The following is a 56520-nucleotide window of genomic DNA, read 5'->3' as shown; positions in this document are numbered from 1 at the left end:
CCCATTATTTCTGCGGTCCCGCGTGCGCCGAGGCGTTTGAAAAGAAAAAAGCAGGGAAGGAGTCGGGCGGCGGGAAATGACCGATTCTTCCCTGCGCGATCGCGCTCAATCAAATCTCCGCGACACCCTCACATTGGCCTTGGAGTGCGCCCCCGGGGCGCCGGCCCTTTTAGTCTTTGATGAACAATCCGGTTTGTCGCGCCTTTTAGCGGAAGCCTACCGTGCGGCGCTGCCGAACGCCGCCGTGTTGAATTTCGATCGGGTCACCGCGAAAGAGATCTTATCCGCGGTCGATCTTCTCCCCCCGAAGGGGCTGGTGGTGCTGGTTCAGTCGACCAGCTTCCGGCTGAATGAATTTCGGTTTCGGGTGGAGCTCTTCAATCGGGGGTTGAAGGTGGTCGAGCATCCTCACCTGGGACGGATCCCCGAAGCGGAGTTCGCCACCTACCTCGACGCCCTGGCGTACGATCGGGCTTATTACCGGTCGGTCGGGCCGGCGCTGAAGGAGCGGATCGACCGGGCGGCGCGGATCGCCGTGATCTGCGAGGGGACCGAATTAATCTACGACTCCCCCTTCGAAGCGGCCAAGCTGAACATCGGCGATTACCGCGGGATGAAAAATGTCGGGGGACAGTTCCCGATCGGGGAGGTCTTCACCGAGCCGAAGGAGGTCCGCCGCGTGAACGGCGCCTTGAAGATCTTCGCCTTCGGCGACGCCGACTTTACCGTCCACGCTCCCGGCCGGCCCTTCACCGCCGCGATCGAAGGAGGGGTGCTGGTCGCCGCCCCCGACGCGCCGAAGGAGTTTCATGCCGTGTTGGATCAGATCCGGGCCGAGGAGCGGGAGGTCTGGGTGCGGGAACTCGGCTTCGGCTTGAACCGCGCCCTGACGCGGGAGCGGCGGCTGACCGACATCGGCGCCTACGAGCGGATGCTCGGCATCCACCTCTCCCTCGGCGCAAAACATTCCCTCTATACCAAGCCCGGTTTTCCGAAGAGCGGGAAATTCCATGTCGATGTTTTTGCCGCCGTGGCGCGGGTGGAGATCGACGGAGAAAAGGTGTTCGAAGGGGGAGGATATTTAATCGGTCAATGACGGAGCGTTTGATTCCATCTGTAATTGATTTTAAGATCGATTCCGAATGGCTTCGATCCGATCAGCTTCTTTAGGCAGGCGCACAAAGAACGTGGCCCCTTGGCCTTTTTGCGATTCCACCCAGACCTTGCCCCCGGCGAGATGGACGATTTTGGCCACGATCGAGAGGCCGATCCCGGTCCCCCCCGCCTCGCGCTCTTTGAGCTGCTGAAACGGATCGAAAATCTTTTTGTGGTAGGCCGGGTCGATGCCGATGCCGTTGTCTTTCACGTAGAACTCCGCCCATCCTTCCGGTTCGCTTCCGCCGATTTCGATCTTCGGATGGGGCTGCTCCCCCATGAACTTTCCGGCGTTGACGATGAGGTTTTGAAAGATCTGGGTGATGTGGAACGACCCGAAGGTGAAGCGCGGGAGGGAAGGGTGAACGACCACCTCCACCTTTTTTTCTTCGAGCCATTCTTGATATCGGTTGGTGATCGCGATCAGCGCCTCTCGAACGTCGACCGGCTCGTTTTTCTCGGGGGAGCCGATTCGGGTGAGGATCTGCATCCCCTCGATAAAGTCGCCCAGATAGTCCGCGTTCGACAACACCCGTTGAATGTAATGTTTTCCTTTGTCGTCCAGCACGGCGGCGTATTCTTCCAGGAGCAGCGAGGCGACCCCTTGCAGGGAGATCACCGGTCCTTTTAGATCGTGAGAGAGGGTGTAGACGAACGATTCCAATTCTTTCGTTCTCGCCCGGACCTGCCGCTCCAGACCGTCCCGGGCCTGTTGCAGCTCCTCGGCCATCTTGCGCAGATCGGCTTCGACCCGCTTGCGCTCCGTAATCTCCTCCCTCAAGAGGGTGGTCCGCTCCCGGATCTTTTTTTCCAGATCGTCGTAGGCTTTCTGAACTTCGACGACCATCTTGTTGAACGTTTCGCCGAGCGAGCCGATTTCGTCTTTCGACGTGACCTCGACACGGGTATCGAGCTTCCCCCCCGCGATCTCCGCCGCCGCCGTTTTCAAATGGATGAGGGGATTAAAAATAGACCGGACAAAAAAGGTCCCGGCGGTCAACGCCAAACCGAAAATGAACGTCGAATAAACGATCAGGGCGCCGACGGCGGAATCCCGGGATCGCCGGATATGGTCGTTCGCCGCGCCGACATGCGCGTAAATATCGGTGACCACGCGGTGAAGGGTGTCGTCGACCAGGCTCTTGTATCGTCTTGCCTTGATGATGTAGGTTTCCCGTCGCCTCTCTTCTTGCGCGATCTCCTCCTTATTCCCGGAGGGCTGAAGCCGGAGGATCTTTTCCTGGGAGGCGATGACCTTCTCGACATACTTCGCAAACCCGCCAAAATAAAGGGTCGCCTTGCCGGCGGCCTGCTGGATCTCGTAGGGGGCGGTGTTCACGACCAGGGTTTCTTGCAGCCCCATTTTTTCCCATCGGGCCGAAACGAGCCCTCCCGTCGATTTTTGGAACGCCTCCGTCTTGCTTCCCCAAATCATCGCTTTCGTAAACATGTCGAAGACCAGGACCGATTCCTTGAATTGGGTTTCGACCGCCTGAAGATGGCCGATCTCCTCATGGGTTCCGATCAACAGAACCCGATCGATGGTCCCGGCCCCGAGGGCCAAGGCATGGAGCGCTTCCTCGGCGCTTCGGGAGAGGGGAATGCGCTCCGCGATCACCAGGTCGGCCTGCTCGGTTACTTGATGAATCCGGGTCACCCCGAAGACCACCAGAGAAAATCCGGCGACGGATAAAAAAGCGAAGATCGCCCCGAGTTTCGCCCTGATTCCCCTGATCCCATTGAACATGCCGGCTTAAAGCTCCTGGATAATGGCGCTGATGTTATAAATCGATTTGATCACGCCGATGGCCCGTCGGGTTTCCGGATCGATCACCGGCACATACAGGGCGATCGCCTCCGCTTCTGCGCTGTCGTCGTACTCGATATCTCCGTAGTATTCTTTTCCGCGGCCGCCGGCATACGCCTCGACCCACCAGGCCTCGTCGGCCTGGTAATAGTCGGAGGTCTTGTTGGTCTCCCCCACGATCAATCCGACGGCGTCGGCGATGAAAATCTCGGCGAATCCGTCGTGCGCTTTCTGAAACGCGATCAGGTGCCGGGCGCAGTCGTTGGCGATGAATGCGCCGATAAATTCATCGATCCCCTTCACCCTCCGCCATTTCTGATCGAGTTTTTCGATCTCGCGCGGGGTGAGGCGCTTGTTTTGATGATTCGACTCCCTGACGAGGCGGATGGTTTTCGGATCTTCCGCCAAGGTTTTGATCAGTTGGATTTTTTGTTGGAGAATTTCTTCGACCTCTTCGGAGAATGTATTTTCGCCCGCGGTTCCCTCTTCCGGCATCCCGGCGAAGAGCAAGATGAAGAGGAGGATCGCCCAGACGCGGAGGGTCCTCCGAACGGGCCCCTTCCAGCCGCGCCGTTTTAAACCGAACCCCTTTTTTGTATTCCGATCGATCATGAATAAGATGCCGCCGATGGTTCGCCGCCGCTTTTTCCCCGTCGCGCGGAGCGGGAATAAAGGTAAGTATACCCGGCATTTTAACTCCGTCAAAAGAAAAGGAAGCCCGCGGCCTTCTCGCGGAAGGATAACCGCCATGGCGAGGAGAGGGGCGGACGTTGACATTCCAGGTTTCGATATTCTATCGTTGACCCGATAGACGAGACGCTCACCCTTCATCCCGGAGGATCTGCCGATGTTCATGAAGTCTTTCGCTCCACAGACCTATGCTTTGATGCGGATGGTCACCGGCTTTCTTTTTTTATGGCATGGAACCCAGAAGCTCTTCGGGTTTCCGATTCCGCCGCAAGGCACACCGGCCGCTTACGTCATCTATATCGCCGGGCCGATCGAATTCATCGGCGGTCTGCTGGTGATGATCGGCCTCTTCACCCGCTGGGCGGCGTTTCTCTGCAGCGGGCTGATGGCGGCGGCGTATTGGATCGCGCATGGAACGCAGGCGTTTTTCCCCCTCGTCAACCGGGGAGAGTTGGCCGCGCTCTACGCATTCGTCTTTCTCTATATCGCCGCCCGAGGACCCGGCATCTGGAGCGTCGACGCCGCCCTCGGCCGCGACTGAGAACCCTCCCCTTTTCCGAGGTTTAGAGCGCGGTCCGCGACACCAAGGCGCCTTCACGATCGGACCCCTCCTACGGAGCCTTACAGATTTGGTACAATTAAAATATGAAACCGAATCGTTCACAGAGGTTCCGTTAGAGTAAAGAGGCCGGTGTGAAGCGCGGCCTCGGGAGGTGAAACCGTGGAACAGGTGATAAGACAAGGAGAGGTGGAGGGGCCGTCGCGTTTTGCCGTTCTTTGGCTCTTGGTTTTTCCGTTTTTGTTCTTTTTTATCTTTTTTTTCACAAACCATCCGGAGTCGCACTATAACGAGATCCCGGTTTCCGAACGGAAGCTGAACCTGAAGGGGCTGGAGATGGTGACGACCCAATATCTCGACGATCACCCGGAGGACTTTTACCGATTTATTCGCATTCTGACGAACGCGGATAATGCCCTTCAGGAAAACGAATCGCTCACCCGCGGCGCGGTGATGAAGTGGCTTGACCAATCGATGCGGCAGGAGGGGTTCGATTCGAAGATGCCGGTGCGCCTCTTCCTGAAAAATGTTTACCTGAAAGAATGGGAAGGGGCTTATCTGCGCCGGATCGATCCGGGCGAGCGGGAGTACCTCTACGATCTCATCGGTGCAACAATCGGCGGCATGTACCGCTGCACCTGTGTTCCCCCTCATCTGAAGTAGGGGCGGGTTTGAAACTCGCCCCTCCATTTTGCTCCCAAAACATTCCTCTCCATAAACATACCGAAATTGACAATTTCCAGGTCCGCTTATATAGTTTTAATGCTTTCAACAGCATAAGCATGCGGTGAAACGGACATTCTCTCCTCTCGATCCGGCCGATTGAACCCGGGGGCGGAAATCGAGGCCGTTGTGTCCACTTTTTTCCTCGCATTTAGGTAGACCGGTTCATTCCTCATTTTCTACTGCATTTTTCACTGCAGCCGACAGCAGCGGGTGACATCGCTCCCTTCGCTCCTTTTTTATCGGCGGCCCGAAGCGAGAGCGCTCAAGGACCGGGAGCAAGCCGGCGCTATATAACGGGGTGACCCCTGATCACACCTTTTCGTAATCTCTCGATTCGTCAGAAATTGATTCGGATGAGCATGCTGGTGAGTTCGGCGGTTCTCCTGCTCGCAAGCGCCGGCTTCATCGCCCATGAATGGGTGACTTTTCGAGGCGTCATGGTCCGGAATCGCTCCACGCAGGCGGAGATCATCGCGATCAATACGGTCTCGGCCCTCCTGTTCAACGATCCGGAGTCGGCCGCTGAAACCGTCGGGGCGCTGCGGGTCAAGTCCGATATCCATTCGGCGGCGATCTATACGGCGGAAGGCCGGCTCTTCGCGAAATATCTGAGGAGCGATGGGGCTTCGGTTTTTGAGATGCCGGAGCGAATCCCGGCGGGGATGGAAGGCCATCGATTCGAGTCCGGGTTCCTTTTTTTGTCGCGGCCGATTCTCTCCAATGAAGAGCGGATCGGCACCGTCTATATCCAATCCGATCTCCAGGAGTTGAATGCTCGTCTGAAGGGTTACGCCCTCATCGTGGTCGGGGTGCTCGCGGTTTCCCTGCTGACGGCCTATCGGGTCTCCGCCGGGCTTCAAGGAAATATCTCCCGTCCGCTTCTTGATCTGGCCCGGATTGCAAAGAACGTCTCCGAAGAGAAAGACTATTCCGTGCGGGCCGCCACCGGAAACCGGGACGAGATCGGCCTGCTGGTCGAGACCTTCAACGAGATGCTCTCCCAGATCCAAACGCGGGATGCCGCCCTGCAGAAGACGCAGGACGAGTTGGAGCAAAGGGTGAAAGAGCGGACACGGTCATTGGAGCAGGAGGTCGGGGATCGGAAGCGGGCGGAGGTTTTTCTCGACTCCATTGTGGAGAATATTCCCAACATGATTTTCGTCAAGGAAGCCAAAGAGCTCCGGTTCGTTCGATTCAACAAAGCGGGTGAAGTGTTGCTCGGCTACACCAGAGAGGATCTGCTCGGCAAAAATGATCATGATTTCTTTCCAAAAGAGCAGGCCGATTCGTTCATCGCCAAGGACCGGCAGGTGCTCGGAGCGGGCTACCTCGTCGATATTCCGGAAGAGCCGGTCCAGACCCGGCACCGCGGCGCGCGGATTTTGCACACACAGAAAATCCCGCTCTACGACGAAGAAGGACAACCGCTCTATCTGTTGGGTATTTCGGAAGACATCACCGAGAGAAAGCAAGCGGAAGAAGAGCTGAAGAAGCTCAATTCGCAGCTGGAGGCGGCCAATAAGGAGCTGGAGGCCTTCAGCTATTCCGTGTCGCACGACCTGCGCGCGCCGCTGCGTCACATCAACGGGTTTGTCGAGCTGCTCAAAGAACACGCGGCGGCCCGGCTCGATACGAAAGGACAGCGCTACATCGAGATCATCGTGAACGCCTCCAAGCGGATGGGGAGTCTGATCGACGATCTGTTGGTTTTCTCCCGGATGGCGAAGTCGGAGATGCGGATCGGGAGGGTTCCCCTCGAATCCTTGATCCAGGAGGTGATTCGGGATCTGCAGCCGGAGATTCAGAACCGGGAGATCGCTTGGACGATCGGCTCCCTGCCCGATTTAGAGGGGGATGCGGCGATGCTGCGGCAGGTGTGGGCGAACCTGATCGGCAACGCGGTGAAGTACACCCGGACCCGCGAGCGGGCCGAAATCGAGATCGGCAGCCGAATGGAAGCAGAGGAGACCGTTTTTTTTGTTCGAGACAATGGGGTGGGGTTTGATCCGCAGTACGCCGGCAAGCTCTTCGGCGTCTTCCAGCGGCTGCACCGCGCCGAGGAGTTCGAAGGGACCGGCATCGGGTTGGCCAATGTCCGGCGGATCATTCACCGCCATGGCGGGCGGACCTGGGCCGAGGGGGAATTGGACCGCGGCGCGGCGTTTTATTTTTCATTGCCAAATCGAAAGGAGGGGTGAGGATGGGGGATTTCAAGAGCATTCTGTTGGTGGAGGACAACGTGGAAGATGTGGAGCTGACGCTGGAGGCGCTCGCCGAGTACAATCTGGCAAACGACGTCGTCATCGCCCGGGACGGCGCCGAGGCGTTGGACTACCTTTATCATCGGGGATCTTTTAAGACGCGCACCCCTGGGAATCCGGCGGTCATTCTGCTCGACATTAAGATGCCGAAGGTAAACGGGTTGGAGGTCTTGAGGACCATTAAAGCCGATGAAAAGCTAAAAACGGTCCCGGTGGTGATGTTGACCTCCTCCCGCGAGGAGCCGGACCTGGCGGAGAGTTACAAGCTGGGGGTCAACGCCTACGTCGTCAAACCGGTGAACTTTCAGGAATTCGTCAAAGCGGTCAAGCAGCTCGGTGTTTTCTGGGCGCTGCTCAACGAGCGGCCGCCGGGGAGCGTGAAAAGACAGAAATGAGTGGGTCTTCCTTTCGGCAGGGACGCGCGGACAGACGGACTTTTCGTTCTTGGCGTGGCGCTGCCGCGTGAACGAACCCGCGACCGTATGGTTTCGAATGAGAAGGTGGGGATGAGATGGGTATTCCGCTCCGTGTTTTAATGGTGGAGGATTCGGCGGAAGATGCCGAGCTGCTCCTGGGCGAGCTGCGGCGCGGCGGCTACGAGCCGGCGCATGAACGGGTGAGCACCATCGAGGAGATGAACCGGGCGATCGATCGCGGGAGTTGGGATATCGTCTTCGGCGATTATTCCATGCCTCACTTCGACGGGGTCGCCGCATTGAAGCTGTTGAGGGGAAAAGGACTCGACATCCCTTTTCTTTTTGTCTCGGGCACCCTCGGCGAGGACACCGCGGTCAAAGCGATGAGAGCCGGGGCCAACGACTATTTCGTCAAAGGCCATTTGAAACGCCTGCTTCCGGTGGTCGAGCGGGAACTGCGCGAGAACGGGACGCGGCAGGAGCGCAAACGGGCCGAGGAGCAGCTGCGACAGAGTGAGGAGCGGTTTCGGCAGTTGGCCGAGAACATCACCGAAGTTTTTTGGATGGGTGATCCCGATAAAAACAGCATTCTCTATATCAGCCCCGGCTATGAGAAGATCTGGGGCCGGAGCTGCGAGAGCCTCTATCAGGAACCGAAATCTTTTCTCGACGCGGTTCATCCGGACGATCGGGAGCGGGTGATGGAGGCGTCGATGACCCGGCAGGTGTCGGGGACGTACGATGAGGAGTACCGGATTATCCGGCCCGATGGATCGGTCCGCTGGATTCGGGACAGAGCCTTCCCGATCAAAGATGTTTCGGGGCGGGTCTACCGGTTGACGGGGATCGCCGAAGACATCACCCGGCATAAAGAGGCGGAGGAGGCGCTGCGGACGGCGAAGGAGTTTTCGGAGAATCTCATCGAAACGGCGAATGTGATCATCCTCGGCCTCGATACGGAGGGGAAGGTGAATATCTTCAATCAAACGGCGGAGAAAATCACCGGCTATACCCTCTCGGAGCTGAAAGGAAAGAGCTGGTTCGAAAAGCTGGTGCCGAAGGAGCGATATCCCTCCGTCTGGGAAGAGTTCACCCGGCTGGTCTCCGGCGGAATCCCGAAGACGTTTGAGAACCCGATCCTTACCAAAAGAGGGGAGGAGCGCTACATCCTCTGGCAGAACAATCAGGTCAAGGTCAACGGAAAGATCGTCGCAACCATTTCTTTCGGAAACGACATCACGGAGCATAGGCAAGTGGAAGAGATGGTGCAGAAAATGGCTTTTTACGACACCCTGACCGGGCTTCCGAATCGGAACATGTTGATCGATCGCCTCCTGAATGCTTTGCGGCACGACGCGGGTCAAGGCCGGCCGATGGCGCTGCTGCTGATGGATCTGGATCGTTTCCGGGAGATCAACGACACCTTGGGGCATCGCCGGGGAGATTTGTTGCTTCAGCAATTGGGCGAACGGCTGCGGAAGACCATTTTTGATCGGGATATCGTCGCCCATTTCGGGGGAGATGAGTTTGCGGTGCTGTTGATGAAACTCACCAGCCCGGACGATATCCATCTGGCGGTCGGAAAGATCGTCAAGGCGCTGGAGGCCCCCTTTGTCATTGAAGATATCCCGATTGCGGTGGAGACCAGCATCGGCATCGCCCTTTATCCCGACCACGGCAGCGATCCCGACACCTTAATCCGGCGGGCCGATGTCGCGATGTATGCGGCCAAAGAGACCGGCCGCGGCCATACGCTGTATGCTCCCGAGCTGGACCGCCACAGCCCGCAACAGTTGGCGCTCATGGCCGAGCTGCGCCAGGCGATCTCGCAGAACCAGCTTCTTCTGCACTATCAGCCCAAGATCGATCTGAAGCGGCGCGCGTTCTTCGGGGTGGAGGCGCTGGTGCGCTGGAGACATCCGCAGCGGGGGATGATTCCGCCGGGCCGGTTTATCGGCCCCGCGGAGCAAACCGGACTGATCCACCCGTTGACCCGCTGGGTGGTGGAAACGGCGATCGATCAGTGCGCGGTTTGGCAGCGGGCCGGGTTGGAGATGACCCTCTCGGCCAACCTCTCCGCCAGAAACCTGCAAGACCCGAAGCTCCCTGAATCGGTGGCGGAGCTGTTGCGCTCCGGCGGCGTGGCGCCGGAGCGGATTCAGTTCGAGATCACCGAAAGCGCGATTATGACCGATCCCGCCCGCGCGCGGGAGGTTTTAGTCGCCCTCCACCGGAGCGGTATCCGGTTTTCCATCGACGATTTCGGCATCGGTTATTCCTCCCTGAGTTATCTTCGGAATCTTCCGGTCGATTCGATCAAGGTGGACAAGTCGTTCGTGAGCCAGATGATTCTGAACGAGGGGGACGCGAAAATCGTCCGCTCCACGATCGAGATGGCGCATCATCTCGGCCTGGAGGTGGTGGCGGAAGGGGTCGAAACCGAAGAGATCCTGGAGCGGCTTGGGGAGATGGGCTGTGACGCCGCCCAGGGTTATTTCATCAGCCGGCCGCTTCCTGCGGAAGAAGTCGGCCGCTGGCTGCGCGAGTCTCACTGGGGAAGAGAAACGCAGTGAAGTGAACGGCCGTCTCCCGACGGGCGCGGCGCGGGCGGTGTTCCTCAATCGGTGTGATGATCGTGCTCGCGTTTGACGCAGAAAGGGCCCTCGCATCCGAGGAGGTCGACGCTCGGGTTTCTTCCGGGGGAGATGCGGAACTGCTTCTGTGTTTCATAGATCGGCCGGACCACTTCGCTCGCTTCGAATTCGAAATTAAGCTCGACATGCCCGTCGGGGGGCACGGTGATGATCTTCTCGATCGGCTTCAGGTGCGGATGCCAGGCAAGAATCTTGTACGTTCCGGGCGGGATCCGGTCGATCGCATAGCTGCCGCTCCGTGTCGTTTTGTCGAAATAGGGGTTGTCGACGATCCAGGCCCAGGTCTGCATATACTCATGCATGCCGCAAATAATCTGGGCGATGTTCTTTCCTTGATCCAGATAGACCCATCCTCTCTGGACCTTGTCGGAAATCGGGATCGGGAAGCGGGTGATCCGACGGCCTGTTTCTTTCTGGTAAAACTGCGCGTCGTGAATCACCGGATCTTTGTTGAGGACGGAGAGCATATATTTGTTCCGCATGACGCTGACGAGAGGATGGATGTGAACGAGGTTTCCTTCTTTGTCTACTTCAAACTGCTCATCCTCCGGCGTATTCGCCGGGTGGAACATGCAGTTCACCGCAAAGAGCCGATTCTCGTTGGAGCGAAATCCCTTCCCCCGGCTCACATCCTGAATGGCGATCACCGCGTCCTGGAGCCCTCCGGTCGGGTCGACGTTGAACTCCTTGAGGACGACATGTCCTTTCGCGTCGGAAATCTTCTTACAGAATTCTCCGAAGGCGTATAAAACCATCGGAAAGACGCGCGGCTCCGGCACCGGCCCGTTGAGGACGACCCTTCCGGTGATGACCCCCCCGTTCTCCACCGGGGCGATCTCATACGCCGGCGCGGCCGCGCTCCAGGCGAGGCAGAAGAGAATTCCGAAAATCAATATAAGATAGGCTTTGATTCGTTTTGTCATGACGCTTCTCTCTTAAATTCTTTATTAAATATTGATCTCTTCCCGAGGCGCCTGTCAACTATCCCAGCGCGCGCGGTTCTGATTTTATCACAGGAAACCATAGAGGAGGTAGCAGTATTTTCAATTAGGAATTAGGAATGACGGATTAGGAATGAAAAACATCCTTCGGTCTGCCGCATTGATTTATTTGAGGAGAAATGGTTTAATCCCGGCGGAGAGGGCCGGGATATTCCGATGTTTGATGATCATCCGTCTCGGAAACACTCCTCAGAAGGAGAGGTCTCTGTGTTGGAAGGAAACGATCCCGCCCCGAAACGCCGATTCCTTTTGAAAGAGCCGGTCCGTCTCTTCCTGGCGTCTTTCCTCCCCTTTTTCCTCATCGGCTGCGCCGCCTCTTTTCTTCATTATTACGATCCCACCACGTATAAAAACCTCACCGATCTCAAGCCCAAAGTCGCCATGCTGTATGAAACCTTCGAGGAAGAGGCCATCGACCTGGAGGCTGTCCGGCAGATTCGGCTGGAGATGGGGCAGGCATACGAATATGAAAAGGGAAAGGGAGAGAAGAACCGGGAAACGGCGACGCAGATCGGACTGATCTTGGAAATGTTCTCCCGGCATGTCCAGGAGCGGAAAAATAAGGGGAAGTGGTCGGAGGCGCAGATTCAGAACCGGTGGGAAAACATGGAAGAGGCCTTCGATATCGCGATTTCAACGGAGCGTTTGAAGAACAAAAACGAGTGAGCGGAGCGCGACCATGCCGAAACCGTGGGAAAGTTTTATCGACGACCTCAGAGACACCGCCGGTCTCCTCGCTAAGGATGAGCTGAAGAGGCTGGTCGCGAACGCCAAGACCGACGCCAATGCGTTTATCCGAAAGCAGGGGGTGAAGATGGAGCGATATCTCAATCAACTGGCGGCGGGGGAGATCAGCAAGGAAGAGTTCGAAGGCAACATGGCGGACCTCCGGACGCTCACCGAGATGCAGTCGCTCAAAATGAAGGTCGCCGCAAAGGCGAGCGCCCAGCGCCTCTGCAAAGGAATCGAGGAGGTCGTTTTAAACGGGCTGATGAAGCTGCTCTGAATGGGCGGCCGCGATGCTTCCGGCGTGAAACCGATCTGCTCCCATATAATATAGATAGTATAGAACGCGCCATCTTCCCTCGACACACCCCTCCGAACTATAATCAAAGTAATCTTCAATCAAGTCATCTTGTCATGCGGAGCCGAAGGCGAGCATCTCATTTCGGATAGGATCGCGCGCTCAGGATGACACTGAATAAAGGCCTGGGAAGGATCCGGTTCCGCTCGGCCAAGGAGGATGCCATGCCGGAGAAGCGGTGGATGATTTATGGGGCGTACGGCTATACGGGCGCGCTCATTACGGAAGAGGCGGTGCGGCGGGGGCACCGGCCTGTCGTCGCGGGGCGGTCGGCCGACCGGCTGATTCCGCTCGCGAAGCGGTTCGGGCTCGATCCGCTTGTCCTCGATCTCAAGGATGAGACCGCCTTGACGAAAGCGGTCGCCGAGTGTTCGCTGGTCCTTCATGCGGCGGGGCCGTTTGCGGAGACGAGCGGCCCGATGGTCCGGGCCTGTTTGAGCGCCGGGACGCACTATGTCGATATCACCGGAGAGGTTTCGGTTTTCGAGGAGATCTTCGCGCGCGACCCGGAGGCGAAGCAAAGGGGGATCACCTTGCTGCCGGGGGCGGGGTTCGACGTGGTGTCGGGCGACTGTCTCGCGAAATATGTCGCCGACAAGGTGCCGGGGGCGACGCGGCTCGATCTGGCGGTTGCGGCGATGGCCCATGTGAGTCCGGGGACGGCGCGGACGATGATCAAGCAACTTCCCCGCGGGATGTCGGTCCGCCGGGAAGGGCGGCTGAGGGTTTCCGACGCCGGGGAGGGGGAGCGGACGGTCCGTTTTCCCGGGGGGGCGCGGCAGGCGGTTCCGGCCACGCTCGGCGAACTCGCCGCCGTCTACTGGACGACCGGCATTCCGAATATCACCGCCTACATGGCCCTTCCATCTCCGGTGATCGGCCTGATGCGCTGGACCGGCCCGCTTCTGCAGCGGCTGCTCGCTTCCGATCCGATCCGTCGTGCGGCGGAGCGGGGAGCGCGTGCGGTGATCCGGGGACCGGATGCGGAGGCGCGGCGGAAGGGACGGGCATTTCTCTGGGCGCGGGCGTCGGATGAAGCGGGAAATGCCGCCGAGGGGTGGCTTGAAACAGCGGAAGCCTATGCGTTCACGGCGATGGCGGCGGTCCGCTGCGCGGAAGGAATTTTGAAGAAACTTCCAACGGAGGGCTGTCTGGGAGCCTGCACGCCGGCGGGAGCGTTCGGCGCCGACTTTGTTCTGGAGATCCCGGGAACGAAACGATTGGATCGAATCTCTTAAAGGCAATTACGAATTAGGAATTAGGAGTCAAAAGCTTGCAAGGACGCTAAAGATTCCTCATTCGTAATTTAATTTGTTTTTCCCTCCAGTTTGTTCACGAACTTCTGGAAGTCGCGCTGCTCCTCCAACGACGGTTTTATTCCGAAGGCGAGGGAGTCGATCTTGTCTTTCACCTCGACCAGATTCGGATTGAGGCGGAGCGCCTCTTCGTATTTTGTTTTGGCTTCTTCCAACGTCCCCAGCTCTTCAAGTCGCGCGGCCTCCAGCAGAAGATGGCCGATCTTTTTTTCCTGAGGCCATCCCGCGGCAATCCGCCATCCCCCCTCCTCCCTCACCAGGCCGAGCCCTTTTCTCACGGTGGTCATCGGAACGGGGCGGTCGTGATATTGCTTCTTCAAAAACTGATCGAATTCGGCGGGGCTCATCGTCGAACCGGCCGAAGAGAGGGCGGCGAGGAGAAGATCTTCCGTGATCCGATCGGCGTCCGGCTGATGGACCCGCACGACCGCCCGGCCGCGCTCGCCGTCGATTTCCAGGGTCTCGATGGAGAAGGTCGCTTTTTTCATCAGCGGCTCGATCCCCATGCTCTCGTCCATCGACATATGATGGACAAACGCGTCGAAATTCCGGAACGCGCGATCGGCCGAGGAGAGCTCTTCGTAAGCGGTCCGGAGATCTTGCTGGTAGGTGGCCGACAAATAGCGGGTCAACACCGCAGCCGGATCGGAGCGGTCCGGACGGCAGGCCGCAAAGAGGAGAGTCAAGAGAACTAGTGAAAGTTTAGAGCGCACGCGATCCTCTGCCGGGAAGGTGTGTGGAATCCATCCGTAAGTATAGCAGGCCGGGGAAATTCGGGCGGGGCGGTGCCGTCGAATTAGCCGAGAAGGGTTGTCTCAAAGAGGATTTCGCGGCAGGTGCAGTAATTTCCGAGATGGCAAAGCGCCAGCCGGGAGGCGGCGCCGCGCGGCGGAAAAGAGCGGTCCGGCGCCAACGCGCCGATGCCGAGGGTGATGTGCGGGGAGAAGCGCGCGAAGGCCGCCGCATCCGGATAGCGGTTTACCCAATCGACGCTGGCCGGCGCGACATCGGGAAAGTCGATGAAGCCCTCCGCCGTCGCATCGTGTGTCAGAAGGGGGCTCAACCGGTTGAAGACCGTTTCATGAAGCGACTGCAGCACGGCGGTCGGATCGACCTTCCAAGCGGTGACCGTCTCGCCGGTGGCGATGGGGCCGGCGTCGATTCCGGTGAAGATCAGCGGGATCGGCGGAAAGTACGACGCGATCTCTTCCAGAAAATTGGCGGCGGCCGGGAGATCCTCCTCCTTCAACGCTCCCATCGCCAGGGAGAGATGCGGGAGGCAGCGATTCCGATCCAGGACGATTTTCTTCTCGAAGTGCGGGAGCAGCTCCTGATTCATCTGAAGGGCGGCGTCCATGATCTCTTCGGAAGGAAGAAGGACGATATCGACCGCGCATTTGTTCAAGGCCATCCCTTCTCTCCTTTTTGGATTTCCTCTTCAAATCTTTTATAAAGATCGACATCGCCGCTTTTCCCGATCTGCTTCTCCTCATACGGCACCCCGACGCGGCGATAGAACTCCTGCGCGATATTTTGAAAAGTGCCGGTAACGAGGGCGATCAGCCAGTAGCGCATCTTTCCGAACTGAAGGTGAACGACCTGAAGCGCGAGCCGGGTACAGGTGTAATTGAGCAGGCCGGCGAAGGCGGCGTCGTTTCCTTCCGCTTTCGCCTCCGCGACGATCCGCTCGGCGAGCGCGTCAATCAAGGGATCGAATTGGATTCGTGCTTTCGGCGCAATGTAGGGCATCGTGAACCTCCTTGTGGGTGTCCGCCGGATCGAAGGGTCGACGGTCTCGGATCATCTTAAAGGGGAGGCCCCTCCAAAGCAACAGGAAGGCGTCTCGGACAGGCCGGGCGGGTCTGAGACCCGCCCCTACGGTCATTTTTTGTTGAATCACCCCAGGCCAAAGAGTATCCTAAAAGCGTTCCATCCACCCAACCAAAGGAGGTGTGCCATGAAGCTTCTTCAACGTTTTGGCCCCGAAACCGGTTTTGGGTTTGCTCTGTTTTTCCTGTTGGGCGCGCTCGCGCTCATCGCCCTTCATGCCCTCTTCGAGCGGGCAACCGGAAAGCGGATTCCACGGATCTTCCAGGCGGGCCTCACCTGGGCCGCCGCTTATGTTTTCTTCCGATGGATTCTCTTCCCGCCGATTCCCTCTTCACTCCTTTATATCTACATGGCCGTCGTCACCGTCGCCGTGATCCTCTTGATGATTGAGAGCCCTCTTTCCACAGAGGAGTGCAAGCAGAGGGTGGTTGCCACCATCCTTGGTGAGACGCCGGCCTATCGGGTCGCTCAGGCCGTCACATTCGTCCTGATTCCTTTCTCCGCTTTCCTGTTAAGCCGCTATCTCGTTACCCCGCCGCCGATCGGGGAGCCGATCGAACTGAGAGTGTATCATTCCGCGCCGCCGAGAAGCATTGAAGTTCACGGCGAGATTTACGATCTGCAGACGGCGAAGAATCCGTTCCGGGAAGAGGAAATTCCGCTCTAATAGAAACCGATCGACCTACGTAGAGACGTCCCGTCGGGACGTCTCTACGACGGAGAAGAAAATGGCGGAGAAAACAATTTCCGGCGTGACGGTCGAGTGCGTCAAGGGGAACATCGCGGCGCAGCCGGAGATGACGGCGATTGTCAACGCCGCCAATGCGGAATTGCGGAGCGGCGGCGGTGTGGCGGGGGCGATTCACCGGGCGGCGGGGCCTGGACTAGAAGAGGAGGGGCGTCCGCTGGCGCCGATTCGTCCCGGCGAGGCGGTGATCACCGGCGGGCATCACCTCCCGAATCGATATGTAATTCACTGTCTTGGCCCGGTTTACGGAAGGGACCGGCCGGAAGCGGATCTTTTGGCGCGCTGTTACGCGAATGCGCTCGACCTGGCTGAGAGGAACGCCATCGGCTCGATTGCCTTTCCCGCCATCTCCACCGGGGTTTTCGGCTATCCGATCGAGTCGGCGGCGGAGGTCGCCTTCCGAACGATCAAAGAGCAGCTTCCGAGCCTCCGAACGGTCAAACGAATCCGATTCGTTCTCTTTGCCGACAAAGATCTGGAGATTCACGAAAAGGCGCTCGATCGAATCTTCGGCGAATTGTAAGGGCGGGTTTGAAACCCGCTCCTACATCACGATCGGTGCCAGGTTCTCAGGGGCTCAATCGAATCACGCTCGGCCCCTCCGGGGCGGGGGGCGGTTCGTGCGGGAGTGGCGGTTTCTCCTCCCGCGGCTCCCCCTCCCACCGAATCCAGCGGTCGATCGTCCGTTCTTTCCGCTCGCTGCCGCTCGCCTGCTCGATGACGCCGATCTCCGGAGCGATCCCCGCCAGATAGAGCCGGTCTTCTGTCGGATCGACCGTGATCGAGAAGGGGAAGGCGCCGGCCGTCTTGACCATCATAAATGCGGGGTCCCTTCCAAATCAACAGGAACGCGTCCCTTCCCGCCCCCATGTGAAGCGGATACGGAATAGCTCTTGAATTTGGAGCGCCGCTCGATTACGCTAAAACCACCTTGGGATCTTGGCCGGTGAGATTGATCGAAGAGAGAGGATCGATTTAGTGAGGCAGGGGGGGGGAAGTCGGAGGGGCCGCTTCGCGCTCGGATGCATTCTTTCTCTGTTGCTCTTTTCCCACAAGCTTGTTCAGGCCGAATCGACACATCCCTGTTCGGAGAATGTCGGGTTTGGACCTTTGGGGATTCGTGGACAGTCCTATTTTCAAATGCTCCATTTGACGCCGACCCCGTCGGCCCCTTCCACACTTCGGAAAGGTGAATGGGAGGGGCAAGCCCTCTTGACCTGGGTGAACGGTTGGGCGGTTTCAAAAGACCACTATATGATCGATACCGAAACCCTCCAGTGGACCGGCAAGCTCAGCTACGCTCTCAACGACCGGATTCAGTTCGGCTTCGAGATCCCCGTTCTTTGGCGGGGCGGCGGCTATTTGGACCGTTCCATCGAGGGGTTTCACCATGCTTTTAATTTGGGAAACGGCCGGCGGGATCGATTCCCGCGAAATCGGACCCGCTTCGAATTTCACCGCAAGGACGGATCGACCTTCGTTCTGGAAGATTCGGGGATCGGTCTCCAGGATGCGGTCTTCTCCTCCCAGGTTTCCCTGACCTGCGGCGGAGCAAAAGTCCCGGCCGTCGGCGTGAGTCTGTCGGTTTCTTTGCCGACCGATCGTGAGGAGAAGTTGTATGGAACGGACGGGATCGACGTGAGCGGGACCCTGCTTTTCGCAAAACGGATCAGCCGGGTTTATATTTATCTCAATTTCAGTTATGTCCGTCTGGGGAGCGGCGATTTCGTCGGCATCCCTTTGCATCGGGATAAATGGGTCGGGTTTGCCGCCGTGGAATATCGCCTGAAGGAGGGGACCTCTCTGATCCTGCAAAATACGCTCAGCTCGGGGGTGGCCGAGGATTTCTTCGAATTCTCGGATTATACCGATGAGATGGCCTTCGGCTTCAAGACGGCGTTTACAAATCGACTTGTCTGGGAGATGGGGGTGATTGAAAATCTGTTCAACATCCGAAACGGTCCCGACTTCGGTATCCATACCGGACTGAGTTATCGGTTTTAGTGAGTACCTCCGAGGGAAAATAAATGATCGGCGCCGGTCATCAGCGGTTCCATCGAATCACGCTCGGCCCCTCCGGGGCGGGGGCGGTTCGTGCGGGAGTGGCGGTTTCTCCTCCCGCGGCTCTCCCTCCCACCGAATCCAGCGGTCGATCGTCCGTTCTTTCCGCCCGCCGCCGCTCGCCTGTTCGATGACGCCGATCTCCGGCGCGATCCCCGCCAGATAGAGCCGGTCTTCTTTCGGATCGACCGCGATCGAGAAGGGGAAGGCGCCGGCCGCTCCCTGGATCTTCACCTGTTCCACCCCTTCTCCATCGTAGATGAAATACGATCGGAGCATCGGCGCGGCGATGAAGAGGCGCTTCGTCCGCGAATCGAACGCGAGGCCGCGCGCGAGTGTTCCCTTCGGCAGCGGGAGGCGGTCGGGGGGGACGGCGAGATCGGAAAGATGGAAAACCAGAACCCCGTCGAAGTTCGACACATAGAGCCGCCCGCGGTCGGGATCGGCGGCGATGGCGAAAGGGCCGTTGAGCCCGCTCTCCTCCGGACCGATCGTCCGGTCGGCCCGGCGTTCCCCATCGATCTCCGCCGCCTTTTCGAAGACGAGGAGCGCGCCGGGGTGGGCGTCGGCGACGAAGAGACGATTGCGGTCGGCATAAACGCCGGTGGGGAAGTTGAACCGCTTGAGGATGCGGCCGGCGCGCGTTGCGGTGCGGGGATCGAACCGATCGAAGATCAGAATCGCCCGGTCGGCGGCATTGGCGACGAAGAGCGTTTTGGAGTGGGGGTCATACGAGAGGCCCGAGATCATCCCGGTCAGATCGAGGGAGGCGCCGGGCCGCGCCTCCTTTTCACCGGGCTGTGAAAAAACAAGCAGCTTGGCTCCACCCCGGTCTTCGGCGGGGGCCGCCGCAAAGAGGCGGTCTTGCGCCGGATCGAACGCCAGCAGCAGCGGTTGAAAAGAGGGGGGCTGGGCGCGGGCGAAGGCGCCTGAGAGCGCAAGGGCAGCCAGAAGGAGAAGCGCCGCCCAACGTCCCGTCGGGTGTAAAAACATCCGTCCTGGTTGGCTCATCGTCTCTTGCCTTCAATTCTTTGAAAGGAAACGCTCCTCTTCTCCATACCATTCTCCTTTCGGCGAAAGCAAATTAAATTTTTGCCGGTCACCTCATCGTGTGTACCGGCGACATCCGGATCGGCGCCTGTAGGCGAGGCATGCCTCGCCCCTACTTTCGAACGAGAGACGTCGCCCGCCGACGTGATTTTTTCGCGCTTGAACAGGATCGTCCGCTGGGTTACTGTTAGAGAATGCGGTATTTGGATCGATTCGATGAATTCTTCTATATGAAAGGAGAGCTTCATGGAGGTGAAAGAGCTGGGACATGTTGTCCTCTATGTTCGCGATCTGGAACGATCGCGCCGCTTCTACCGGGACGTTCTCGGCTGGAAGGAGATCGGGCCGCTCGGTGATTGGGCCGCCGCCTTCTCTTCCGGACGGACGCATCACGAGCTCTTGCTGATCGAGGTCGGTCCGGACGCGGCGCCGATTCCGGACGGGCCGCGGGTGGGACTCTATCATTTCGGCCTCAAGGTCGGAAAGAGCGACGACGAGCTGCGGCGCGCGGTCGAGGAGATTCGCGCGGCCGGGGTTCCGATCATCGGGATGTCTGATCATACCGTCACGCACAGCGTCTACATCGCCGATCCGGACGGGAACGAAATCGAGCTCTACATCGACGTTCAGCCGGAGGTCTGGCGGAACGATCCGAAAGCGTTCATCGCCCCCATCCGCCCGCTCCGTCTCTAGGCGTCGGGCCCACCGGACAGGAGGATCAAATGGAGAAAGAGAAGCTTCGGCTGTTGGCGAAAGATCTTAGAAAGGAGTATCCGAGGAGCCCTCGCGAAATGCTCGGAGGTTACGTCATTGCAGCCCGAACGATTGACAAGTGCCGGGCTTTTCTCCTCGGAATGAATGGGGAGTATAACTTTTGGCCTTGTTCATTGTCCGGCCAACTGTATGCCTTTACCGGGCTAAGCCCGGAATCGGTCAAACAGTTTGTGGAGAGGGGGGCGACCGACTCGGAGTTTGCCGACTGGCTGGTTGCGCAATCGAAGGTGAAGGATCGGATGGAGATCATCCGGTGGAATAACAAGATGCGGGCGCTGCGGCTCTGCGATTTGGATGACCACGGCCAGGAGTATCTGGAAGCCTACATTGAAGAAAACGTCCCCAAGCATCGTCCGGTTTATGTTTGGTTTGATGTGTATGATTTGGAGGAGGATCGTTTTTGATTTTTGTAGGGGGGCGGGGGGCGCCCCTGGCGAAGAATAGAGAAAGGGGTGTATGAAGGCGATTCGCATATATCAATTCGGCGGCCCGGAGGTTCTGAAGCTGGAGGAGCTTCCCGACCTGCAACCCGGTCGGGGAGAGCTGCTCGTCCGGATCAAGGCGATCGGCGTTAATCCGGTCGATACCTACCGCCGCGCCGGATCGAACCCCGATCTTACATTGCCGTACACTCCCGGATCGGATGCCGCCGGGGTCGTCGAAGCGGTCGGGGAGGGGGTCCGCCAGTTCAGCGCGGGAGATCGGGTCTACACCGCCGGGACCCTCACCGGCGCCTACGCCGAGGCGGCGCTCTGTGAGGAGACGCAGCTTCATCCCCTGCCGAAGCAGATCTCCTTCGAACAGGGAGCGGCGATCGGCGTCCCCTACGCCACCGCCTATCGCGCCCTCTTTCAGAAAGCGCGGGCCGTTCCGGGGGAGACGGTGCTGATCCACGGCGCGACCGGCGGGGTGGGGCTGGCCGCCGTCCAATTGGCCCGCGCGGCGGGCATGGTCGTGATCGGAACCGGCGGAACCCCCAAAGGCCGGGATCTGGTATCGGAGCAAGGGGCGCATCATGTCCTCGATCATCACGCGCCGGGTTATCTCGATCAGGTCCGCCCGCTGACCGAAGGGCGCGGGGCCGATCTGGTCCTGGAGATGCTGGCCAATGTGAATCTTGGGAAAGATCTCAGGGCCGTCGCCGAGGGGGGGCGGGTGGTCGTCATCGGCAGCCGGGGACCGGTGGAGATCAACCCGCGCGATGCGATGAACGAGGAGGTGACGATTCTCGGGATGCTTCTCTTCAACGCGACGGCAAAAGAGATGGCGAGCATCCATGCGGCGCTCGGGGCGGGGCTTACGAACGGAACGCTTCGCCCGGTGATCGGGCGGAGATTTCCCCTGGCAGAAGCGGTGCAGGCGCATCAGGCGGTGATGGCGCCGGGGACGTATGGTAAGATTATTTTGATCCCTTAGGAAAGGAGAGGAAAACGGAATGCCGGATGGAGAGGAGAACCGCCCCTTCGGGGAGGTCGATCGTCAGAAGCTCATCGAGGTGAACGACGCGCTGCGCGGACTTCATAAAGTGCTCATCGGCACCGTCCGGAGCGAATATGAGCGGGAGCATGGCCCCATCGCCGGCTCCGGCGCCCTTCTCCGTTTATTGATGGAAGATCCTTTTTTCTCATGGCTCCGTCCGATGTCGAAAGCGATGGTCGAGATGGACGAGCTTCTCGAAGAGGCGATGCCGTTGGAGCCGATCCGGATCGCGGGTCTTCGCGAGCGGATCGAGGGGATGATCGCCTCGCCCCGCTACCTGAACCTCCTTCAATCGAGCCCCGAAGTGGTGATGAGCCACACGGCGCTCCGCAAGGCGCTGGGGGAGCTGCGATAAGTAGGGGCGCATCCATTGCGCCCGTTGGGTGGGCATCATGAATCATGCCCCTACATAAACCACGCAACAAATATTTCTGCGTTTGTATTAGATCCGTCGTTTGCTTATCAATGCTTCTGTACAATAAAGACATACCAAATCCGGCTCGTTGATCATAAATCTGTGTCGGATTATCCTTCCATTGTCTTCGCCCCTTCACCAGAGTTACTGCTGAAATAGCCCCCTTTGCTTTTAAAGAGTGACCCTCAAATAGTCGCCTTTCTTTCCTCAAACTCAACAACCGGCCGTAGCCCTTCCATCGAAATACTCCCTTTGAACTACATAGACACAACCTCCCCAAACACGATATCTTGAATTAAGGGAGGGTGTGGAGCGAACCGGATGGAGAGTAAGTAGATGATTCTGATCGATTTATTCGTGGCGTTCGTCATCGGTCTGATTTTGACCCTGATCTTCTGGCCGCGGTTCCGGGCGTCGGGTTCCTGGTCGAACTGGGCCGGATTGGCCGGGTTTCTCTGGTTCTTCATCTTGGTTTTTCTGGCCTCCTGGCTTGGCGGCGTCTGGATCGCCCCGGTAGGGCCGCGTGTCTGGGGGATCTACTTTTTTCCTTTCTTGCTGATGGGACTTCTTTTCGCGTTGCTCCTGGCGGCGACCGCTCCGATCCGCCCGCCCCGCGCGCGGCGTCAAACGCTGGCGGAGGCGCGGGAGGAGCCGACCGTCGAGGAGGGGACGTTCGTTGTTCTGAATTTCTTTTATTGGATTCTGTTGATCGCCCTCCTCATATCGATTCTGGCGCGCTACGGCGCGTGATCGCGGGAGGCCTCGGATTGAAAAGAGGCCTTCCCTGCACCTCGTGTACTCACGATAGGAGGTGAAATGTTCGGTAAAAGAATTACTCTCTTTAAACTCTTCGGTTTTGCGGTCCATGTCGATCTCAGCTGGATCGTTATCGCCGTGTTGGTCACCTGGTCGCTGGCGGCCGGTCTCTTTCCGTTTCAGTTTCCGGGCCTCTCGACGGGGACTTATTGGTTGATGGGGATCGCCGGATCGCTGGGGCTCTTCGGGTCGATTATATTTCACGAAATGAGCCACTCTCTTGTCGCCCGCCGGTTCGGGATTCCGATGAAGGGGATCACCCTTTTTATTTTCGGCGGGGTGGCGGAGATGGACGATGAGCCGCCGAGTCCGAAGGCGGAGTTCTCGATGGCGATCGCCGGGCCCCTCTCCAGCTTCTTCCTAGCGGCCCTATTTTACGGCCTCTATATCGTGGGGATGCAGGGGGGATGGCCGATGACCTTCAACGGGGTGATCGGCTACCTCGGTGTCATCAACGCCATCCTGGCGGTCTTCAACCTGGTTCCCGCCTTTCCCCTCGACGGAGGACGGGTCTTCCGATCGATCTTGTGGGGATGGCGGAACGACATCCGATGGGCGACGCGGATCTCTTCAACGTTCGGCTCCGCCTTTGGGCTCTTTCTAATCTTCATCGGGGTTCTCAATGCCCTTCGGGGGAATTTTATCGGGGGGGTCTGGCAGTTCCTGATCGGAATGTTCCTGCGGGAGGCGGCCCGGATGTCGTATCAACAGCTCCTTGCCCGCCAGGCGCTGGAAGGAGAGCCGGTCCGCCGCTTCATGAAGAGCGATCCGGTGACGGTTTCTCCCGCCACGTCGCTGGCGCAGCTGGTCGATGATTACATCTACCGCCACCAACACAAAATGTTTCCGGTGGTTCAGAACGACGCCCTGGTCGGCTGCATCGATCTCGATCAGGTGAAGGAGATTCCTCGGAATGAATGGGCCTATCGGACGGTCGGCGAGGTGGCGAAGACATGCGCCGTCGAGAACACGATCTCTCCCGATGCCGATGCCGTGAAGGCCCTCTCGAAGATGAGCCGGATGGGCCGCAGCCGGCTGCTGGTGGTGGAAGACGGGCGGCTGGCAGGGGTCCTTTCGTTGAAAGACCTTCTCCATTTTCTCTCGCTCAAGATCGAGCTGGAAAACGGCGAGAAACCGGGGCGCCGACCTGAGATCCCGGAGAGAGAGGAAGAGCGGAGAAAGGCGGCGTAGTCTCTCTCAAGAGGGAGGAGTGACCCCTTTATAGGTCGGTGACGCGGCCGGAAGGGCGGGTGCTGTCTTCCCCTCCTCCCAAAGCCGTTTCTCGATCGCCGCCAGAAGCGGGCCGAGGCTCTCCGGCTGGAGCGCCGAGATGGCGATCGCGCCCCCGTACCGCTCGCAAAGGGTCGCCACCGTTTTCGGATGAATCCGGTCCTTCTTGTTGAAGACAAGGAGCTGCGGCGTGTTTTCCAAACCCAGCTCGGTCAGGATTTTCTGGACGGTCTGCATGTGTTGCTCGAAATGAGGGTTGCTGATATCGATCAGGTGGATCAACAGATGCGCATCGCGCAGCTCATCGAGGGTCGATCGAAACGCGCCGAGCAGATCGGGCGGAAGCGACTGGATGAAGCCGACGGTGTCGGTGATGATCACCTCCCGCTCGCGCGGAAAACGAAGACGGCGGGTCGACGTATCGAGGGTCGCAAAGAGAAGGTCTTCGGTCTGAACGTCGCTCTTCGTCAGGGCGTTGAGCAGGGTTGATTTTCCGGCGTTGGTGTAGCCGACGATCGAGAGGATCGGGATCGAATGGGCCACCCGCCGCACCCGCCGCCGCGCCCGCGCCTCGGCCAAAGATTCCAATTCCCGCTCCAGCCGCGCAATCCGATCGCGCGCCCGTCGGCGGTCGACCTCCAGCCGCGTCTCTCCCGGTCCTCTTCCGCCGATGCCGCCGGTGAGGCGAGACAACGCCGTGCTCCGCTCGGCGAGCCGCGGGAGGCGGTATCGAAGCTGCGCCAGCTCCACCTGGACTTTCGCTTCCCGGGTCTGCGCCCGCTGGGCGAAGATGTCGAGGATCAACTGGGTCCGGTCGAGCACCTTCATTTCGGTGACCTCGCCGATCGCCTTTACCTGAAGCGGGGTGAGATTTTGGTCAAAAATCAAAAGATCGGCCCGCTGTTGGAGCGCCTTCATCACCACCTCTTTGAGTTTCCCCTCGCCGAGGAGAAATTTGGGGTGAAAGCTCTTCGGACGCTGGTGGATCCGATCGATCGGGACCAGCCGGGCGGAGCGGGCAAGCTCCGCGAGCTCATCCATCGAGGCCTCCTGATCGATCCGGGGTTGATTCGAAACGCTGATCAGGATCGCCTTCTCCTTCCGGCCGTCGACGGCGCGCGTCCTCTCCCCCGAGTCAAACTCCGCTTCAAGGGCGGAAAGGAACGATCTCAACGGCAGGTTCAATTGATGGATCGAGACCGGCGGATGGATCTCATAGATCTTTTCATCCGGATTGGGCGGAAGAAGGTGGGCCAGGTAGACCGTGCCCGGAAGCCCCTCCTGAACCACCCCGACGGCGGCGATCAGATCGAGCCGAAGGAGGGCGAGGTCGGTCAGATCGTCTTCATTCAACGGCTCGTTCTTCAGATGGGTATGAACGAGGCGCACCCCCCGGAGCCCCCGCTTCCCGAAGCGAAGCCCGGTCAGATCGGGGATCTCGATCTCCCGCTCGTTTCCGACGAGGACGGTATAGATCTCCCCCTCCCGTCCCGCCAAGATGCCGATTTGTCTTCCGATTTCGAAGGAAAGGGCCGTCATCAGCCGCGCAATGTCGGAGGTGACGACCTGGTCTGATTTGATTTTCCGTCGGCCGATCTGTTCCAGCCGTTTGATCTGCTGCGGTTTCAAGCCGCTCGTCGTGCCGTAAATATTCGTTGGGGCCTCCTTTTCGAACTTGAACACGCACGCGCGTCGCATTCCTCGCAGCGAAGGTTAGACGCGCGAATACAAATAGAGTTTTCCATCCTTTCGGGTCGAAGATTCCCCGCAGCTTGCTGCGGGGAATCTTCAATTTAATATAACATTTTTCTTTTTCCAAATCGATTGGTATAATAGGCCCCTTGTTAAAAGAGGAGGCCTTATTGCGGTTGACCAGACAATTGTTCTTCGTGGGGGGTGTCATCTTTTTTTCCATGTGGGTCGGCCTCAGCGGCTGTCGGCGACCGGAAAATCAGCGGCCGGCCAATCCGCTTCCGCCGGTCGAGTTGGTCTGGAGCACGACCGGGGAGAATGCCACCTTCTCCCGATACGGCTCGGCGCTGGCGACAGGAGATGTCAACAATGACGGCTTCCCCGATCTTCTGGTGGCGGCCAACTCCTTCAATACCGGCCGGGCCGATGCGGGGAAGGTCTACCTGCATCTGGGAACCGCTTCGGGGCTGTCCGAAACGCCTGCCTGGAGCAGCAGCGGCGACAATATCGAAGGGGCCTACTTCGGCGCCTCGCTCGCGTTGGCCGATCTGAACGGGGACGGTTTTGCCGATGCCGTCATCGGAGCAAGCAATTACCGCAAGGGGGAGAAGGGGGCCTTCACCGGACGGGTCTATGTTTATCCCGGAAGCGCTGCGGGGCTTTCGGATCAGCCGATCTGGGCCTTATCGGGCGATGAGCAGACGGGGGCTTTCTTCGGGGCTTCGGTCGCCTCGGCCGGGGATGTGAACGGAGACGGCTTTACCGATCTACTGGTCGGGGCAAGCGGTTATGCCGACAAAGATCTCTCCGTCGGAAAGGCCTATCTTTACATGGGGGGGGAGGAAGGGCCTTCCCAAAAGCCGGCCTGGACCGCGATGGGGGACCATGCCCCCGGCTCCGGGTACGGTCTTATCGTCAAAGGGGCGGGGGATATCAATCACGATCATTATGACGACATCCTTGTCGCCGCCCCCCGCCTCACCGGAAAGGTCTTCCTCTATCAGGGCTCTTCGCGGGGTCCGTCCGAATTTCCGGTCTGGAGCTCCTCCGGCGACAACCAGGGGGGGGCGGCATTCGGTCTCGGGATCGCGCCGCTCGATGTGAATGGGGACCGCTTTCGCGATCTGGCGATCGGCGCTTATTTCCAGGACACCCCCGGCCATACCGATGCCGGAAAAGCATTCCTCTTTCTCGGGTCCGCGTTCGGGATGTCGAAGAAGCCGGACTGGAGTTCTTCCGGAGAAAACCTGATCGATGCCAAATTTGCGACGAGCATCACGGCGCTCGGTGACGTCAATCACGACGGCTACGACGATCTCCTCATCGGCTCGAAGCAGAAAGAGAATGACCAGATCCAATCGGGCAAGGTCTTTCTCTATCTTGGCGGCCCCAAAGGCTTCGGAGAAAAAGCGGCCTGGACCGCCGACGGTGAAAATCAACAGCAGGCCCTCTTCGGCGAGGCGGCGGCCCCGATTCGATCGAAAGCGTTCAACGGGTTTGTCGTCAGCGCGCCGACCTATTCCGCGGCGGAAGATCTGGAGCGGACGGGGAAGATTTATCTCTATCGCGTCCAATCCGCCAAGTCTTCTCCTTAAACTTTAGCAGCCGGCGGGCCTCTCCCATCCATATGAACCAATTTGCATACTCTCCGCAATGTTCATCAGCGTGAAGAAAGTTGCACGCGCCTCTTTCGAGGCAAATCGTTCCGATCGAATGATTCAACGCACCCTCCAGATTTGAATCTCTATTCATTACAAGCGATTCTCCGTTCTTGACCTAGAGGCACCCCTCTTGCATCCCTTCTTATATCGGTGCGGTTGCGCGGATCCTCGATGGGAGCGAAACAGTTGAAGGGGGTGATCATCCTTCTGATGGTTATCCTGGCTCCGGATATTGTCACGGCGGCCGCCGTGACTTCCGGACAATCGGGTCCCTGGTCTTCACCGGCGACATGGGTCGGCGGCGTCGTTCCGGGCGACGGGGATGAAGTGGTGATCGCCGACGGCCATGCCGTCGAGATTGATCGGGACATCGGGAGCGAGGGGCTCGGATTGAAAATGCTCCGCGTCGGAACCCACAACGGCTCGGCGGCGAGGCTCTTCTTCGACGGGCGCAACCGATCCGGTGCGGTGACCCTCCGATTCGCGAGCCGCGGAAAAGACCGGGGAGTCGATGCCTTCGGCATTCACTTTTGGGGAAGCGTCGACCTGCAGGGGACCCTGGAGCACCCCCTGGTGATCGAGCCGGTTGTTCAGGATGGAAGTGCGGTGACGTTCATTCAAAAAGATCCGGGCAGCAGCCGCGTCGACCTGATTCTTCGCGACGTCATCCTCCGGCGGGCCGGCGATGAGCAGAGCGCCGGGATCGACGTCCGGGGGGCGAGCCGCACCGGAGAGCGGGTGATTATCGAAGGGAACCGCTTCGAGGGGTCGGGTCCGATTCAACTCGCCGGCGCCGACGGCGGCGGCGCGACGATCTCCCTGAGCCGAAACGAGGCGGTCGATCATCGGGGATCGTTCGTCCAATTTCGGGCCGGGCGAAATCTGCTGATCGATAAAAACCGGATCACCCTCGCTGCTTTTCCCGCCGGGGCGCCGGGACAGGCGGTCATCGACGGCACCCAGGGAGACGGGGTCGGAGGGGGGATTCGGATCGAGGAGAACACGATCCTCGGCACGATCGACGCCGAAAGCGCGATCCACCCGCGCCGGTATGCGATTTGGCTCAACGGTTTCCCGGACTCTGTCGTGGCCGGTAACCGGGTCGCCGCCTGGGGGGTCTCCTACGGGTTCGAAGAGGGGGTCGCCGTTTTGGGGGGCGCGGGCCGGGGGGGGAATACCCGGATCGACCGGAACAACATCTCCGGCACGATTCACGGCGTCGGCATTCATACCGTTCGGACCGACAACAGCGGCATCGAAGTGACCCGGAACCGGATCTTCGACAACCGCAACGAACATATCTTTATCTCGGAGGGGCATCAGATCCGGATCGTCAACAACCTCCTCTACGGAACGCTTCACAGCGGCCAGGCCGGCATCCTCCTCTACAACACCGATCAGGTCGAGATCGTCCACAACACGCTCGATGGGACCCCTTCGATCTCCACCGCGGGAATCGCCATCGGAAATCAGGGAATCGGCGTTTCGCACGGCGTCGTCATCAAGAACAACATCCTGACCCGTTGGAACAAAGCGATCCAGAACCGGCCGGCCGGGAACACCTTCCGGGAGGCGGCCTACAACCTCTTTTTCGAGAATGTGAAAAATTATGATCTCGAGCCGATCGACGGGGCGGGAGCCGGCGATGTTCTCGGCGATCCGAAGTATGTCGACCGCTCTTCCAGCGACTATCATCTCCAAACCGGCTCGGCGGCGATCGACCGGGCCGATCCGGCCGGCGCGCCGGCGGAGGATATCAACGGGCAGGCGCGCCCGGCCGGCGCCGGATTCGACATCGGCGCCGACGAGTACCGGGAGCCGGCATCCGCCGATTTGGCGGCGGCGGTCGGCGCCTCCCCCGAGCGGGTGATCGTCGGCGGTCGGCTGACCTATGTCGTCACCGTGACGAATCATGGCCCCGCCATGGCGAATGAAGTGGCGGCGACCGTCACCCTCCCTTCGGAGATCGCCCTCCTTTCCATTCAGACCGATCGAGGAAGCTGCGATCCGGGGGGGATCTGCCCTCTCGGGGAATTGGAGAGCGCCGAACAAGCGGTCATCACCGTCGAGACGACGGCCGTCGCGGCCGGCCTCCTCAACGCGACGGCTCGGGTCGCCGGACGGGAAGTCGACCCCGACGCCGGCAACAACACCGCTTCGGCGGAAGCGGCGGCGGTTTCGGGCGGCGACGGCGGCGGGGGAGGACCGCCCATTCCGTCCCCTTCTCCCCCTTCTCCTCCTCCTTCCGACTCGACCGGTTCGTCCCGATACGGATTCGGTTGCGGGGCGGTTCAGCCGGTCTCCGGCGACCGGGGTTTTCGCCGATCCGATCTGGGCGATCTCCTTCTCCTTGCATGGCCGCTGTTCTTCCTTCTTTTCAGAAGATCGAAAAGGTTGTTCTCTCTGCTTCCCCGGAATGCGGTATGGGTCGGAGGCCTTCTCCTGATTCTCCTTCCGCTCGAAGCGGGAGGGGCGACGATCACGTCGACCCAGAGCGGTCCCTGGTCATCGACATCGACGTGGGCCGGAGGCCGTGTGCCGGGGGACGGAGATGAGGTGATCATCGCCGACGGACACAGGGTTCAGATCGACCGGGACATCGGCACGAGCGCTCAGGGATTGAGGATGCTCCGGGTCGGCACCCGCAACGGATCCGACGCGGTATTGAAATACGACGGCGCCGCGGCGGCGCGGGGGTACACGATCGTCTTCGGAAGCACCGGAAAGGTGGAGGGCCAGGACGCGTTCGGGATTCGGTTTTTCGGAACGGTCGATCTGCAAGGATCGGCGGCGAAGCCGCTGGTCTTGGAGCCGAGATTCAAAGACGGCCGGGCGATTACGTTCATCCGCAAGGAGGGGGCGAGCACCGAGGTCGATCTGACGCTGCGCGGTCTCACCTTCCGATTTTTAGGGGATGGGGAGCGCGCCGGGATCGATGCCTCAAATGGGTCGCGGATCGCCATCAGCGAGAACACGTTCGAGCAGTCGGGCTTCATCCAACTGGCCAGCGCGAATGGGACGGCCGGAGCGGGGAATACCAGACCGGTGCTTGTGAGCGGAAACACGGCGGCCGGACAGAAGGGGTCGTTTGTGCAGTTCCGCGCCGCCCGCGGGATCGACATTCTCCAAAATCAGGTCACGATGGACTCCTTCCCGGCCGGCGCGCCGGGCCAGGCGATCATCGACAGCATCGAGGGTGATGGAGTCGGGACCGATATCCTGATCGAGGGGAATATCCTCATTAGCACGATCGATGCCGAAAACCCCACGCGCCGCCTCTTCGGGATCTGGTTGTCCGGGGTGACCGACTCCATCATCCGTGGAAATCGGATCTCGGCCCAGGGGGTCGCCTATGGATATGAAGAGGGGATCTCGATTCTCGGAGAGGGAAACAGCGCAAGGGATAATCGTGTAGAGGGAAACATCATTTCAAATACGATCCATGGGATCGGCATCCATACCGGCCGGTCGGGCAATCCGGGGATCATCCTTACCCGGAATGAGATTTTCAACAACCGGAACGAGCATATCTTTATCTCCAGCGGTTATCAGATCGAGATCGTCAACAACATCATGTATGGGCCGCTTCATTCGGGTCAGGCGGGGATTCTCCTCTATAACACCGATCAGGCGAAGGTGGTGAACAATACCCTGGATGGAACGCCGGAGGTCTCCACCGCCGGGATCGCCATCGGCAACGCGGGGATCGCGACCTCTTTTAATGTGGTCATCAAGAACAATATTTTGACCCGGTGGAACAAGGCGATTCAGAACAGGGACAGCGGCAACAGCTTCAGGGAGATCGGCTACAATCTTTTCTTCGAGAATGTCAACGATATCGACGACCTGGCCTCCAACGCGGGCTCCCAAATCCCGAGCGATCGGACCGGCGATCTCTTCACCTCTCCGGGATATGTCGATGCCGCGTCGCGAAAATATCACCTCCTGGCCGGATCGTCGGCGATCGATCGGGCCGCCGCCTCGAACGCGCCGGAGGTCGATTTCGACGGGCAGGCCCGACCCTTCGGAGGGGGCATTGATATCGGCGCCGACGAAGCCTCTTCCGATGCGCCGCTCCCCCCCTGTTCGGGATCGGGGTGCGGCGGGGGAGATGGCAGCGGCAACCCGACCGCCTCTTCCGAGGGGGAAAATTCGGGGGGATTCGGGTGCGGGGCCATTCAGTCCCGCGCTCCGAGAAAAACGTTCGATCGATCCCATCTGGGTGACCTGCTTCTTCTTTCCGTCCCGTTCTTTTACTTTCTTTTCATGAGAAGCGCGGCTCATCCTGTCAGACGGAGGGGTACATAAAGAGGCCATGGGTGAGGATGAGCCGATTGGAGGGCCTTCCGTTCAATGTGAACTTTGGGGGAGAAAGGAAACATCACGTTATGAAAAAGCAACCGTTCTGGATTTTGACAATGATCCTTTTGATTTTGCCCCAGCTCGGCTGGGCTCAGGAAGACGGGCGGATCGAGAACACCTTTGGAATCGGTCCTCGCGCCGGTTATTACAAGAGTAAAGATGCCGACGAGGGGGCCTGGTACGGCGGCGTGCAGGCGCGGTTTCGTCTCGGAGAGGTCATCGGCCTCGAATTGGCGGCCGACTACCGCTCGGAGGAAACCTTCGAGGTGGACGCGCCCGGGTTCTCAGGGGAGATCAACCAGCGCTCCTACCCGGTGACGGCGTCGCTTCTGGTTTTTCTGCCGGTCCTTCCCCATTTTTCTCCATACATCGTGGGGGGGGGAGGCATCTATTATACCAAGATCGATTTCTCGGACAGCATCGAGGACCTCGGGTTTGAAGACCGGACCGAGCGGCCCTGGGGCTGGCACGTCGGCGGCGGGTTGGAGGTCCCGTTCACCGAGACCGTGGCGATCAACGCCGACGTTCGTTATATCTTCATGGATCCGGAGTTCGGCGATGAGGGCGGTACCGATCTCGACGAGGACCGATCGGTCGACGGCTGGGTCGGCACCGCGGCCCTGATGTTCTACTTCTAGCGTTCATCCCCCCTCCCACCTCATCGAAGGGGCCGGCTTTGCTTCGGCAGGGTCGGCCCCTCCTTCCTCCAGCCAATTGCAAACTGATCGATCGGAAGGAACAATCCCTATTCCCGATTTCAAAGAAACCGTCTGGTTTTTATCCGGAGGGTGTGGTGGAGAGGGTGGAAGCTAACTCCGTTTGATTACCGCGAAAATACCCCAGACGATCAACACCAGGAGGACAAGGTTCAGGAGCATGCCGAAGAGCATTGATGGCCCCTTTCGTTTAAAGGTGAGGGTGATTTTAGGGTGATTGTAGAACGGGAGGGGGAGATTTTGCAAGCGCTGAAAAGGGCTATATGAAGACAATCGTTTTGTTTCCGTGAACAAGGACCCGGTCTTCGACGTGCCAGGTGACGGCGCGGGTCAGCACCGTTCGTTCGACGTAGCGGCCGATGCGCCGGAGATCTTCGACCTCCTTGCGGTGATCGACCCGCTCGACGTCCTGCTCGATGATCGGGCCGGCGTCCAGCTCCTCCGTGACGTAGTGGGCGGTGGCGCCGATCAACTTGACCCCCCGCTCATACGCCCTCGCGTAGGGATCGGCGCCGACGAAGGCGGGGAGGAAGCTGTGATGGATGTTGATGATCCGGTTCGGATAATGTTTGATGAAGCCGGGGGTGATGATCTGCATGTAGCGCGCGAGGACCACCAGATCGACCTTTCCCTCCATCAAGGCAAGCTGCTTCCGCTCCGCCTCCTCTTTCCGGCTCTTATCGACCGGGACATAATGAAACGGAATCCCCCACGTCGCTACGGTCTGCTCCAGGTCGGGGTGATTGGAGAGAACCATCGCGATCTCGGCCCTCAGATCGCCCGCCCGCCGGTGCCAGAGGAGCTCGAAGAGGGCGTGTTCCGCCTTTGAGACAAAAATCGCCAGCCGCTTCACCCGCCCCGCATACGCGAGCCGCCACGCCATCTCGAATGTGGCGGCGATCTGAGAGAAGGCCCGCTCCAACGCCGGGCCGCGCTGCTCCAGTCCCGAAAGCTGAAACTCCACCCGCATAAAGAAGATCCCGCCGGTCGGATCGGTCGAGTGTTGATCGGAATCGATGATGTTGGCCTCTTGCTCGAAGAGAAAGCGGGAGACGGCGGCGACGATCCCCGGCCGGTCGGGGCAAGAGATCAACAGCCGGCCGATGTCGCCGTAACCGTCCGAGATCGGCGGCCAGAAAGAATGGAGGGGTTGTTTTTGGTCCATCCGGGCCTCAATGATGGAAAATGGAAATCGATGTGATGCCAGCGGATCATAGGTTACCAGAAAAAATGGTCGGAGACCAGAAAGAAGAATCGCGACGCTTGGAAGGTAAACGGAATGTAAACGAAATGTAAAGAGAGATACAGATCGAGGTTTAAAAAAAGGTTAAGCTAGACCCAACTTCCGAACTCGCCGCGGCGTTTTATCCGGCGGCATGACCGACGGACGTTCACAACGACTTGCAGATGAGGATCTTTCAGAGGGAGGGTGAGATGGGGTTGAAGTTTGAGACGTTGGGGAATGCCACATTGCAGCTGTTTGAAGAGGGGAGGCCGGTCCTTGCCACCGATCCATGGCTGAAGGGGACCGCTTATTTCGGGAGCTGGGGGCTGGATCACCCGCTGACGGAAACGCAAATCCGGAACGTCGTCCAGTCGCCGTATCTCTGGATTTCTCACGGCCATCCCGATCACCTCCATCCCGAATCGATCGAGATGCTCTCGCGGAAGTCGCTTATCCTGCTGCCGAATCACTATCACCCGGAGATCCGAGAGTCGCTTGAGTCGAAAGGTTTTCGGGTCGAAGTGCTGCGATTCAAGGCGTGGACGCGGCTCACCCCGACGGTCCGTGTGATGTGCCTGGAGAATATGAATCAAGACGCCATTTTAATCGTCGAGGCGGGGGACGCGCTGATCGTCAATCTCAACGATTCCCCGTTGCACGGCGAGGGACCCTTCCTGAAGACGTTGATCGCCTCCTATAAAAAGTCGTTTCTTCTGGCCCTCTGCAGCATCGACGCCGACATGATCAACATTGTCGGCGGACGGGGAGAGTCGCTCGCCCCCCCTCGTTACGAGTCAAAACGGAGCGCCGTTTGGGAGCTGGGGGACCTTTGCGCCTTTCTGAATGTGAGCCATTTCTGCTGCTTCTCCTCGCAACACCTCTATGTCCGTCCCGATTCGATCTGGGCGAATCCTTACCGGATCGGCTGGGAAGAGATGCAACGCCACTGGAATGCCCCCGAGACGAAGTTGATCGAGCCGTTCGTCACCGTCGACCTAACCGACGGTTCGGTCACGCCGAATCATCCGGCCCACCGGCCCGACCTGAGTTCGATCTCCACGGAGACCGGCGAGGATGACTGGAATGAAAAGATGTCGAAAGGGGATTGGGAGGCGCTGGAGCGGTTCGTCCGCCGCTTTCGGCTCCTCAAGCGCCACGTCGATTTTATCCGGTTTACCGTCGCCGGGGAGGCGCGGACCTTTTACATCGATCCTCGGCGTGCGAGGGGCGGGAAGGATCGGCGGGGAATCCATTTTATCGCCCCGCGGAACTCTCTGATGAAAGCGGTGGAGTACGGCTACTTCGACGATCTTCTGATCGGAAATTTCATGAAAACCGAGCTGATCAACACCCGCCTCTATCCTCACTTTACGCCGATCGTGGCGAAGCTCGGCGGGAATGCGAAGGTCTTCACCCCCCGCGAGCTCTGGCGGTTTCGCGCCCATTACTTCCGGCTCTCTCCGCGAGCCTACATCGCGCACCATCTGCAAATGCAGTGGGTTTATCAGTGGAAGCCGCGGCTGCGCGGCGCGCTGAAAGAGGCGGGCCTTCTCGATACGGCCAAGCGGGCGATGCGCCGGGCGCTCGGTCTCCCCATGCTGCCGGCGAAGGCCGATCCGGAACCGCTCGGGGAGACGCGATTGCGCGGAACCGACCCGGGGCTTATCCGCCCGAAAGCGGATCGATGAAACCGACCTGCGCCGATGTTGTCTTCGTGTAGGGGGGTGAAAGGATGGGAGGGTGCGGCTTATCGCGGCTTTCTTTTTAGAATGTCCGCGAGGCGACGCTTGGGAGGCTGGGCCCGATGGCTTTGATACCGGAGGCGCGTTCCATGTGTGAGGGAGAGGGCGATTTCTTCGGCGGCTAATTCCTTCGGAAAGTAGGTGCCGGAGACCTTGGCCCCGTTCAGGCTCGCTCCTTCCAGGTTGGTTTGGGATAAATCGGCGCCGCGCAGATCGGTCTGGAGAAAATAGCTGCCGCTGAGATCGAGCCCTTTCAGATCGACCTCGCGCAGGTCAAGCCCGCCGAGGTCGGAATCGGTGAGATCCATCTTCTCTCCTTTGCGTTTTCTTGCGTTGAACTCGTCGATACGGCCTTCCCGCAAGAGGCGATAGAGGGGATCTCGGTTGTCATTGATCGGTTTTAGCGACAAGCGCGACGTCTCCTTCCAGGGCCGGAACCCCGGTTTCCATCGAGACGATCCCTGTGAGAGGGATCCTTCTAATATAGAGAAGTATACTCCCGATTTTAAAAACTGGGATACGGCCCCTTCTACCGATTTCATCTCAGGCCGCTCATGGAGGCTTTATGCGGTCATTACACGAACCCTCCGGCGCAGTGTCCGGAGGCCCAGGCCCACTGGAAGTTATATCCCCCCAGCCAGCCGGTCACATCGACAACCTCGCCGATAAAATAAAGCCCTTTCACCTCTTTGGCCTCGAAACTTTTGGACGAGAGCGCGTCGGTATCGACCCCCCCCTTGGTGACCTCCGCCAGGCGATAGCCGCCGGTCCCGGCGGGGATGATCCGCCATTGCTGAAAGCGGGCGGCGATCGCCGCGATTTCTTTCGGCGTGTATCGGCCGACCGGCTTGTTTCCTCCCGACACTCCCAGCCACTGTTCGGCCAGGCGTTTGGTCAGCCGCTCGCCGATCAGGTTTTTCAGCTCCGCCTTCGGCCGCTCCTTCTGCCACTGTTTGATTGTTTCGGTCAGATCAAGATCGGGGAAAAGATTGATCGTCACCGGATCGCCCGGCTCCCAGTAGTTTGAAATTTGCAAAATGGCGGGGCCGCTTAATCCGTGGTGGGTAAAAAGGATCGCCTCCCGAAAGGTTTGGTCGCGGCAGGAGACCCGCGCTTCCGCGGCGGTTCCGGAGAGGCCGTCGATCTCCTCCAAATCGCGGGGGCTCAGGGTCAAGGAGACGAGGCCGGGCCGGCAGGGCAAGACGGGGAGGCCGAACTGCGTCGCCACCCGGTATCCGAAGTCGGTTGCTCCGATCTTCGGGATCGACAGCCCCCCCGTGGCGATCACCAGCGATTGGCTCTCGTAGCCTCCGAGGCTGGTTTGAAGGGTAAAACGATTGGGTCCGATGCGTTGCCGCGCGATTTTTTCAACCGAGCAGTTCGTCCGAATCTGCACCCCGCCGAGGCGGCACTCTTCCAGCAGCAGGTGGACGATCGCCGTCGCTTTCCCGTCGCAGAAGAGCTGCCCCAATTTTTTCTCGTGATAGGGGATGCCATGTTTTTCGACCAGCGCGATAAAGTCGGCCGGCCCATAGCGGCTGAGGGCTGATTTGCAGAAGTGAGGGTTGGCGGAGAGGTAATGGTCCGCCTCCACATGCAAGTTGGTGAAGTTGCAGCGTCCCCCGCCGGAGATCAAGATTTTCTTTCCGACGCGGTCGGCCCGTTCCAAAAGCAGAACCCGCCGTCCCCGCTGGCCCGCGGTCAAGGCGCACATCAGCCCCGCGGCGCCGCCGCCGATAACGATGACATCGAATTGTTCCGAAACATTCATAGAAGGTTCAAAATGGGAAAGGATGATGTTTGTAGGGGCGGACCTGTGTGTCCGCCCGCATTGATGATTTTGATTTTTGCTTGTAGAGACGTCCCGCCGGGACGTCTCTGCGCCAGGGCAGGCGGGGTCCCCAAAGAGCAGGCTCTTTGGGGTAGAGACACGGGGGCCTGCCCTATGAATCGATCAATCCCAAAACATTCTCGGGGGGGCGGCCGAGCACCGCTTTTTGAGGGGTGATGACGATCGGCCGTTCGATCAAGATCGGGTTTTCCGCCATCAGCTTGATCCACTCGGCATCCGACCGTTTGTCTGAGGCCTTGATGCCCAATTCTCCCGCGACCGGCTCTTTGAACCGGATCAGTTGCTTCGGCTCCATCCCCAGCTTCTTCAAAATGACCGAAAGCTCTTTTTGCGTCGGCGGGGTTTGGAGGTAGAGAATGATGTCCGGCTCGATCCCTTCCTCATTGAGAAGCTTAAGGGTTTCGCGGCTCTTGCTGCATTTGGGGTTGTGAAAGATTGAGATGTTCATGGCTTACTCCAAGAAAGGGAAAATTTATTATCTAAGATTTATCTTTTCTCGCTATAGAAAAGTCCATTCTAAGACGGCAATTTATAATCCAATCCTCTCGCTAAGTCAACTTGCTCAAAACCGCACCCGCACCCGGTACTGCAGTTTCTCCTCCTTGTCCTTCCCCACCGGCACATCGAACTGGACGGTGTGCGCCTCCACCTTCGTATAGTCGTGTGTCGTCTTCAAAATTTCCCAGTCGCCGGGGATCGGTTCGATTACGCTGATGGTGACGGAAGTCTCTTTATGGTTCCGCAGGGAGACCTCGAAGGCGACCTCATAGGTATCCCAAGAGACCTTTTTCCACTCGGTCTGCTTCCGCTCGGCGACGAGGTCGAAGGCATCCCCCATTTTGATCTTGATCGTTTCATCTTTCGGTGTGTGGTCGATCCGGTCTTCGCCGATAAACTGGAGGCTTCCGTCGCTGTCGGCTTTGTAGACGCGAAGGGTTCCCTTGGGGAGCGGCATCCCGAGCTGGTTTTCTTTTTTGTTGGCGATCTCCACATAGACGCCGACCTTCTGATTCGAGATCGGGGTGCCGTATTGCGTCCGATAGAAATGCGCCGCCCCGTAGTAAAGGAAGCGTTTCTTCACCGGAACCTGGTTGGCGGTCAGCAGCGTGACCTGTTTGGTCTGGTTGTCCTTCAGCGTCGTCGGGCGCTGGAGGGAGTAGAGATGATATTCGAAGAACGATTCCTCCGTAAAGGGGGCGGCGGCCGATTTTTGGGCGGCCATCTCCAGCGCGCGGGGGGCGTCGCGCGTCTCGAACCGGTCCAAAACCCGGTTCACATCCCCCGCCACCAACTTCAGCTTGGCGTTCTTGAAGGTCGCCCCGCTTTTGTTGTCGAGGGTCACCCAGCCGGTCAGATCGATCTTTTGATCTTCCTTGTCGAGGATCGCGACGTAGTCGCTCCTCCAGGTCATCCCGCCGGTGAGATAGGTCGCTTCGACCTTCTGGGGGCGGGTGGTTTCGTTCTCCAATCTCCAGACAAGGGTCGGATTCGGGAGAAGATTTTCAGGAAGGCCGGGGAAGATCATCTTGCCGGGGTGGTCGGTAAAGATCCGGTCCCCCATCCGGTAGACGATGCCGCCGTGGGTGCTGAGGATCGTGATCGGGATCTCGACGCCGTCGCGCAGGACCTTGATCTCTTTGCCGACGAACTTGTCGAGAAGCTTCTGCGGGGAGAGGAGATCATACTCGTAATTCTGCTCCAACACGCCGAGACCGGCCGGATCGGTGAGCGAGGTGATGTAAACGGTCTGGGGCAGGATCTGTCCTGCGACGTCGGAGAATTTCAGCTCCGTGACCCCGGCGGGAAGTGTCAGCCGCCGGGTTTCCCTCACGAGACCGAGATTGCTGTTGTAGACGGTCACGGAGACCGCCTCCTGGTCGTCCGAGTGGCTCGACCGCTCGTGCGGCTTCTCCGGGGGGGCGGCCGCCTCGCCGCCGGGCCCGGCAAAAAAGAGCGCAGTCGCCAGCGCCAGAGATGGGATAAGAAAAAGCAGTTTGGTTTTCATGGTCTCCTCCTTGGGATATGTGGCTCTTATCCCTGTTAGACAACGGAGGAGAAAAAAGGTTCCCGGTTTTTTGTGGAAAATTTCCTCAGCGGGTCGGAGATGGGCTGGTCGCCCCCTCCTCTTTTGTCTTCTCAAAGAGAAAGGTCAGCTCGATCCGTATCGAAGAGGAAGGTGTTGCCCCCGCCGGGGGGGGAGAAGAAGCGGAGGGTTGCGATTCGGAGATAATCTCTCCGACCTGGGTCAGTTCCGACTTGAATCGACTATATTCGGACCTCGGGAGGTCGAGCCGGAACCGGGGTTTGGCATTGTTCGGGTCGTCTCTCTCGGCGGCGGGATGAAGTGTGCCGCCGCTGTGCTGAACGATCTCCCTCACCTTGGCGGAGAGGTCCATCGGTCCATCCGCTTTTCCTCGGGTGAGGAGCGTCAGGAGAATATCGGGAGGAGAGGGGGATTCCCTCTTCGGAAGCGCTTCCGCCGTCCGCTGCTCGCCTCTCTCCGGAAGAGGGGGACCTGCAGGGAGACCCGTTTCGGATTCGGTTTTCCCCGATTCGGCCTCTTTGAATGCCATCATCTCCTGCGCGGGGGCCGGCGCCGGCGCGGCGCGGTCTTGCCGAGCCGACGGCTCGATTTTATCCGTCTCCGCAGGGGGGGCTTGTAGGGAATCGGATAACAACTGCTCCGATGGGGCGGCGGGCGGTCCGGCCGTGTCGGCCGATTTCGATTCCTCGACGGCCAGCGGCGCTTGCTTCAGGGCCGGCGCGGCTTCCGATGGAATCGACTGCGCCATCTGCTCCATCGGCTCGTTCGCCCGGTAAAGAAAAACAGCCAGGCCGACGACGAGAAGGAGCGCGGTGGCATGGAGGGGGATCTTGATCCTGAGCGGCTGGAAGAGGCGCTCCCAGAGGGTCGGTCCCGCCCCCTCTTCCCGGACGCGCGCCATGACCCGCTGTGAAAATCCGGCGGGGAGTTCCACCTCGGGAAGTCCGGCCACCCCCTTGATTCCGTCCCGCAGCTGCTTCGCCTCCGGGAGGCATCGGGGACAGGAGGCGAGATGATCCTCGATCGCGCGCCGGCGGTCGGCGTCTTCGAGCCGGTTATCCAAATATTCCGAAAGCTGTTCTTGGATCTGGTCGCAGTTCATTTCTCCATCCTACTTGAATCGTAATACGGCGCAAGCTTTGTTTTTAAGGCGAGCCGCGCCCGGTGGAGCCGGGATTTCGCCGTTCCGAGGGGGACCTTGAGGATACGGGCGATCTCTTCATACGGAAGGCCCTGAAGATCGTGGAGGAGAATGATCAGCGCTTCTTCCTCCTTCAGGCCGTTCAAACCTTGCTGGACGCGGACGTGCGCCTCCTTCCGCTCGGCCTCCTGCGCGGGGTCCGGACCGGGATGCGGAAGATCGGCGAGCGGATCGCGCGCCTCTTCCGGATCGTTTGAGTCGAACGCCGCTCTTCGAGACAGGTCGGCGGCGAGGCGTTTTCTCCGGGTCATCGCCTGGTTGACGGCGATCCGATAAAGCCAGGTGGAGAAGAGGGCGTCGCCTCGGAATTCTTGGATGGCACGGTAGGCGGCAAGAAAAACCTCTTGCGCCGCATCGGAGGCCTCGTCGATATCTCCCAGCAAACGGTAGAGGAGATTAAAGATCGGTTTCTGATGGCGTTGAATAAGGGTCTCGAAGGCGTCGGTCTCGCCGTTCTGGACCCGTCGCACCCACTCCCAGTCGGTTCCGTCCATCTGGTTTATTTAGACAATGAAAAAAGAAAAAGGTTCCTTAAAAATCAATTACGAATGAGGAATGTGGAATTAGGAATTGAAACCCGGTTTTCCGGCTTTGATTCCTATTTTCATGTTGTACCTTACAAGTATTCCCATCGCCAAAATGTTGCCGCTTGGCCACAGTGGCGGTTTTCCTTGTCGAGCAGATTCCAGACCAGCGCCTGCTCGATCATAAAACGCCGGCCGGTGCGGGAGATTCGGATCCCTTTGTAGTTGTCGATGAAGCCTTTTCGGGTGACTTCCGCCAGCAGACGCGCCCGCTCTTCCCGGCTGACCGGCTCCGCCGTCAGCCGGGAGGGGGTGCGGGTAAACGTTTCCCAGGACATTTCCCAAAGGGCCAGCGCGGTTTCGTTTCCGTAATCGAGGAGGGGGTCGTCTTCGACGCCGTGGGAGACGACCACGAAAGGGGCATGGAAGAGCTGTTCGGCGAGTCTGCTTGAAGAACCGGCGGGGATGAGAAGGTCCCGGCCGGTCCAATGCGTAAAGCTTTGGAGGAGTCGCTCGGTATGTTCAATGAAGAATGCGCTCTTCGTGTCCATCCGGGGTCTTTAGGGTCCGATTCAGGGCAGCGGGGGCATTATGGCAGAAAGGGAGCGCTCCGGCAAGGGGGAGAGAATCCATTGCGGATTGCAGAATGCGGATTTCGGAGTGGATGTCGGACCGGCCGCTCCTCCGCCTGCCGGGAAAAAGAGGGCCGCTCTTTTTTTCGGGGGATCACGCAGCCCCTCGTTCCGTCCGTTCGGCGGGCCGCTCGACCAGATTCGGCATGATAAATTCGGTGAGCGTGTCGATGAGGGGGTGCCGGTCCTCCGGATAAAGTTCTTTGAGCTGCTCGCTTGCCTGCCGCAGCAGATCTTCCGTCGGCGCATTGTCCCGCGAGGAGAGCCGAATCAGAGAATGGATGATCCCCTCAATCAAGGTCTGTATGCGGATGTTCTTTCGTTCCCGATCGAGATCCGGAAAGGCTTCGTCCACCAGATCTGAATAGACCGCCGCAAATTGTCCCGCCAGATAGTGCCTGACCTCTTCCGGAAGAGGTCGAATCCGTTTATCTAAATACATTTTCGAAAGCTCCATAGGAATGTAAGCAAGTGGATGAGAAGGAGGACCCTTGGATCTCTCCCGTTTCTCTGAAGGAGACAATCTGCCCGATGCGATCTCTTCCATGGCCGATCGGATCTGCTTCAGTCCAGAGCGAATGAGGAGCCATCGAGCAGATGTATATAGAAATGGTAGCGAATCGGGGCATTTGTTTGCAACGGAGCGGAGCGGCATGCCGGAGAGAGGGGATTGCATTTCGAAGCCGGATGTGATCCGACGAGCGCAGGGCCGCTTGGGGAGGCGGTTCGTGATTCCGAGAAAGAATCAGCGGCGTTTTGTGTGAAGCATCGCAAGTAGGGGCGAGGCGCTGCCTCGCCCTGGGTTTGTCCTTGTCGGTCTTGGGCGATGCATGCGTCGTCCCTACATAAGGTTTTCCCGGCGGATCCTTTTTGTTGAGGTTTTTGGATCGAACAGTGTATGATCATTCGAACATGAACCTTTCTCCGACAAAAGGCGCCGGGAAAGGAGAGGAATGGCCGAACGAAAATCGACCGCCAAAACGAAACCGCCCAGCCTTCAGAAAAAAACCGCTCCGGTTTTGGCTCCCGAACAATCGCCAATGGACCCGTTCCCGACGCTCCAGCAGACCCTCGGCAACCAAGCCCTTCTTCGCGCCGTTCGATCCGGCATACTCCAGGCCAAATTAAAAGTAAGCCGCCCGAACGATCCGTTCGAGCAGGAAGCCGACCGCGTGGCCGATCGGATCATGCGGATGCCGACGCCGTCCAGGATCGTCTCGCCGGCCTCGGAGCAAGAGGGGGAGCCGTTGATCCAACGAGACACCTGGGAGCCGTATGAGCCCGAGGAAGGATTGATCATCGAGGAGGATCAGGTCTTCACAAAACGATCGGCCGATTCGGGAGCGGAGCCGCCTGCGGCGACCGAATCGCAATTTCACCGACTCCGCGGCGACGGATTTCCCCTCCCTTCGTCCATTCGGTCCTGGATCGAGCCGCGCTTCGGTTACGACTTCAGCCGGGTGCAGCTTCATACCGATTCCCAATCTTCCCGTCTGGCCGATTCGATTCATGCCCGCGCCTTCACCTATGGTCCGCACCTGGTCTTCGGGGAGGGGGAGTATGCTCCGGAGACGGAGGAAGGCCGCCGGCTTCTGGCGCATGAGCTGGCCCACGTCGTCCAACAGGGAAAAGCCTCTCCGCTGGCGGCGGAGGCCGCACCGCTTCAACCTGGCGAGACGTCGGCCCCCTCACCGGCGGGCGGCGCCGAAATCTCGCGCCGCGCCGCCGATCCCGATACGATCCAGCGAGTAGTCTGGCATCCGAACACCGACACCGGAAGAGATTCCGAGCCGTGGGGGCCCGGCAGCCCCAGGGGGGATATTCTCAATGCCGCGACCGACGCGGGGACGGCGATCAACAGCTGGAGACCGCACGATGGGACGACCTACTGGTGCCACGGCTTTACCTTCGGCGGAAAAACCGCGCGCGGCGGTCCTTATTCGGTCTGGGGGGTGTCGGTGCCGACGATTTTAATCGATGACGGTTGGCGGCGGGTTCCCTCCTGCGTTTCGAGCAATGAGGACATCCTTGTTTTTTATGACGATCAAGGCCGTGTGACCCATAGCGGGATCATCCGCTCGGTTTCGGAGCCGGGGGGCCGGGTCGATGAGACGGTGAGCACGCTTGAATCGAAGTGGGGCTCCGGTTCCCACAACACCAGCTCCTGGGAGACAAACGCCACGGCGTATGGAAAATACCGGAGCTATTCGAAAAGTCCCGCGCAGGGTCCGTGCAGCGGCGACGGCGCGAATGAGCTTCCTTGAACGAGCCAGCCAATGGATCTCCGACAGACCGAGCTTTATCACGATCTGATGACCGACGCACGCGATCCCCTCTATCGCGCGATCAGCTACCTTCAGCGCCGCGGCGGTCCGCTGATCGAAGGGGGGGCCGATCGGCTTGCCCTTCTGCAAGCGAACCGCTCCAAGGTGCTCGCCTGGTTGGAAGCTCAAAAAGAGCGGGAGCGAATCGCGGCCGAGTATATCGAATTCAAACGGAACTGGAGTCCGATCTTCCCTGAGTAGCAGCGCCCATCCTTTTTTGAATGGCCTCTCCTCTATTTTTAGATCATTCTTTGAAACCCGCCTCATCATTTTGTGACGAAGCTCACTGAATCGGAGGGAATCTTACCCCTTTTCAGGATAGAGGGAGGGTTTCCAATTGACACCCCAATACCGGTTTGTTAGTGTCTGTGGAATCTTGCGGGAACGGCCGATTGAACCGGGTGCGGCGGCCGGCCCGCGGGAGGATGAGGTGGGAGAATTCGATGAGACGGATCGGTGGATTAATCATCTCGGTGTTGTTGTTGGGAGGGTCGGGTTGCACGCCGGAGGTGCCTCAACCTTCGCAGAAGAATGCGTCGCCGAATATCCGTGCGTCCGGAGCGGCCGAGATGCTGAGCGAATCGGAATACGACGCCCTTTCGAGCGAGCAGAAATATGCGGTGGCCGACAAGCTGATGGGAACCATCTACAAAGGGGTTCCGGTCTCCGACTTTTTTAACATCGAAGGGGGATTGGCGAATCCGACGTTGAAGCGCGAAACGAATTTTCTCGAAGAGACGGAGGCGGCGCTCTCCCGTCCCCTGGAGGACAAAGAGGTTTATCTCGCGCGGATCGAGGAGAAATATTCCTTCGACGAGGAGCGTAAACCGATCGAGTATCCCCTCGCCATGCTCTTCGAGTTTCCGGTCAGCCGCGATTATTTCCACCGCTGGATCGCCTACCGCTTGGCGAACAGCATCCTTTTCTCCCCGGCGTTGGAAAACGATTCGGTCGATTACACCGATATTCAGGACATCCAGTTCCGGCTGGTCAAGATGATGGACGAGGGGAAAACGATTCGAGAGATCGTCTACGAGCATATGATCTCGCAGGAGAACTGGCGCCGCTTCCGCTCTCCGGAAGACAACACCCGGGAGATGATCGAAATTTTCCTCGGCCTCTTCGACCAGGACGCCGAGGTGCCGAAAGCCTCGATCGCCTGTAAGAACTGGTCTCTCACCGACGACGAGCAGGGGTATCAGTTGGTCATCGGGTTCGACGAGAACACCGAGCCGCAGGAGGTTCTCGGCGCCGCGATCCTCAGTTGTTACGATTTCTATCAAGCGGTGGCGCAGCACCCCCTGCTGATCCCCCGGGTCGCCTCGGTCCTCGTCGACGGCTTCTTCGTCGGATATCCCCCGGAGAATAAAGCGGCGCTGGTCAATGCCATCGCCGCCGCCGGGCCGACGACGTTCGACCAGCTCTTCTTCATCATCCTCTTCTCAAAGGAGTATCTTCTCCACGCCGAGCGGCCGAAAGAGTTTGAAGAGACCTTCTTCAACACCGCGGGGAAGATCCAGTGGGTCGCCTACGAGCGCTTCTTCGTCGATCTGAACAGCCCGTTCGGCGGCGCCACGTTCCCGACCCTCCGGAACATGGGGCAGGCGTCGCTCACCTACAAGCTCGGCCGGTTCCCGGACGTTCCGCTCGACTCTCTCAGCTTTTCGTATTATCACAAGGCGGTCCGGGAGCGGCTGTTGATCGACCGCAAGACCGACGCCTTTAATCCGGCCGACGGCGGATGGCAGAAAGAATTCACCGACGTCGCGCTGCAAGGGGACGACTTCATCCATTACCTCTTCCTTTCAGTCATTTCCCGGAAGGCGACGGCGGACGAGCTGACGGTTCTCAATGATGCGATCGTCAAGCGAAGGTACCAGACCAACAAAGAGGGGCAGGCGATGATCGTTTTCGATTACCTGTCGCGGCTTGCGGAACTCTACACCTTCGTTGCGGTTCGATAGGAGGAAGGGAAATGAATCGAAGAGGCTTCGTGAAATGGCTCGGGTTGCTGGCGGCGTCAGCCGTCCTGCCGCTGGAGCTGGCCCGCCCCGCCACCCGCGCGGCGAGGAACCTGAAGGCGGCGCTGCTCGGGGAGGTCCACTACGTCAGGCCGGCGGTGATGCCGAAGGTGATCATGATCTTTCTCTACGGCGGGCCGTCGGAGCTGGCCGGAAATTTAACCAACATCGCCGAGATCAACGCCAACTCCCAGAATCCTTATCCGACCAATCTTCTCCCGACGACGCAAAACAACATCATCACCCCGAATTATTTTTGGGGGGGCGGGGCCGGAGGGGCCGGCGGGGAGACGATGGAGAGCCTGATCGCCTCCGGGGAGATGTCGGTTTACCGGACGATCCACCGGATCAAGGAGGACTCCAAGGCCCACGGTCCGAGCGTCTTCCAGAACCTGGTCGGGAGCCTCGACATGGCGGGGCCCGGCATCGGGACGACATTGGCGGCGATCCTGGCGGCGAACCAGCCGTTCGGCAAGCCGGTGGAGGAGCTGCTCCTTCCGTTCGTTTCGTTCGAGGGGGATTCGGTGATCTACCGGACCGGAGACCTCACCGTTCCGCTCCGGCTCAAGCCGGTCGCCCTCGATTCGGGTTTTCGAAATCCGTATGAGCGGTCGGCCAACGGCTTCGTCTCCGATCAGGAGCCGGTCATCGAGGCGCTCTCGCGGCAGGTCTCCGGCGCTTTGGGAGAGAAGGGGAGGAAAGTCATCGAAGCGTTCGAAAAGCGGGCCGAGCTCGACGCCTTCATCAAAACAAGCTTCAGCACCGCCGCGGTGAATCAGAGCCTTCCGCAGGAGGTCGACGCCAACGGCGTCCCGATCGTCGATGTCGACAACAACCCGGTGAGAATTCAGTATCCGAACACCAACTTCGGAAACCGGTTGAAGGCGGCGATCAGTCTTGCGATCACCAATCCCGATACCTACTTCATCAGCTTGGGGAGCGGCGGCCTGGGAGGATGGGACGACCACTCCGACGCCATTCCGGAGTATACCGCCCGAATCAGAGAGCTGATGGATGCGCTCGCCGTGGCGGCGAAGCATATGCGGCTGGCGGGGCGAAACGACATCGTCATCAACGTCTTCGGCGATTTCGGCCGCAACGTCAATCTGAACAACTCGATCGGGTGGGACCACGGCAACAACCAGAACCTCTACACCCTCGGCGGCGCCGCCGTCCGGCCCGGCGCGCTGGGGAAGGTCGTCGGAAAGACGCAGCGGATCGGCACCCCCTTCCAGAACCGCCAATTCACCGCCCCGACCGACGACAGCTACCAATGCGAGCCGTTTGCGATTGCATCGAGCCTCTACAAATATTACGGGGTGCAAAACCCGGAGATCCTGACCGGCGAGCCGCCGATCGACGAGATCAACCCGCCGAACCAACGTGTCTGAGAACGTTTGAGGCTTCGCAGCGGGATTTTCCGCCGAAGCCTTTTTTACGACCCTCCTGCCCGGTGAGCTTTCCATTTTCGAAATCCATCAAAATTTTTGATATACTAAACATCGATTTAGGTTTCTTCATCCGGGAGAAAAGCGTGGCAGGTGTCCTTTCACAAACGTTGAGGCGATGGGTCGGGTATCCCGACCTTGCGATCGATCTCGGTACGGCGACCACACGTCTTGCCGCCGCTGATTCCCCGTCCATGCTGGAGCGTCCTTCGGTGATCATCCCCGACGACGCTCGGCAGCGCTCTCCTCTTTCCCCCCTCCGCGGGGGGGTGGTGATCGATTGTGAGGCGGCTGCTTCGGTTCTGGAAGGCCTCTTCCATGGTTTGAAGCGGTACGGATTGATCAAACCCCGGGTGCTCGCTTGCGCCCCCACCGATGCCACCGACGCGGAACGGGCGGCCTTGGTCCGGGCCGTCCGAATGGCGGGGGCGGCCGCGGTCGAAGTGGCCCCCGAGCCGTTGGCCGCGGCGATCGGCGCCGGTCTCGACGTGTCGCTGCCGCGCGCCCAAATGGTGGTCGATATCGGCGAAGGGGTGACCGATATCGCCGTGATTCGTTCCGGAACCCTTGTGTCTGCGTCGGCGATCCGGGTGGCGTGCGGCGATCTCCATGCGGCCGTGGGAGAGAGAATTTCATCGGATCACGGCGCGTTTCTCCCGAGGGGGGGGTCGGAGCGTTTGATCAAGCTGATCGGCGCCGATTTCCCGCCCCCGCTTCCCGCCCACATTTTGACGCGGGCGATCACAGAAGAGGGAAAACGCGACACGTGGCTCAAGGTCGATCCGCGCCTCCTCTGGCGGACCCTCTCCCCCATTTACGAGAAGATTGTGAAGCAGGTCGGGGCGACCCTTCGCGATCTTCCCCCTTCTCTTTTTTGCGAGGTGATTGAAAATGGAATTTGCCTGACGGGGGGAGGCGCGCTTCTGCCGGGAATTTCCCGGCGGCTCTTTTCCGAAGTGAAGGTGGACGTGAAGGTTGCCGGCGCTCCATTACATGCCGTGATCGACGGGGCGCGGGCGATGTTGTCTACCGCGATCGAAATCGATCTCTGGCGCCGTTAGAACCGGCGACTTCGTCCTGTCAATTTTGCGTTGATTGCTTCGAGGAAAACCTAGACGCTTTCCCGGTATTTATTGACCGTATCCAACATGGCATGCAACAGCCGCCGTGTTTTTCTGCTCTTCGCGTGCCGGCCCGGGGCGGCCGCTGCGGAGGGCGATTCCGGCCGCAAGATCTGCCCTTCCACAAACTCCTGGAACATCTGGTGCAACTCTTCCGTCGAGATCGTTTTCCATTCTCTGACCATCCGCTGGCCGACGAAAATAATCGCGTCTCCGGTCACCCTGTTGTAGCGGTTGATCAGAGCGGACCGGTCCCCGATCCGACGCAGGACCTCCTCGGCGGTCCGTCCCTCCAGATCGGCCGCCCGGCGGACCAGGCTCCAATAGACCCGCTGGAACCGGGCGATCTTCTCCCGCCGGCTTCGACTGAGCCGGACATCGGCCGGGGAGGCGTAATCCGACCGCAAAATATCGATGAACTGTTTTGGAGAGATTGTGTCGGCGTCGGACAAATAGAGGGGGGGCAATTCGCGCAGGATATCGCGGACACAGAAGATGGCGTCCCAATTGAACCCGTCCGCCACGGCATGACGGCCCCGCTTCGCCTTCGCTTTTTCAAAATATCTCAAAATGGTTCTGAATTCCCCGACCCGCTCCCGATCCTGCGCGCTTTTCAATAAGAGGGCCTGGGTGTTTTGATCGAAACCGATCCGGTAGAGAACGGCTTCATCCCTTGTCTGCTCGAATATCCGCTCGAACCGTTTCAGCGATGGATGGTTTTTGAAGGCTCTCAGGTTCTTCTTTTTTCCGCTGATCAAGAAGTCGGTGAGCTGCGCGAAGGTTTGGACGAGGTACTTGGCCTTGTTCTTCTGTTCGGTGATGCTGGTGGAAAGGCGGTCGACGTCGTCATATCGGTATTCATGGTGAAAGAGGCCGAACTGCCGGACCGAGCCGTAATCGATAATCCCCGCATCGGTCAGGATATTGTCTCCGTCCCATTCCATCCAGCAAAAGATATATTCGCTTTCAAATTGCGCGGCGGCCTTTGCAAACGCGACAGTGATCCGCTCCAGCAGGTCGCCGTACTTCTCTCCGGAATTCCGGATCAAAGGCCACTCTTTGTTTTCGACCTGTCTGGCGATGTGGTAATCGACCACCCGTTTTAATCCCGAGTAATCCCCTTGTTTGAGGTATTTAAAGAAATGGGCGGGCCGCAAAAGATTTTTCCCGGCGCGCACGGTAATGCAGGTGTTGTCGTCAAAAGCGATCACCGCCAGCGTTCTCTCCGTCCGGATTTGATTGCGATGGAAAATATCGCTCATCAGCGCCGCGCCGACCCCGTCCGATAGATCCAAACGGCCGCTGCCGTACGACGCGTTCTTATCGCCGGTCTTAAAATATCTTTTTTCGATCGCCGTCGCCGGGCTCAGGCAGGTCACGCCGGCGCCGCAGCTGGAAATATCCCATCGGCCCCGAGGACCTTTAAACGTTCCGTTCCAGATGCTCCGTCCGTCGCCGGAGGTATGCCCCTTTTTGTCGGGATGCTGCATCTGCAAGTAGCGGGTCGCCATATAGCGATGGGGGCGGATGTCTTCCTTCGGGATCTTGACATGGTGGGTGATGTCGTATTCGTTGATGATCTGCAGGCTGAACGTATCGAGGATGGCTCGGCTGAGCGCGGGGGTGATCACGCGGCGCGCCCCTTTTGGAATCAGGCCGATCTCTTCGGCAAGATCGAAATTAAAATAGAAGAGCTTCCCCCCATGGCGCGTTCTCACGGCGTAATCGACAAAGCCGTTCGGAACCGCCGTTTTAAAAGGATGTTCCCCATTGATCCGGGCAAACCGGGAAGAAACATCCTCCGCGCTCTTTTTCCGTTTTCTTTTTATGGTGATCGACTCCGGATTGTTATGCCGTGATCGGACGGCAACGGCGGTTTTGGGGACGCGCCGCGTCAGGTCACGATCTTAATTATAGCAACTGGTTGGGTTTTTGTGATCATGTGGATATGTCTTTCCGACATGTTGAAGCGATGCGTCGGGATAATCGTTCCGATTTATTCTGAAGTGCACTGATCGGGTGAAGAATCGCTGAAGGCGTTCATTCTGTCTGTTGATGAGGATTCATTGGAGTCTTCTTCCTGAAAGCCTGACCGTTGATGCGCTGAACATAATGCAGATTTCAAACGAGAATTCGTGATGCGTCAGTGACGGGCGGTTTGGAAGAAGTCTTATGTGATTTGACACTCTCATTGAATAAGCTAAACTTTGATCTATCATCGTTATAAATAATGACCGTATTGCCTCAAATACGTCCAGTACGGAGAATCGATATCAATAAAGTAGGGTTTACAAGGAGGAAATGAGTGGGCGTTGAGAAGAAAAACAGGAGCGAAATCCTTTACCGGCTGGCCGCCGATCTCTTTGTAAAGTCCAAGGGGGACGAAGATCTGTCATCCAAGATCGATCGTCTCCGCGATGGAATAAAAAAAGAAATCGAAAGTGAGAATACAATATTCGGAAAATTCCGTGAACTCGTGGAATCGTTTGAGGGAATCATTCCGGAGGAGAAACAACGTTATAATGCCGCGGTCAAGGCGTTGTCGACGACTTCGAAGCTAAGCCGGCAAGAGATCGTTAAGGCCGTCAACAATCAGCTTGAAGAGCTTAAAACGCTCGAGAAGGGCTTGGTGCCCGCTCTCGCCGGATGGCGCGACGAGTTTAAAGAAATGAAGGCCAAATCACTGGAGATAAGAGACGAGATATCGAAACTGCGGAAAAAAATAGGGCGGCTCGAGAGCGAAGAAAAAGGGATCCTCAATGATATGGTGGCGCGGGAAAAGGAAATGGAGCCGGTCGAGAAGTCGGTGGGGGAACTCTTTACGGAGATGGGGGCGGAGATAACCGATATCAAAAAAAAGATCGAGGAATTTACTTTCGAAGGCGCGGCCTCTCAACCGATCCCGCCCAGGGCTTCTATTCATAAAAGCGATATTCCCGGCGAGGAAAAAGGAGGCGGCAAGCAGAAAAACGAAATCCGTGAGTCTTCTGCGCCGCAGGATACGGAATGGGAGAAAGCATGCCCCATGTGCGGAGGCCGATTGAGCTTCCACGTTAAGGATGAAATGTGGCTCTGTTATACCTGCGCATACGAAGAATCAAAAAAAGGATGAAGTTTCGGAATAAAAGCGAAGAAAAAAGTGAACATCGGAACGCGCCTAAATCCACTCCGGCGTCGAAGCCGATTTTCGATCCGCCCCGCCCCTTCGGCGTTCCCCTTTCCCAACGAAATCCGGAAATCAAAAAAGGGATCATCACCGTCAATAACCGGCCATCGGTCAAAAAAGGCGAACGCATCGCCTTCCACGTATTTCTGTATTAACTAAACAAATTTTATAGTTCAATCCCCCGTCACCAACCAAAACGGCACCCCTTCCCCTTCCAGGAATGTTCTTGCCTCCGATCCTTGCAGCATCGCAAAGGTCGCAAGCATTCCCGCTTCCAAGCAGGTCGATGCCAACACCGACACCGAACGGGGAGCGTTTTCCACCGGCCAGCCGGTGCGGGGATCGAGAATATGGCTGTAGCGGATGTTGTCTTTGAGAAGATAACGGCGGGCGTCGCCGCTGGTGGCAAGCCCCCCTTGCTTCAACGGGATCTTGGCGACGAGCTTTTTCCCGCTCGCGGCGGGATCGTCGATGCCGACCTGCCAGAGGGATCCGTCGACGCGGGGGCCGACGGCGAAGAGATCGCCGCCGTAGTTGATGAGAATGCCGGTCTGAAGATGTTGGGAGAGGAGCTGCGCGGTCCGGTCGACGGCGTACTCTTTTCCGATCCCGCCGAAGTCGATCTCCATTCCGGCGGGGAGGGTGAAGAAGGGGCGCTCCCAGCGGACCTTCGACCAGCCGATCCGGGGGAGAAGGGCCGCGACCGCTTCCGGGTCGGGGAGCCGGTCGCTTCCGTCGAACCGCCAAACCTGCCGGAGGAGGCCGGAGGTGATGTCGAACTTTCCCCCGCTTAACCCGGCGCAGGCGGCGGCGAAGTCGAGAAGAGAGGCGGTCTCTTCATCGACCTCGACCGGTTTTCCATTGGCATGATTGATCCGATAAACGATATTGTCGTCGCGGTATCGGCTGAACTTCCGTTCGATCCGCCGCGCCTCTTCCTCCGCCAGACGAAAGAGTTTCTCGGCCGACGCGGCGTCCCGGGTGTCGATCAACACCTCGCAGGGGCCGGCCATCGCATGAAAGCGGCCGGTCCAGAGGCCGTTCTCGCGCGTCAGCGATCGTTCCTCTTTTTTCACGGCGGCGGTCTCGACCAGAGGGCGTAATCGACGATGTCGGAATAAGAAAGGGTCGCTTGAACGAAAACGATATCGACTTTGGGGAACCGGTCATCGGCGTCGTGCTGCTGCATGTACTCGGCCCGAATGCCGAACTCGACCCGCTTCCCCAGCGGGAGGCCGTATTTCACCCCCACGCTCCGCGTGATCAGGTTGCCGAGCCGGTAGTCGGCGCTCGCGTGTTGCGGCAACGGCGCCCCTTCCGCCAGACTGTAGCGGTAGAAGTCGGCGGCGGTCTGGGTGTAATAACGAAGATGCCCTTGCAGAGAGTGGCCGCGGACAAGCGCCAAGCGGTATCTCAGATCGGCGGTGTGGGAGCGGATTCCCCAGTCGTCCCAGGCGTAGCGGTAGGCGACATGGACCACGTCCTTCGTCAGATGGTGCGCCATGCGCCAGAAAATGTTGTTCCGGCTCCGGTCGGCGGGCCGTTTTTCATAAAGATAGTCGACCGGGTCGCCGGCGGAATCGACCACCGTGATGATCTTGTACGGGTCGGTCAAATAACCGTCGGTCATCCCCCGGGTATAGTTCATCTGCGTGACCGTCTTTCGACTGACCACCTGCGAGATGCCGAAGAGGAGGTCGATCGCCCTTTTCTCGCCGTTCTCCAACCGCTCCGCGCTTGAGACGCTGCCGAGCGCCACCGGTGTTCCGGTGCTCGGCTTAACGGTGTCGTTGTTGAATGACGCGCCGCCGGTCAGCGTCGTCATCCGCTGATTGAGATCCCACAAGACGAGACCCCCCGCGCCGAACGAATCGTAATCATGCTCGGTCGAGAGGTTCCCTTCCACCCTCGCGGTCAGCGTCCGCCAGAGCGCCTTCTCCAGGGCGAGCTGGGCGGCGATGCGGTTGTCTTCGAATTCGGTGAGCGGATCGACCCGGGCGCCGGCCCCGACGCTGATCGTCCGCGCCACCCCCGAAGGGGAGGTCACCGTTTGAACGCCGCCGGAATCGGTCCCGAAGATTGCCCCGTTCGCCGAGGCGCCGCTGATGGCGTCGTAAGTCACTTTCAGCGCGAACGCCTCGTCGCTGCCGATGTCGCGCCGGAGCGAGAGGATCGACTCGGAGACGGTGACCCGGTCTTTTTCGGTGTAGTAGAGGGTGGAGAGATCGGCTTTCCAGGGAAACTCGTCCGCCGCGGCGGGAGCGGGCGTTTGAGAGAGGAGGGTGCAGGCGGCGACGGCGAGGGTGTTTCGGATCGACTTCTTTCCGTTCAATTGCAACCGCAACCCCCTCCGCCGATTCCCTGCCCGCCGCTCGAACCTTCCTTGCTGAAGGAGATCTTCTCGTCCATCTCATTTTCCATCGGGTCGGGAATCAATTGCATTTTTTTCTCCGCGAGCAGGTCCCGATCCCAGGGGGGGACGCGGGTGATGCAGCCCGAGAAGAGAAGGGAGAGGACGAGAAGGGTCAAAAGGGTTCGGCCGGATCGGATCAGAGAAAGGGTCATCCGTTATCCCTCCGCCAGGAGCTGCCGGATTTCTTCTTCGATCCGGAGCTTATTGGCATCGAAGAAGCCGAGGTGGGTCGAGCGGAGCGCTCCCTTCCGGTCGATCAGATAAGAACTCGGCATCGTCCGGACGCGGTAGGCCTCCGCCACCCTCCCGGCGGGATCGAAGGCGATCGTGAATTGGGCGGGATAGTCGGCGAGAAAGGCGCGTGCGGCCCCCTCTTTTTTATCGACGTTGATCGCGACAACGGCCAGCCCCTGCTTGCCGTAGCGGCGCTGCAGGTCGTTCATCCAGGGGAAAGACTTGCGGCAGGGGGCGCACCAGGAGGCCCAGAAGTCGATATAGACCACTTTCCCCCGGTAAGCGGCCAGGTTGACCGGGCCGGCCTCTCCGGGAAGAGAGAAGGCGGGGGCCGCCTCTTCCGCCCGCGCCGCGGAGAGAAGGATCAGCAGAACGGTCAGTGGAAGGAGCTTTCCCGAAATCTTCCGTAAAAAACGAATCATGACGAACCTTGCGGAAGCGAACGATCTACAGGATAAAAGAAAGTCGGCGGACTGGCAAGTAAGATTTCAGGGAAGGTTTCCAGGCGGCGATCAGACGACATCAAAACCAGACCTGAACCGCATCCCGAAGCCGCAAGACCGAATCCTGCTCGTATTGCTGCTCGTAGCGATGGATGATTTCCTGGATGGCCGATTCGGCCTGGAAGGTATCGGGGTGGATGATCTGCAAGACCATCGATCGTTCCTGGACGAGCCGGTTGTCGGCGCCGCGCCACTGGCCGTTGGCCTCCCAGTAGGTGAAGCCGTCCGGAAAGCGGGGGGTAACGATGTCCCGGAGAAAGTCGTTCCATTCGGCCGCGCCGACCGGGCCCCGCGCGGTGCTCAGCCCGAAGAAGAGGGTGTCGGAGATCAGGACCGTTCCCTGGCGGCCGATCGATGGAGAGATCGGGCGGGTGTTTCCATCCGTGGCGCACCCCGTCATGGAGGTGAAGAGGAGGCCTAAAAGAAGGAGAAAGGGGAGGGGGCGCAGGGGATGTTTTTTTCGAGAACCGTCCATCATCTCAAGACCTCGATTGAAGTTCCTGCCGGCGAGCCGAGCGGACCTGACGCAAGAAGAGTAAACCAACTCCGGCGGTAATTGCAAGATCGGCGACGTTGAAAACGCCGGTCCGGAGTCTCCCGATCCCGACGACCAGGAAATCGATGACGTAATCGTAAAGAACGCGGTCGATCAGGTTGCCGAGCCCCCCTCCCAAAATGAGGGAGAAGGCGGCGACTTCGATCACCGACAAGCGGCGGTAGATGAGAACGTAAAGGAAAAGTCCTACAAGAAAGCCGCCGACGAGGACGGAAAAAATCCAGAAGCGGGTCGTCTCCGAGAGCCCGGACCCCAGACCTAAAAACGCGCCGGGATTCTCCACATAGTCCAGCCGGACGATCCCGCCGAAGAGGGAAATCGGCGGAGCCGATTCGAGCCGATCGCGCGCGATCACCTTGGTGATCCGATCGAGTCCCACCGTGGCGAGCAGGAGGGTGAGAATCAGAAAGCGTTTTTTGACGGCCGTCATCCGGTTTTTCTTCGGGACTCTGCTTATTGAAATTGCGCCTTGAAATCATGGAGGGTCCGTTTCAACTCCTCCAGTTCCTGACGGAGGGACTTGACCTCATTTTCGAGTTTCGCGACCGCCTCGTTCTCCATCGGCTCATTCCGGAGGGCCGATTCGGAAGGGGCCTCCTCTTTGTTTTCGGGGGGGCCGGAGAGAAGGTGGGCATAACGCGATTCCTTCCGGCCGGGCTGCCGCGGAAGGAGGGCGACGTAGCCCCACTCTTCCAATGTTTGAAGGGTCTTCTGGGCCTCTTCCAAGCTGGCAAAAGAATGGAGCCGCTCCGTGCGCCCGCGGATCTCTCCGACCGTCTGCGCTCCCCGCAGCATCAACACGCAGAGAACGGCGGCCTCTCGCTGTACTAGGTTGGCGCTCTTGAGAAAAAGCTCCGAATACTTCGGCACCCGGCCGAGTTGGTCTTGGGTGACCAGCCGCTTTGTTTTCAGCGCTTCCAGCGCATCGGCGACCGTCTTCTCGTCGTAGGAGACGACCGGGTCGCGGTTGGAGGTTTGGTTGCACGCGTTTTGAAGGGCGTTGAGGGAGAG

The 56520-nt window shown here is 59.1% G+C and carries 55 protein-coding genes (2 of these 55 cut by a window edge); 29 read left to right on the top strand and 26 right to left on the bottom strand.

All coding sequences use genetic code 11. The features are described 5' to 3' along the window. Both MNODULE_RS14075 and MNODULE_RS14070 read left to right on the top strand, forming a co-directional pair. On the top strand, positions 1-80 hold the final stretch of the coding sequence (locus MNODULE_RS14075; protein ID WP_168060848.1) for a hypothetical protein. The gene continues 199 nt to the left of window position 1, outside the view; only the last 80 of its 279 coding nucleotides appear in the window; the start codon falls outside the window, past its left edge; its stop codon occupies positions 78-80. Further along, positions 77-1096, top strand: a complete 1020-nt coding sequence (locus MNODULE_RS14070; protein ID WP_168060846.1) for a hypothetical protein — start codon at positions 77-79, stop codon at positions 1094-1096. Before MNODULE_RS14075 ends, MNODULE_RS14070 begins: the two co-directional genes overlap by 4 nt. A gap of 30 nt (positions 1097-1126) precedes the next feature. Here MNODULE_RS14070 and MNODULE_RS14065 read toward each other — a convergent pair whose 3' ends face one another. Together MNODULE_RS14065 and MNODULE_RS14060 are read right to left on the bottom strand one after the other, a co-directional pair. After that, a complete protein-coding gene (locus MNODULE_RS14065) occupies positions 1127-2902 on the bottom strand; it encodes a sensor histidine kinase (protein WP_168060844.1) in 1776 nt (591 codons plus the stop codon). A 6-nt stretch (positions 2903-2908) separates the two neighbouring features. Continuing rightward, the gene (locus tag MNODULE_RS14060; protein WP_168060842.1) at positions 2909-3817 is read right to left on the bottom strand and encodes a PDC sensor domain-containing protein; all 909 of its coding nucleotides are present in this window, start codon (positions 3815-3817) and stop codon (positions 2909-2911) included. On the opposite strand from MNODULE_RS14060, the gene MNODULE_RS14055 reads away from it, so the two are divergent. From MNODULE_RS14055 to MNODULE_RS14035, 5 genes are all read left to right on the top strand, one after another. Next, complete coding sequence (locus tag MNODULE_RS14055) at positions 3810-4193, top strand: DoxX family protein (protein WP_168060840.1); 384 nt, start codon at positions 3810-3812, stop codon at positions 4191-4193. The genes MNODULE_RS14060 and MNODULE_RS14055 overlap by 8 nt on opposite strands. Positions 4194-4373: 180 nt before the next feature. Next, the gene (locus tag MNODULE_RS14050) at positions 4374-4874 is read left to right on the top strand and encodes a hypothetical protein (protein ID WP_168060838.1); all 501 of its coding nucleotides are present in this window, start codon (positions 4374-4376) and stop codon (positions 4872-4874) included. A gap of 368 nt (positions 4875-5242) precedes the next feature. Next, positions 5243-7135 carry a sensor histidine kinase, YfiR-like protein-associated gene (locus MNODULE_RS14045; RefSeq protein ID WP_479688865.1) on the top strand — a complete coding sequence of 631 codons (1893 nt, stop codon included), beginning with the start codon at positions 5243-5245 and terminating at the stop codon, positions 7133-7135. Between the two features lie 2 nt (positions 7136-7137). After that, entirely contained in the window at positions 7138-7593 is a 456-nt protein-coding gene (locus MNODULE_RS14040) for a response regulator (protein ID WP_168060834.1), read from the top strand. A 116-nt stretch (positions 7594-7709) separates the two neighbouring features. Further along, positions 7710-10187, top strand: coding sequence for an EAL domain-containing protein (locus MNODULE_RS14035; protein WP_168060833.1), 2478 nt, complete (start codon positions 7710-7712; stop codon positions 10185-10187). 44 nt (positions 10188-10231) lie between these two features. Here MNODULE_RS14035 and MNODULE_RS14030 read toward each other — a convergent pair whose 3' ends face one another. Beyond that, positions 10232-11191, bottom strand: a complete 960-nt coding sequence (locus MNODULE_RS14030) for a carboxypeptidase-like regulatory domain-containing protein (RefSeq protein ID WP_168060831.1) — start codon at positions 11189-11191, stop codon at positions 10232-10234. A gap of 285 nt (positions 11192-11476) precedes the next feature. On the opposite strand from MNODULE_RS14030, the gene MNODULE_RS14025 reads away from it, so the two are divergent. The 3 genes from MNODULE_RS14025 to MNODULE_RS14015 all read left to right on the top strand — a co-directional run bounded on the left by MNODULE_RS14025 (position 11477) and on the right by MNODULE_RS14015 (position 13591). Beyond that, on the top strand, positions 11477-11935 hold the full coding sequence (locus MNODULE_RS14025) for a hypothetical protein (protein ID WP_168060829.1): 459 nt from the start codon (positions 11477-11479) through the stop codon (positions 11933-11935). A 13-nt stretch (positions 11936-11948) separates the two neighbouring features. After that, positions 11949-12275: a hypothetical protein gene (locus tag MNODULE_RS14020; RefSeq protein ID WP_168060827.1), complete on the top strand. Its 327-nt coding sequence runs from the start codon at positions 11949-11951 to the stop codon at positions 12273-12275. Positions 12276-12460: 185 nt separating this feature from the next. Next, on the top strand, positions 12461-13591 hold the full coding sequence (locus MNODULE_RS14015) for a saccharopine dehydrogenase family protein (RefSeq protein WP_168060826.1): 1131 nt from the start codon (positions 12461-12463) through the stop codon (positions 13589-13591). Between the two features lie 68 nt (positions 13592-13659). Here MNODULE_RS14015 and MNODULE_RS14010 read toward each other — a convergent pair whose 3' ends face one another. From MNODULE_RS14010 to MNODULE_RS14000, 3 genes are all read right to left on the bottom strand, one after another. Beyond that, entirely contained in the window at positions 13660-14382 is a 723-nt protein-coding gene (locus MNODULE_RS14010) for a vWA domain-containing protein (protein WP_168060824.1), read from the bottom strand. 83 nt (positions 14383-14465) lie between these two features. Next, the gene (locus MNODULE_RS14005) at positions 14466-15080 is read right to left on the bottom strand and encodes a 2'-5' RNA ligase family protein (RefSeq protein ID WP_168060822.1); all 615 of its coding nucleotides are present in this window, start codon (positions 15078-15080) and stop codon (positions 14466-14468) included. After that, positions 15071-15418: a DUF6899 family protein gene (locus MNODULE_RS14000; protein ID WP_168060820.1), complete on the bottom strand. Its 348-nt coding sequence runs from the start codon at positions 15416-15418 to the stop codon at positions 15071-15073. Before MNODULE_RS14000 ends, MNODULE_RS14005 begins: the two co-directional genes overlap by 10 nt. Positions 15419-15626: 208 nt before the next feature. Between MNODULE_RS14000 and MNODULE_RS13995 the strand changes: the two genes are divergently transcribed. Continuing rightward, a complete protein-coding gene (locus tag MNODULE_RS13995) occupies positions 15627-16166 on the top strand; it encodes a hypothetical protein (RefSeq protein ID WP_168060818.1) in 540 nt (179 codons plus the stop codon). A 61-nt stretch (positions 16167-16227) separates the two neighbouring features. Beyond that, positions 16228-16770: a macro domain-containing protein gene (locus MNODULE_RS13990; RefSeq protein ID WP_168060816.1), complete on the top strand. Its 543-nt coding sequence runs from the start codon at positions 16228-16230 to the stop codon at positions 16768-16770. Positions 16771-16816: 46 nt separating this feature from the next. On the opposite strand, the gene MNODULE_RS13985 is transcribed toward MNODULE_RS13990, so the two are convergent. Then, on the bottom strand, positions 16817-17065 hold the full coding sequence (locus MNODULE_RS13985; protein ID WP_168060814.1) for a hypothetical protein: 249 nt from the start codon (positions 17063-17065) through the stop codon (positions 16817-16819). 160 nt (positions 17066-17225) lie between these two features. On the opposite strand from MNODULE_RS13985, the gene MNODULE_RS13980 reads away from it, so the two are divergent. After that, positions 17226-18251, top strand: coding sequence for a DUF3187 family protein (locus MNODULE_RS13980; RefSeq protein WP_168060812.1), 1026 nt, complete (start codon positions 17226-17228; stop codon positions 18249-18251). Between the two features lie 57 nt (positions 18252-18308). Here the strand turns inward: MNODULE_RS13980 and MNODULE_RS13975 are convergent, their stop codons facing one another. Next, on the bottom strand, positions 18309-19319 hold the full coding sequence (locus MNODULE_RS13975; RefSeq protein WP_168060810.1) for an NHL repeat-containing protein: 1011 nt from the start codon (positions 19317-19319) through the stop codon (positions 18309-18311). Positions 19320-19604: 285 nt separating this feature from the next. On the opposite strand from MNODULE_RS13975, the gene MNODULE_RS13970 reads away from it, so the two are divergent. From MNODULE_RS13970 to MNODULE_RS13945, 6 genes are all read left to right on the top strand, one after another. Then, positions 19605-20051 (top strand): VOC family protein, encoded by a 447-nt coding sequence (locus tag MNODULE_RS13970; protein WP_168060808.1) that lies wholly within the window; start codon positions 19605-19607, stop codon positions 20049-20051. 29 nt (positions 20052-20080) lie between these two features. Then, the gene (locus MNODULE_RS13965) at positions 20081-20536 is read left to right on the top strand and encodes a DUF5069 domain-containing protein (RefSeq protein ID WP_168060806.1); all 456 of its coding nucleotides are present in this window, start codon (positions 20081-20083) and stop codon (positions 20534-20536) included. A 52-nt stretch (positions 20537-20588) separates the two neighbouring features. Then, positions 20589-21548 carry an NADPH:quinone reductase gene (locus MNODULE_RS13960; RefSeq protein ID WP_168060804.1) on the top strand — a complete coding sequence of 320 codons (960 nt, stop codon included), beginning with the start codon at positions 20589-20591 and terminating at the stop codon, positions 21546-21548. Between the two features lie 19 nt (positions 21549-21567). Next, entirely contained in the window at positions 21568-21966 is a 399-nt protein-coding gene (locus MNODULE_RS13955) for a hypothetical protein (protein ID WP_168060802.1), read from the top strand. Between the two features lie 396 nt (positions 21967-22362). After that, positions 22363-22776: a hypothetical protein gene (locus MNODULE_RS13950; protein ID WP_168060800.1), complete on the top strand. Its 414-nt coding sequence runs from the start codon at positions 22363-22365 to the stop codon at positions 22774-22776. A 66-nt stretch (positions 22777-22842) separates the two neighbouring features. Next, positions 22843-24033 (top strand): site-2 protease family protein, encoded by a 1191-nt coding sequence (locus MNODULE_RS13945; RefSeq protein WP_168060798.1) that lies wholly within the window; start codon positions 22843-22845, stop codon positions 24031-24033. Between the two features lie 6 nt (positions 24034-24039). Here MNODULE_RS13945 and hflX read toward each other — a convergent pair whose 3' ends face one another. Next, positions 24040-25755 (bottom strand): GTPase HflX, encoded by a 1716-nt coding sequence (hflX, locus tag MNODULE_RS13940; protein WP_320412469.1) that lies wholly within the window; start codon positions 25753-25755, stop codon positions 24040-24042. A 179-nt stretch (positions 25756-25934) separates the two neighbouring features. Between hflX and MNODULE_RS13935 the strand changes: the two genes are divergently transcribed. From MNODULE_RS13935 to MNODULE_RS13925, 3 genes are all read left to right on the top strand, one after another. After that, positions 25935-27359, top strand: a complete 1425-nt coding sequence (locus MNODULE_RS13935) for a VCBS repeat-containing protein (RefSeq protein WP_168060794.1) — start codon at positions 25935-25937, stop codon at positions 27357-27359. 237 nt (positions 27360-27596) lie between these two features. Beyond that, the gene (locus MNODULE_RS13930; protein ID WP_168060792.1) at positions 27597-31733 is read left to right on the top strand and encodes a right-handed parallel beta-helix repeat-containing protein; all 4137 of its coding nucleotides are present in this window, start codon (positions 27597-27599) and stop codon (positions 31731-31733) included. A gap of 80 nt (positions 31734-31813) precedes the next feature. Beyond that, positions 31814-32425: an outer membrane beta-barrel protein gene (locus MNODULE_RS13925; RefSeq protein WP_168060790.1), complete on the top strand. Its 612-nt coding sequence runs from the start codon at positions 31814-31816 to the stop codon at positions 32423-32425. 337 nt (positions 32426-32762) lie between these two features. Here MNODULE_RS13925 and purU read toward each other — a convergent pair whose 3' ends face one another. After that, entirely contained in the window at positions 32763-33668 is a 906-nt protein-coding gene (gene purU, locus MNODULE_RS13920; RefSeq protein ID WP_168060788.1) for a formyltetrahydrofolate deformylase, read from the bottom strand. A 269-nt stretch (positions 33669-33937) separates the two neighbouring features. Between purU and MNODULE_RS13915 the strand changes: the two genes are divergently transcribed. Next, positions 33938-35416 (top strand): MBL fold metallo-hydrolase, encoded by a 1479-nt coding sequence (locus MNODULE_RS13915; RefSeq protein ID WP_168060786.1) that lies wholly within the window; start codon positions 33938-33940, stop codon positions 35414-35416. A 59-nt stretch (positions 35417-35475) separates the two neighbouring features. Here the strand turns inward: MNODULE_RS13915 and MNODULE_RS13910 are convergent, their stop codons facing one another. The 8 genes from MNODULE_RS13910 to MNODULE_RS13875 form a co-directional block, all read right to left on the bottom strand. After that, complete coding sequence (locus MNODULE_RS13910; protein WP_238339489.1) at positions 35476-35880, bottom strand: pentapeptide repeat-containing protein; 405 nt, start codon at positions 35878-35880, stop codon at positions 35476-35478. Between the two features lie 164 nt (positions 35881-36044). Next, positions 36045-37241, bottom strand: a complete 1197-nt coding sequence (locus MNODULE_RS13905) for a BaiN/RdsA family NAD(P)/FAD-dependent oxidoreductase (RefSeq protein WP_168060782.1) — start codon at positions 37239-37241, stop codon at positions 36045-36047. 172 nt (positions 37242-37413) lie between these two features. Next, positions 37414-37770 carry an arsenate reductase (glutaredoxin) gene (gene arsC / locus MNODULE_RS13900; protein WP_168060780.1) on the bottom strand — a complete coding sequence of 119 codons (357 nt, stop codon included), beginning with the start codon at positions 37768-37770 and terminating at the stop codon, positions 37414-37416. A 114-nt stretch (positions 37771-37884) separates the two neighbouring features. Next, positions 37885-39327 (bottom strand): DUF4139 domain-containing protein, encoded by a 1443-nt coding sequence (locus MNODULE_RS13895; protein ID WP_168060778.1) that lies wholly within the window; start codon positions 39325-39327, stop codon positions 37885-37887. Positions 39328-39412: 85 nt separating this feature from the next. Then, on the bottom strand, positions 39413-40468 hold the full coding sequence (locus tag MNODULE_RS13890; RefSeq protein WP_168061186.1) for a DUF2275 domain-containing protein: 1056 nt from the start codon (positions 40466-40468) through the stop codon (positions 39413-39415). Next, positions 40465-41061, bottom strand: a complete 597-nt coding sequence (locus tag MNODULE_RS13885) for a sigma-70 family RNA polymerase sigma factor (protein WP_168060776.1) — start codon at positions 41059-41061, stop codon at positions 40465-40467. The genes MNODULE_RS13890 and MNODULE_RS13885 overlap by 4 nt, the downstream gene beginning before the upstream one ends. A gap of 122 nt (positions 41062-41183) precedes the next feature. Then, on the bottom strand, positions 41184-41642 hold the full coding sequence (locus MNODULE_RS13880; protein ID WP_168060774.1) for an MEKHLA domain-containing protein: 459 nt from the start codon (positions 41640-41642) through the stop codon (positions 41184-41186). Between the two features lie 175 nt (positions 41643-41817). Next, a complete protein-coding gene (locus MNODULE_RS13875) occupies positions 41818-42165 on the bottom strand; it encodes a hypothetical protein (RefSeq protein WP_168060772.1) in 348 nt (115 codons plus the stop codon). 511 nt (positions 42166-42676) lie between these two features. Here MNODULE_RS13875 and MNODULE_RS13870 point away from each other — a divergent pair. The 5 genes from MNODULE_RS13870 to MNODULE_RS13850 all read left to right on the top strand — a co-directional run bounded on the left by MNODULE_RS13870 (position 42677) and on the right by MNODULE_RS13850 (position 48577). Continuing rightward, positions 42677-43987 (top strand): eCIS core domain-containing protein, encoded by a 1311-nt coding sequence (locus MNODULE_RS13870; protein WP_168060770.1) that lies wholly within the window; start codon positions 42677-42679, stop codon positions 43985-43987. A gap of 12 nt (positions 43988-43999) precedes the next feature. Beyond that, positions 44000-44248, top strand: a complete 249-nt coding sequence (locus MNODULE_RS13865; protein WP_168060768.1) for a hypothetical protein — start codon at positions 44000-44002, stop codon at positions 44246-44248. Positions 44249-44490: 242 nt separating this feature from the next. After that, positions 44491-46011 (top strand): hypothetical protein, encoded by a 1521-nt coding sequence (locus tag MNODULE_RS13860; protein WP_168060766.1) that lies wholly within the window; start codon positions 44491-44493, stop codon positions 46009-46011. An 11-nt stretch (positions 46012-46022) separates the two neighbouring features. After that, positions 46023-47459, top strand: coding sequence for a DUF1501 domain-containing protein (locus tag MNODULE_RS13855; RefSeq protein WP_168060764.1), 1437 nt, complete (start codon positions 46023-46025; stop codon positions 47457-47459). A gap of 143 nt (positions 47460-47602) precedes the next feature. Further along, entirely contained in the window at positions 47603-48577 is a 975-nt protein-coding gene (locus MNODULE_RS13850) for a rod shape-determining protein (RefSeq protein ID WP_168060762.1), read from the top strand. Between the two features lie 50 nt (positions 48578-48627). Here MNODULE_RS13850 and MNODULE_RS13845 read toward each other — a convergent pair whose 3' ends face one another. Then, entirely contained in the window at positions 48628-50355 is a 1728-nt protein-coding gene (locus tag MNODULE_RS13845; protein ID WP_168060760.1) for a protein adenylyltransferase SelO family protein, read from the bottom strand. A 587-nt stretch (positions 50356-50942) separates the two neighbouring features. Here MNODULE_RS13845 and MNODULE_RS13840 point away from each other — a divergent pair. Next, positions 50943-51749, top strand: coding sequence for a hypothetical protein (locus tag MNODULE_RS13840; RefSeq protein ID WP_168060758.1), 807 nt, complete (start codon positions 50943-50945; stop codon positions 51747-51749). 227 nt (positions 51750-51976) lie between these two features. Here the strand turns inward: MNODULE_RS13840 and MNODULE_RS13835 are convergent, their stop codons facing one another. The 7 genes from MNODULE_RS13835 to MNODULE_RS13805 all read right to left on the bottom strand — a co-directional run. After that, on the bottom strand, positions 51977-52879 hold the full coding sequence (locus tag MNODULE_RS13835; RefSeq protein WP_202882215.1) for an FAD:protein FMN transferase: 903 nt from the start codon (positions 52877-52879) through the stop codon (positions 51977-51979). Next, the gene (locus tag MNODULE_RS13830) at positions 52876-54147 is read right to left on the bottom strand and encodes a DUF3570 domain-containing protein (RefSeq protein WP_168060756.1); all 1272 of its coding nucleotides are present in this window, start codon (positions 54145-54147) and stop codon (positions 52876-52878) included. Before MNODULE_RS13830 ends, MNODULE_RS13835 begins: the two co-directional genes overlap by 4 nt. Beyond that, complete coding sequence (locus MNODULE_RS13825; protein WP_168060754.1) at positions 54132-54368, bottom strand: DUF4266 domain-containing protein; 237 nt, start codon at positions 54366-54368, stop codon at positions 54132-54134. Before MNODULE_RS13825 ends, MNODULE_RS13830 begins: the two co-directional genes overlap by 16 nt. A gap of 3 nt (positions 54369-54371) precedes the next feature. Beyond that, complete coding sequence (locus tag MNODULE_RS13820; protein ID WP_168060752.1) at positions 54372-54872, bottom strand: TlpA disulfide reductase family protein; 501 nt, start codon at positions 54870-54872, stop codon at positions 54372-54374. 100 nt (positions 54873-54972) lie between these two features. Beyond that, entirely contained in the window at positions 54973-55431 is a 459-nt protein-coding gene (locus MNODULE_RS13815; RefSeq protein WP_168060751.1) for a DUF3574 domain-containing protein, read from the bottom strand. 1 nt (position 55432) lies between these two features. Further along, positions 55433-55939, bottom strand: coding sequence for a signal peptidase II (lspA, locus tag MNODULE_RS13810; protein ID WP_168060749.1), 507 nt, complete (start codon positions 55937-55939; stop codon positions 55433-55435). 23 nt (positions 55940-55962) lie between these two features. Then, a protein-coding gene (locus MNODULE_RS13805) for a YceH family protein (protein ID WP_168060747.1) crosses the window boundary here: on the bottom strand, positions 55963-56520 show its 3' portion. 84 nt of this gene lie beyond the right edge of the window; only the last 558 of its 642 coding nucleotides appear in the window; its start codon lies beyond the right edge, outside the window — the gene reads right to left on this strand; it ends in the stop codon at positions 55963-55965.

The sequence above is a fragment of the Candidatus Manganitrophus noduliformans genome, from assembly GCF_012184425.1.
Taxonomy (GTDB): domain Bacteria; phylum Nitrospirota; class Nitrospiria; order SBBL01; family Manganitrophaceae; genus Manganitrophus; species Manganitrophus noduliformans.
The sequence above is the reverse complement of the archived record's forward strand: the minus strand, read 5'-3'. Positions and strand labels throughout refer to the sequence as shown.

Bases quoted from the DNA above. Each gene is read 5' to 3' on its own strand.
- MNODULE_RS13890 (WP_168061186.1), bottom strand. From the start codon at position 40,468: ATGAACTGCGACCAGATCCAAGAACAGCTTTCGGAATATTTGGATAAC.
- MNODULE_RS13985 (WP_168060814.1), bottom strand. From the start codon at position 17,065: ATGATGGTCAAGACGGCCGGCGCCTTCCCCTTCTCGATCACGGTCGAT.
- MNODULE_RS13915 (WP_168060786.1), top strand. From the start codon at position 33,938: ATGGGGTTGAAGTTTGAGACGTTGGGGAATGCCACATTGCAGCTGTTT.
- MNODULE_RS13870 (WP_168060770.1), top strand. From the start codon at position 42,677: ATGGCCGAACGAAAATCGACCGCCAAAACGAAACCGCCCAGCCTTCAG.
- MNODULE_RS14035 (WP_168060833.1), top strand. From the start codon at position 7,710: ATGGGTATTCCGCTCCGTGTTTTAATGGTGGAGGATTCGGCGGAAGAT.
- MNODULE_RS13970 (WP_168060808.1), top strand. From the start codon at position 19,605: ATGGAGGTGAAAGAGCTGGGACATGTTGTCCTCTATGTTCGCGATCTG.
- MNODULE_RS13885 (WP_168060776.1), bottom strand. From the start codon at position 41,061: ATGGACGGAACCGACTGGGAGTGGGTGCGACGGGTCCAGAACGGCGAG.
- MNODULE_RS14070 (WP_168060846.1), top strand. From the start codon at position 77: ATGACCGATTCTTCCCTGCGCGATCGCGCTCAATCAAATCTCCGCGAC.
- MNODULE_RS13895 (WP_168060778.1), bottom strand. From the start codon at position 39,327: ATGAAAACCAAACTGCTTTTTCTTATCCCATCTCTGGCGCTGGCGACT.
- purU (WP_168060788.1), bottom strand. From the start codon at position 33,668: ATGGACCAAAAACAACCCCTCCATTCTTTCTGGCCGCCGATCTCGGAC.
- MNODULE_RS14065 (WP_168060844.1), bottom strand. From the start codon at position 2,902: ATGTTCAATGGGATCAGGGGAATCAGGGCGAAACTCGGGGCGATCTTC.
- MNODULE_RS13965 (WP_168060806.1), top strand. From the start codon at position 20,081: ATGGAGAAAGAGAAGCTTCGGCTGTTGGCGAAAGATCTTAGAAAGGAG.
- MNODULE_RS13955 (WP_168060802.1), top strand. From the start codon at position 21,568: ATGCCGGATGGAGAGGAGAACCGCCCCTTCGGGGAGGTCGATCGTCAG.
- MNODULE_RS13930 (WP_168060792.1), top strand. From the start codon at position 27,597: ATGGGAGCGAAACAGTTGAAGGGGGTGATCATCCTTCTGATGGTTATC.
- MNODULE_RS13960 (WP_168060804.1), top strand. From the start codon at position 20,589: ATGAAGGCGATTCGCATATATCAATTCGGCGGCCCGGAGGTTCTGAAG.
- MNODULE_RS13905 (WP_168060782.1), bottom strand. From the start codon at position 37,241: ATGAATGTTTCGGAACAATTCGATGTCATCGTTATCGGCGGCGGCGCC.
- arsC (WP_168060780.1), bottom strand. From the start codon at position 37,770: ATGAACATCTCAATCTTTCACAACCCCAAATGCAGCAAGAGCCGCGAA.
- MNODULE_RS13865 (WP_168060768.1), top strand. From the start codon at position 44,000: ATGGATCTCCGACAGACCGAGCTTTATCACGATCTGATGACCGACGCA.
- MNODULE_RS14020 (WP_168060827.1), top strand. From the start codon at position 11,949: ATGCCGAAACCGTGGGAAAGTTTTATCGACGACCTCAGAGACACCGCC.
- MNODULE_RS14040 (WP_168060834.1), top strand. From the start codon at position 7,138: ATGGGGGATTTCAAGAGCATTCTGTTGGTGGAGGACAACGTGGAAGAT.
- MNODULE_RS14005 (WP_168060822.1), bottom strand. From the start codon at position 15,080: ATGGCCTTGAACAAATGCGCGGTCGATATCGTCCTTCTTCCTTCCGAA.
- MNODULE_RS13995 (WP_168060818.1), top strand. From the start codon at position 15,627: ATGAAGCTTCTTCAACGTTTTGGCCCCGAAACCGGTTTTGGGTTTGCT.
- MNODULE_RS14055 (WP_168060840.1), top strand. From the start codon at position 3,810: ATGTTCATGAAGTCTTTCGCTCCACAGACCTATGCTTTGATGCGGATG.
- MNODULE_RS13860 (WP_168060766.1), top strand. From the start codon at position 44,491: ATGAGACGGATCGGTGGATTAATCATCTCGGTGTTGTTGTTGGGAGGG.
- MNODULE_RS14015 (WP_168060826.1), top strand. From the start codon at position 12,461: ATGACACTGAATAAAGGCCTGGGAAGGATCCGGTTCCGCTCGGCCAAG.
- MNODULE_RS13925 (WP_168060790.1), top strand. From the start codon at position 31,814: ATGAAAAAGCAACCGTTCTGGATTTTGACAATGATCCTTTTGATTTTG.
- MNODULE_RS14030 (WP_168060831.1), bottom strand. From the start codon at position 11,191: ATGACAAAACGAATCAAAGCCTATCTTATATTGATTTTCGGAATTCTC.
- MNODULE_RS13945 (WP_168060798.1), top strand. From the start codon at position 22,843: ATGTTCGGTAAAAGAATTACTCTCTTTAAACTCTTCGGTTTTGCGGTC.
- MNODULE_RS14060 (WP_168060842.1), bottom strand. From the start codon at position 3,817: ATGAACATCGGCAGATCCTCCGGGATGAAGGGTGAGCGTCTCGTCTAT.
- MNODULE_RS13825 (WP_168060754.1), bottom strand. From the start codon at position 54,368: ATGACCCTTTCTCTGATCCGATCCGGCCGAACCCTTTTGACCCTTCTC.
- MNODULE_RS13880 (WP_168060774.1), bottom strand. From the start codon at position 41,642: ATGGACACGAAGAGCGCATTCTTCATTGAACATACCGAGCGACTCCTC.
- MNODULE_RS13975 (WP_168060810.1), bottom strand. From the start codon at position 19,319: ATGAGCCAACCAGGACGGATGTTTTTACACCCGACGGGACGTTGGGCG.
- MNODULE_RS13820 (WP_168060752.1), bottom strand. From the start codon at position 54,872: ATGATTCGTTTTTTACGGAAGATTTCGGGAAAGCTCCTTCCACTGACC.
- MNODULE_RS13855 (WP_168060764.1), top strand. From the start codon at position 46,023: ATGAATCGAAGAGGCTTCGTGAAATGGCTCGGGTTGCTGGCGGCGTCA.
- lspA (WP_168060749.1), bottom strand. From the start codon at position 55,939: ATGACGGCCGTCAAAAAACGCTTTCTGATTCTCACCCTCCTGCTCGCC.
- MNODULE_RS14000 (WP_168060820.1), bottom strand. From the start codon at position 15,418: ATGCCCTACATTGCGCCGAAAGCACGAATCCAATTCGATCCCTTGATT.
- MNODULE_RS13990 (WP_168060816.1), top strand. From the start codon at position 16,228: ATGGCGGAGAAAACAATTTCCGGCGTGACGGTCGAGTGCGTCAAGGGG.
- MNODULE_RS13815 (WP_168060751.1), bottom strand. From the start codon at position 55,431: ATGATGGACGGTTCTCGAAAAAAACATCCCCTGCGCCCCCTCCCCTTT.
- MNODULE_RS13875 (WP_168060772.1), bottom strand. From the start codon at position 42,165: ATGTATTTAGATAAACGGATTCGACCTCTTCCGGAAGAGGTCAGGCAC.
- MNODULE_RS13950 (WP_168060800.1), top strand. From the start codon at position 22,363: ATGATTCTGATCGATTTATTCGTGGCGTTCGTCATCGGTCTGATTTTG.